The 57,671-nt window shown below is 69.1% G+C and carries 56 protein-coding genes (2 of these 56 running past the window's edge); 27 read left to right on the top strand and 29 right to left on the bottom strand.

Annotated elements, in window-relative coordinates; genetic code table 11:
* The 4 genes from OG579_RS07730 to OG579_RS07745 all read right to left on the bottom strand — a co-directional run.
* On the bottom strand, window positions 1-653 hold the 5' portion of the coding sequence (locus OG579_RS07730; protein WP_328858658.1) for an acyl-CoA dehydrogenase family protein. Its footprint begins 508 nt before the window's first position; only the first 653 of its 1,161 coding nucleotides appear in the window; its start codon is at window positions 651-653; its stop codon lies off the left edge, out of view.
* Complete coding sequence (locus OG579_RS07735; protein ID WP_328858659.1) at window positions 654-2,372, bottom strand: acyclic terpene utilization AtuA family protein; 1,719 nt, start codon at window positions 2,370-2,372, stop codon at window positions 654-656. It abuts the gene before it with no gap.
* On the bottom strand, window positions 2,369-3,178 hold the full coding sequence (locus tag OG579_RS07740) for a TIGR03084 family metal-binding protein (protein WP_328858660.1): 810 nt from the start codon (window positions 3,176-3,178) through the stop codon (window positions 2,369-2,371). Before OG579_RS07740 ends, OG579_RS07735 begins: the two co-directional genes overlap by 4 nt.
* A 70-nt stretch (window positions 3,179-3,248) precedes the next feature.
* Window positions 3,249-4,172 (bottom strand): PaaI family thioesterase, encoded by a 924-nt coding sequence (locus tag OG579_RS07745; RefSeq protein WP_328858661.1) that lies wholly within the window; start codon window positions 4,170-4,172, stop codon window positions 3,249-3,251.
* Between the two features lie 52 nt (window positions 4,173-4,224).
* Between OG579_RS07745 and OG579_RS07750 the strand changes: the two genes are divergently transcribed.
* From OG579_RS07750 to OG579_RS07765, 4 genes are all read left to right on the top strand, one after another.
* Complete coding sequence (locus tag OG579_RS07750) at window positions 4,225-4,614, top strand: hypothetical protein (protein ID WP_328858662.1); 390 nt, start codon at window positions 4,225-4,227, stop codon at window positions 4,612-4,614.
* A gap of 63 nt (window positions 4,615-4,677) precedes the next feature.
* Window positions 4,678-5,289, top strand: a complete 612-nt coding sequence (locus tag OG579_RS07755; protein ID WP_328858663.1) for an ABC transporter ATP-binding protein — start codon at window positions 4,678-4,680, stop codon at window positions 5,287-5,289.
* Window positions 5,286-6,455 (top strand): DUF6297 family protein, encoded by a 1,170-nt coding sequence (locus OG579_RS07760; RefSeq protein WP_328858664.1) that lies wholly within the window; start codon window positions 5,286-5,288, stop codon window positions 6,453-6,455. The genes OG579_RS07755 and OG579_RS07760 overlap by 4 nt, the downstream gene beginning before the upstream one ends.
* Before the next feature lie 98 nt (window positions 6,456-6,553).
* The gene (locus OG579_RS07765; RefSeq protein ID WP_328858665.1) at window positions 6,554-7,426 is read left to right on the top strand and encodes a DUF559 domain-containing protein; all 873 of its coding nucleotides are present in this window, start codon (window positions 6,554-6,556) and stop codon (window positions 7,424-7,426) included.
* Window positions 7,427-7,443: 17 nt separating this feature from the next.
* Here OG579_RS07765 and OG579_RS07770 read toward each other — a convergent pair whose 3' ends face one another.
* Genes OG579_RS07770 through OG579_RS07810 form a run of 9 tightly spaced genes read right to left on the bottom strand, consistent with a single transcriptional unit; the run spans window position 7,444 to window position 15,987 of the window.
* On the bottom strand, window positions 7,444-8,316 hold the full coding sequence (locus OG579_RS07770) for an SDR family NAD(P)-dependent oxidoreductase (protein WP_328858666.1): 873 nt from the start codon (window positions 8,314-8,316) through the stop codon (window positions 7,444-7,446).
* Window positions 8,306-9,919 (bottom strand): acyl-CoA synthetase, encoded by a 1,614-nt coding sequence (locus OG579_RS07775; RefSeq protein ID WP_328858667.1) that lies wholly within the window; start codon window positions 9,917-9,919, stop codon window positions 8,306-8,308. The genes OG579_RS07770 and OG579_RS07775 overlap by 11 nt, the downstream gene beginning before the upstream one ends.
* Before the next feature lie 12 nt (window positions 9,920-9,931).
* On the bottom strand, window positions 9,932-11,191 hold the full coding sequence (locus OG579_RS07780; protein ID WP_328858668.1) for a hypothetical protein: 1,260 nt from the start codon (window positions 11,189-11,191) through the stop codon (window positions 9,932-9,934).
* Window positions 11,192-11,203: 12 nt separating this feature from the next.
* The gene (locus OG579_RS07785; protein ID WP_328858669.1) at window positions 11,204-11,755 is read right to left on the bottom strand and encodes a Cif family virulence factor; all 552 of its coding nucleotides are present in this window, start codon (window positions 11,753-11,755) and stop codon (window positions 11,204-11,206) included.
* Window positions 11,756-11,760: 5 nt separating this feature from the next.
* A complete protein-coding gene (locus OG579_RS07790) occupies window positions 11,761-11,961 on the bottom strand; it encodes a ferredoxin (RefSeq protein ID WP_045823830.1) in 201 nt (66 codons plus the stop codon).
* Window positions 11,962-11,975: 14 nt separating this feature from the next.
* Entirely contained in the window at window positions 11,976-13,322 is a 1,347-nt protein-coding gene (locus tag OG579_RS07795) for a cytochrome P450 (protein ID WP_328858670.1), read from the bottom strand.
* Entirely contained in the window at window positions 13,322-14,134 is an 813-nt protein-coding gene (locus OG579_RS07800) for an SDR family oxidoreductase (protein ID WP_328858671.1), read from the bottom strand. The genes OG579_RS07795 and OG579_RS07800 overlap by 1 nt, the downstream gene beginning before the upstream one ends.
* The gene (locus OG579_RS07805; RefSeq protein ID WP_328859189.1) at window positions 14,135-15,346 is read right to left on the bottom strand and encodes a cytochrome P450; all 1,212 of its coding nucleotides are present in this window, start codon (window positions 15,344-15,346) and stop codon (window positions 14,135-14,137) included.
* A 32-nt stretch (window positions 15,347-15,378) separates the two neighbouring features.
* Entirely contained in the window at window positions 15,379-15,987 is a 609-nt protein-coding gene (locus tag OG579_RS07810; RefSeq protein ID WP_328858672.1) for a TetR/AcrR family transcriptional regulator, read from the bottom strand.
* 64 nt (window positions 15,988-16,051) lie between these two features.
* Between OG579_RS07810 and OG579_RS07815 the strand changes: the two genes are divergently transcribed.
* Genes OG579_RS07815 through OG579_RS07840 form a run of 6 tightly spaced genes read left to right on the top strand, consistent with a single transcriptional unit; the run spans window position 16,052 to window position 21,477 of the window.
* Window positions 16,052-17,542, top strand: a complete 1,491-nt coding sequence (locus OG579_RS07815) for an aldehyde dehydrogenase (RefSeq protein ID WP_328858673.1) — start codon at window positions 16,052-16,054, stop codon at window positions 17,540-17,542.
* Window positions 17,543-17,584: 42 nt separating this feature from the next.
* Window positions 17,585-18,313 carry an SDR family oxidoreductase gene (locus tag OG579_RS07820; protein ID WP_328858674.1) on the top strand — a complete coding sequence of 243 codons (729 nt, stop codon included), beginning with the start codon at window positions 17,585-17,587 and terminating at the stop codon, window positions 18,311-18,313.
* On the top strand, window positions 18,310-19,212 hold the full coding sequence (locus tag OG579_RS07825; RefSeq protein ID WP_328858675.1) for an NAD(P)-dependent oxidoreductase: 903 nt from the start codon (window positions 18,310-18,312) through the stop codon (window positions 19,210-19,212). Before OG579_RS07820 ends, OG579_RS07825 begins: the two co-directional genes overlap by 4 nt.
* The gene (locus tag OG579_RS07830; RefSeq protein WP_045823775.1) at window positions 19,209-19,577 is read left to right on the top strand and encodes a carboxymuconolactone decarboxylase family protein; all 369 of its coding nucleotides are present in this window, start codon (window positions 19,209-19,211) and stop codon (window positions 19,575-19,577) included. The genes OG579_RS07825 and OG579_RS07830 overlap by 4 nt, the downstream gene beginning before the upstream one ends.
* A complete protein-coding gene (locus OG579_RS07835; RefSeq protein WP_328858676.1) occupies window positions 19,574-20,197 on the top strand; it encodes a PaaI family thioesterase in 624 nt (207 codons plus the stop codon). Before OG579_RS07830 ends, OG579_RS07835 begins: the two co-directional genes overlap by 4 nt.
* Window positions 20,194-21,477, top strand: a complete 1,284-nt coding sequence (locus tag OG579_RS07840) for a cytochrome P450 (protein WP_328858677.1) — start codon at window positions 20,194-20,196, stop codon at window positions 21,475-21,477. The genes OG579_RS07835 and OG579_RS07840 overlap by 4 nt, the downstream gene beginning before the upstream one ends.
* Here the strand turns inward: OG579_RS07840 and OG579_RS07845 are convergent.
* Window positions 21,465-21,749, bottom strand: coding sequence for a DUF2277 domain-containing protein (locus OG579_RS07845; protein ID WP_055792737.1), 285 nt, complete (start codon window positions 21,747-21,749; stop codon window positions 21,465-21,467). The two genes, OG579_RS07840 and OG579_RS07845, sit on opposite strands and share 13 nt — an antisense overlap.
* A gap of 29 nt (window positions 21,750-21,778) precedes the next feature.
* Window positions 21,779-22,750 carry an NADPH:quinone oxidoreductase family protein gene (locus OG579_RS07850; protein WP_328858678.1) on the bottom strand — a complete coding sequence of 324 codons (972 nt, stop codon included), beginning with the start codon at window positions 22,748-22,750 and terminating at the stop codon, window positions 21,779-21,781.
* A 40-nt stretch (window positions 22,751-22,790) separates the two neighbouring features.
* Between OG579_RS07850 and OG579_RS07855 the strand changes: the two genes are divergently transcribed.
* Entirely contained in the window at window positions 22,791-23,456 is a 666-nt protein-coding gene (locus OG579_RS07855; protein WP_328858679.1) for a class I SAM-dependent methyltransferase, read from the top strand.
* A 73-nt stretch (window positions 23,457-23,529) separates the two neighbouring features.
* Here OG579_RS07855 and OG579_RS07860 read toward each other — a convergent pair whose 3' ends face one another.
* From OG579_RS07860 to OG579_RS07880, 5 genes are read right to left on the bottom strand one after another with little or no spacing between them, the layout of a single operon-like run.
* A complete protein-coding gene (locus OG579_RS07860; RefSeq protein WP_328858680.1) occupies window positions 23,530-24,378 on the bottom strand; it encodes an LLM class F420-dependent oxidoreductase in 849 nt (282 codons plus the stop codon).
* A 51-nt stretch (window positions 24,379-24,429) separates the two neighbouring features.
* Window positions 24,430-25,542 (bottom strand): prenyltransferase, encoded by a 1,113-nt coding sequence (locus OG579_RS07865; RefSeq protein ID WP_045823780.1) that lies wholly within the window; start codon window positions 25,540-25,542, stop codon window positions 24,430-24,432.
* Between the two features lie 3 nt (window positions 25,543-25,545).
* Complete coding sequence (locus OG579_RS07870) at window positions 25,546-26,259, bottom strand: class I SAM-dependent methyltransferase (RefSeq protein ID WP_055793823.1); 714 nt, start codon at window positions 26,257-26,259, stop codon at window positions 25,546-25,548.
* A complete protein-coding gene (locus OG579_RS07875; RefSeq protein WP_045823781.1) occupies window positions 26,246-27,511 on the bottom strand; it encodes a glycosyltransferase family 4 protein in 1,266 nt (421 codons plus the stop codon). The genes OG579_RS07870 and OG579_RS07875 overlap by 14 nt, the downstream gene beginning before the upstream one ends.
* 52 nt (window positions 27,512-27,563) lie before the next feature.
* Window positions 27,564-29,273 (bottom strand): FAD-dependent oxidoreductase, encoded by a 1,710-nt coding sequence (locus tag OG579_RS07880; protein WP_328858681.1) that lies wholly within the window; start codon window positions 29,271-29,273, stop codon window positions 27,564-27,566.
* 284 nt (window positions 29,274-29,557) lie between these two features.
* Between OG579_RS07880 and OG579_RS07885 the strand changes: the two genes are divergently transcribed.
* Window positions 29,558-30,322, top strand: a complete 765-nt coding sequence (locus OG579_RS07885) for an acyl-[acyl-carrier-protein] thioesterase (protein ID WP_328859190.1) — start codon at window positions 29,558-29,560, stop codon at window positions 30,320-30,322.
* Window positions 30,323-30,336: 14 nt separating this feature from the next.
* Here the strand turns inward: OG579_RS07885 and OG579_RS07890 are convergent, their stop codons facing one another.
* Genes OG579_RS07890 through OG579_RS07900 form a run of 3 tightly spaced genes read right to left on the bottom strand, consistent with a single transcriptional unit; the run spans window position 30,337 to window position 31,870 of the window.
* The gene (locus OG579_RS07890) at window positions 30,337-30,870 is read right to left on the bottom strand and encodes a DUF3558 domain-containing protein (RefSeq protein WP_055793826.1); all 534 of its coding nucleotides are present in this window, start codon (window positions 30,868-30,870) and stop codon (window positions 30,337-30,339) included.
* Window positions 30,871-30,890: 20 nt separating this feature from the next.
* On the bottom strand, window positions 30,891-31,454 hold the full coding sequence (locus OG579_RS07895; protein WP_328858682.1) for a DUF3558 domain-containing protein: 564 nt from the start codon (window positions 31,452-31,454) through the stop codon (window positions 30,891-30,893).
* A 29-nt stretch (window positions 31,455-31,483) separates the two neighbouring features.
* On the bottom strand, window positions 31,484-31,870 hold the full coding sequence (locus OG579_RS07900) for an RNA-binding S4 domain-containing protein (protein WP_328858683.1): 387 nt from the start codon (window positions 31,868-31,870) through the stop codon (window positions 31,484-31,486).
* Between OG579_RS07900 and OG579_RS07905 the strand changes: the two genes are divergently transcribed.
* The 7 genes from OG579_RS07905 to OG579_RS07935 are packed head-to-tail and all read left to right on the top strand — an operon-like array spanning window position 31,869 to window position 40,193.
* A complete protein-coding gene (locus OG579_RS07905; RefSeq protein WP_328858684.1) occupies window positions 31,869-32,597 on the top strand; it encodes a TetR/AcrR family transcriptional regulator in 729 nt (242 codons plus the stop codon). The genes OG579_RS07900 and OG579_RS07905 overlap by 2 nt on opposite strands.
* The gene (locus tag OG579_RS07910) at window positions 32,594-33,856 is read left to right on the top strand and encodes an MFS transporter (protein ID WP_328858685.1); all 1,263 of its coding nucleotides are present in this window, start codon (window positions 32,594-32,596) and stop codon (window positions 33,854-33,856) included. The genes OG579_RS07905 and OG579_RS07910 overlap by 4 nt, the downstream gene beginning before the upstream one ends.
* Entirely contained in the window at window positions 33,853-35,076 is a 1,224-nt protein-coding gene (locus tag OG579_RS07915) for an alanine racemase (protein WP_328858686.1), read from the top strand. The genes OG579_RS07910 and OG579_RS07915 overlap by 4 nt, the downstream gene beginning before the upstream one ends.
* Window positions 35,073-36,383 (top strand): D-arabinono-1,4-lactone oxidase, encoded by a 1,311-nt coding sequence (locus OG579_RS07920; protein WP_408068763.1) that lies wholly within the window; start codon window positions 35,073-35,075, stop codon window positions 36,381-36,383. The genes OG579_RS07915 and OG579_RS07920 overlap by 4 nt, the downstream gene beginning before the upstream one ends.
* Window positions 36,380-38,404, top strand: coding sequence for a neutral/alkaline ceramidase (locus tag OG579_RS07925; protein WP_328858688.1), 2,025 nt, complete (start codon window positions 36,380-36,382; stop codon window positions 38,402-38,404). The genes OG579_RS07920 and OG579_RS07925 overlap by 4 nt, the downstream gene beginning before the upstream one ends.
* A gap of 35 nt (window positions 38,405-38,439) precedes the next feature.
* Window positions 38,440-39,630, top strand: coding sequence for an endonuclease/exonuclease/phosphatase family protein (locus OG579_RS07930; protein ID WP_328858689.1), 1,191 nt, complete (start codon window positions 38,440-38,442; stop codon window positions 39,628-39,630).
* Between the two features lie 47 nt (window positions 39,631-39,677).
* Window positions 39,678-40,193, top strand: coding sequence for a hypothetical protein (locus OG579_RS07935; protein WP_328858690.1), 516 nt, complete (start codon window positions 39,678-39,680; stop codon window positions 40,191-40,193).
* A gap of 131 nt (window positions 40,194-40,324) precedes the next feature.
* Here OG579_RS07935 and OG579_RS07940 read toward each other — a convergent pair whose 3' ends face one another.
* Window positions 40,325-41,713 carry an amino acid permease gene (locus OG579_RS07940; RefSeq protein ID WP_328858691.1) on the bottom strand — a complete coding sequence of 463 codons (1,389 nt, stop codon included), beginning with the start codon at window positions 41,711-41,713 and terminating at the stop codon, window positions 40,325-40,327.
* 30 nt (window positions 41,714-41,743) lie between these two features.
* Window positions 41,744-42,976: a citrate/2-methylcitrate synthase gene (locus OG579_RS07945; protein WP_408068764.1), complete on the bottom strand. Its 1,233-nt coding sequence runs from the start codon at window positions 42,974-42,976 to the stop codon at window positions 41,744-41,746.
* A gap of 104 nt (window positions 42,977-43,080) precedes the next feature.
* Between OG579_RS07945 and OG579_RS07950 the strand changes: the two genes are divergently transcribed.
* The 6 genes from OG579_RS07950 to OG579_RS07975 all read left to right on the top strand — a co-directional run bounded on the left by OG579_RS07950 (window position 43,081) and on the right by OG579_RS07975 (window position 50,050).
* Window positions 43,081-44,229 carry a citrate/2-methylcitrate synthase gene (locus tag OG579_RS07950; RefSeq protein WP_328858692.1) on the top strand — a complete coding sequence of 383 codons (1,149 nt, stop codon included), beginning with the start codon at window positions 43,081-43,083 and terminating at the stop codon, window positions 44,227-44,229.
* Window positions 44,230-44,269: 40 nt separating this feature from the next.
* Window positions 44,270-44,917: an HAD family hydrolase gene (locus OG579_RS07955; RefSeq protein ID WP_328858693.1), complete on the top strand. Its 648-nt coding sequence runs from the start codon at window positions 44,270-44,272 to the stop codon at window positions 44,915-44,917.
* A 134-nt stretch (window positions 44,918-45,051) separates the two neighbouring features.
* Window positions 45,052-47,244, top strand: a complete 2,193-nt coding sequence (gene helR / locus OG579_RS07960) for an RNA polymerase recycling motor ATPase HelR (protein ID WP_328858694.1) — start codon at window positions 45,052-45,054, stop codon at window positions 47,242-47,244.
* Between the two features lie 30 nt (window positions 47,245-47,274).
* Window positions 47,275-47,982 (top strand): uracil-DNA glycosylase, encoded by a 708-nt coding sequence (locus OG579_RS07965; RefSeq protein WP_328858695.1) that lies wholly within the window; start codon window positions 47,275-47,277, stop codon window positions 47,980-47,982.
* 32 nt (window positions 47,983-48,014) lie between these two features.
* Complete coding sequence (locus tag OG579_RS07970) at window positions 48,015-48,518, top strand: MarR family winged helix-turn-helix transcriptional regulator (RefSeq protein WP_328858696.1); 504 nt, start codon at window positions 48,015-48,017, stop codon at window positions 48,516-48,518.
* Between the two features lie 266 nt (window positions 48,519-48,784).
* Complete coding sequence (locus OG579_RS07975; protein WP_328858697.1) at window positions 48,785-50,050, top strand: HNH endonuclease; 1,266 nt, start codon at window positions 48,785-48,787, stop codon at window positions 50,048-50,050.
* A gap of 96 nt (window positions 50,051-50,146) precedes the next feature.
* On the opposite strand, the gene mmsB is transcribed toward OG579_RS07975, so the two are convergent.
* From mmsB to OG579_RS07990, 3 genes are read right to left on the bottom strand one after another with little or no spacing between them, the layout of a single operon-like run.
* On the bottom strand, window positions 50,147-51,016 hold the full coding sequence (gene mmsB, locus OG579_RS07980; protein WP_045823791.1) for a 3-hydroxyisobutyrate dehydrogenase: 870 nt from the start codon (window positions 51,014-51,016) through the stop codon (window positions 50,147-50,149).
* On the bottom strand, window positions 51,013-52,176 hold the full coding sequence (locus OG579_RS07985) for an acyl-CoA dehydrogenase family protein (protein WP_328858698.1): 1,164 nt from the start codon (window positions 52,174-52,176) through the stop codon (window positions 51,013-51,015). The genes mmsB and OG579_RS07985 overlap by 4 nt, the downstream gene beginning before the upstream one ends.
* On the bottom strand, window positions 52,173-53,693 hold the full coding sequence (locus OG579_RS07990) for a CoA-acylating methylmalonate-semialdehyde dehydrogenase (protein ID WP_328858699.1): 1,521 nt from the start codon (window positions 53,691-53,693) through the stop codon (window positions 52,173-52,175). The genes OG579_RS07985 and OG579_RS07990 overlap by 4 nt, the downstream gene beginning before the upstream one ends.
* A gap of 127 nt (window positions 53,694-53,820) precedes the next feature.
* Between OG579_RS07990 and OG579_RS07995 the strand changes: the two genes are divergently transcribed.
* Together OG579_RS07995 and OG579_RS08000 are read left to right on the top strand one after the other, a co-directional pair.
* The gene (locus OG579_RS07995; RefSeq protein ID WP_328858700.1) at window positions 53,821-55,548 is read left to right on the top strand and encodes an AMP-binding protein; all 1,728 of its coding nucleotides are present in this window, start codon (window positions 53,821-53,823) and stop codon (window positions 55,546-55,548) included.
* Window positions 55,545-56,915 carry an FAD-binding oxidoreductase gene (locus OG579_RS08000; protein ID WP_328858701.1) on the top strand — a complete coding sequence of 457 codons (1,371 nt, stop codon included), beginning with the start codon at window positions 55,545-55,547 and terminating at the stop codon, window positions 56,913-56,915. Before OG579_RS07995 ends, OG579_RS08000 begins: the two co-directional genes overlap by 4 nt.
* Window positions 56,916-56,938: 23 nt before the next feature.
* Here OG579_RS08000 and OG579_RS08005 read toward each other — a convergent pair whose 3' ends face one another.
* Window positions 56,939-57,671: the 3' portion of a dihydrolipoyl dehydrogenase family protein gene (locus OG579_RS08005; protein ID WP_328858702.1), read on the bottom strand. 680 nt of this gene lie beyond the right edge of the window; only the last 733 of its 1,413 coding nucleotides appear in the window; the start codon falls outside the window, past its right edge — the gene reads right to left on this strand; its stop codon occupies window positions 56,939-56,941.

Raw genomic sequence — 57,671 nt, forward strand, 5'->3', positions numbered from 1 at the left:
AAGCTGAGCTCGGCGGTGTCCGAGCAGCGCCAGCCCATCTTGTCGAGCTTCCGGCTGACCGAGAATCCCGGTGTGTCGGTGTCGATCACGAGCAGCGACACCCCGCCCGCACCTGGGCCGCCGGTGCGGACCGCGGTGACGATGAAGTCGGCGCGGACCGCGGAGGTGATGTAGGTCTTCGCGCCGTTCACCACGAAGTGGTCACCGTCGCGGACGGCCTTCGTGGTCAGGTGGCCCACGTCGCTGCCGCCGCCGGGCTCGGTGATGGCGAGGCTGCCGATCTTCTCACCGGCCAGCGTCGGCCGGACCCAGCGATCGATCTGGTCGGGGTCGCCGGCGGCGATGAGGTGGGGCAGCGCGATGCCGTGGGTGAACAGCGACGCGTAGATGCCGCCGGCCGCACCGCGCTCGTGCAGCACCTCGCCGGCGATGGTCGCGTCGACGAGGTCACCGCCCGAACCGCCCACGGCCTCGGGGAACCCGACGCCGAGCAGTCCGAGCTTCGCCGCCTCGAGATGCAGTTCGCGCGGGATGAGTCCGTCGCGCTCCCAGTCGTTCTGGAACGGCAGGATGTGCCGCTCGACGAATCCGGCGACGGTGCTGCGTAGTTCGCGGCGTTCCGGGGTGTCCCAGGCGGGTGTCGCAAGACTCATTCAGATGACCTCGAATCGTTGGGGGATGTCGACCACGCGGGAGCGCAGCCATTCGCCGAGACCCTTGCCCTGCGGGTCGAAGCGCACGTTGTCGGCGACCCCGCGGCCGAGGATCTCCTCGATCACGAAGTTCACCGCGAGCAGGTTCCGAAGGCGGTATCGGGCGATCCGCAGGTGCTCGGTCTCGGGGAGCAGTCGGCGCAGTGCCTCGACGGTGAGGGTCTCCTCGAGCCACGCGTAGTGCTCCGGATCGCGCACCCACACACCGATGTTGGCGCTGCCGCCCTTGTCACCGCTGCGGGCACCGGCGATCAGGCCGAGCGGCGCGGGCGTGGTCGGTCCCCAGTCGCGAACCGGTGACGCCGGTTCCGGCGCATCCGGGGTCGACGGGCCGCGCAGCGGACTCGGCTCGATCACCGTCACCGAGCCGTCGGGAAGCGTCACCCGGTGGTGCACGGCGTCGGCGGGGACGTATCCCGGCTCGAACACACCGTAGGGAGCGCCCTTGCCGGGCGGGGCGGTCATGGTGAACCCGGGGTAGCTCGCCAACGCCAGTTCGACTGCAGCGGCAGAGAAGTGGCGACCGACGACGTCGGCGTCGCGGCTCTTGCCGATGACCCGCAGGAGTGCACTCGACTGCGCCTCGGTGGTGCCGTCAGCGCGATCGGTGCGCGACAGCTCCCAGGTGAGGGTCTCGGGTTTCGTCGCCAGCGACGACTCGAACTGTTCGGTGACCAGGCGCGCCTTGGCGTCGATGTCGAGGCCGGTGAGCACCATGGTGACCTCGTTGCGGAATCCCGCGAGCATGTTCAGCGACACCTTGAGGTCCTCGGGCGGTGCCTCGCCCCGCACGCCGCTGATGCGGACGCGGTCGGTGCCGACCTGTTCGAGCGCGATCGAATCCATCCGCGTGGTGACGTCGGGCCCGAGGTATCGGGGGCCGGTGATCTCGTAGAGCAGCTGGGCGGTGACGGTTCCCACGGTGACCGCGCCCCCGGTGCCGGGGTGCTTGGTGATGACCGAGCTGCCGTCAGCGGCGACCTCGGCGATCGGGAACCCCGGTCGTGAGAGGTCGTCGATCTCGGTGAAGAAGGCGTAGTTGCCGCCGGTGGCCTGGGTTCCGCACTCGATGACGTGCCCGGCGGCAACAGCGCCGGCCAGTGCGTCGAGATCGTCGTGACGCCAACCGAAGTGGCTCGCCGCAGGGCCGACCGCGAGCGACGCGTCGGTGATGCGACCGGTGACCACGATGTCGGCGCCGGCGTCGAGCGCCGCGGCGATCCCGAAGGCCCCGAGGTAGGCGTTGGCGGTCAGCGGCGTCCCGAGGCCGAGTTCGTCGGCCCTGTCGACGAGGTCGTCACCGTCGACGTGGGCGATGGCCACCGTCACGCCGAGGTCGGCGGCGAGTTCGCCGAGATCGGTGGCCAGGCCCTTCGGGTTGAGCCCGCCGGCGTTCGCGACGATGCGGACGCCGCGTTCCTGCGCGAGCGCGAGGCACTCCCGCATCTGCCGCAGGAAGGTCGAGGCGTATCCGCGGGACGGGTCGCGCAGCCGGTCACGGCCGAGGATGAGCATGGTCAGCTCGGCGAGATAGTCGCCGGTGACGAAGTCGAGCTCACCGCCGTCGAGCATCTCGCGCATCGCCGAGAAGCGGTCGCCGTAGAAGCCCGACGCGTTGCCGATCCGTACCGGTGCGATGGTCGTGTCGTGGGTGGTCATCGCTGTCCTGCCGTCGAATCTGCGCCCAGCGGTGCGCGGCCGGTACCGGGCGCGCCGGCGAAACACTGTGCGATCTGCGACCATTCGACGGCGTCGGCGCCGCTGATGGCGAGATCGAGGTCGGCCGCGGCTCGGCGTTGGGTGACCAGGCGACAGAAGTCCTCGGCGCTACCGATCACGCGGTTGTCGGCGTCGGCCGGACCCCACTCCCACGTGGCGCCGTCGGGTGCGGTCAGTTCGACGCGAAGCGGCGTGGTCGGCGGCGTGCGCCCGTTCAGGATGTAGGCGAAGTCCCGTGTGCGGACGCCGATGTGGGCGACGTTGCGCAGTCGCGCCGTCGGCAGGCGTCGCACGCCGAGCGTGTCGGCGACATCGAGTCCGTGGGCCCAGGTCTCCATGATGCGGGCCGTCGCCATCGACGCCGCCGACATCGGTGGCCCGAACCACGCCAGTTTCGTGCCGTCGGGAACCGACACCAACGCCTCGGCGACGGCCGCACGGCCTTCTCGCCAGCGCGCCAGGAGGTCCGCCGGTGCGATCTGCGCGGCCTCGGCGGCGCCGGCGTCGACGAAGGTCGCCGGGTCGTTCGCGGCGACGACGAGCATGTCGTCGAATCCGCTGGGATCGGTCGCCGAGAGTGTCGCCATCCGGTCGGTCCACCAGAGGTGGCCGATCTGGTGGGCGATGGTCCAGCCCTCAGCGGGGGTCGGGGTCGCCCACCCGGTGGCATCGAGTCCGGCGACCAGGTCGTCCAGCGACGCGGCCTCCGCGGACATGTCGGCCACGAGGTCGTGCACAACGCTCATGGGTCGAGGGTCACAGGTGTCCCCATAAAAAGCAAGCACGCTTGCTTGTTTTGGCGCCGGGCCGGCTCGATCAGCCGAAACGCACGTTCGCGGTGGCGCTCGCGAGCAGCGTGCCGTCCGCCTGGGTGAACGTGGCCGCGACGGCGCCGAGACGTCGACCGATCCGCTCGGGGCGGGTGGTGACCAGCAGGTCGCCCGCGTCGAGAGGCGGCGATCGGAAGAAGTCGACCGCGAAGTCGGTGATGGTGTGGGTCTGGCCGGGCGCGGTGTGGGCCTGCCCGGCGAGCGAGCAGCCGTGGGCGACGACAGCGGCGATGACCCCGCCGTGCATGGTGCCCAGTGGGTTGGCCATCCATGGTGCGGGCGTGCACACGACGCCGGGCCCGGCGCCTCGGGCCGCATCGCCCGGCGTGATCGACAGCGACAGGAGTTCGGCGAGAGGACCGGCCGCGAGCCGACCGGCCGCGACGGCCTCGACGACCTGCGCGCCGGTGAGAGCGGGGTCGATCCGCGGCGGCACATCCGACGGGCTGCCGAGGGTGTCGGGGATCGCCCGTCCGGCGTCTGCGCCGTGCGAGCTGCGACCGCGGGCGAGCAGATCCGGATCGAACACGCGCCCTGTGCGGGCGTTGCGGACGAGGACCGATCCGCGCAGGCGACCCGCCGGATCGGTCACCTCGACCGTGGTGAGGCCGAACTGTCCGCCGTCGTCGCGAAGCGTCGCCTCGGCGGTGAGCAAACCCTCGGCCTCGATCGGGTCACCGGCGGTCGCGAACGCCAGGCGGGCCTGCACCACGCCGCGGTCGGGGCCGGTGGCCACCACGAACGGACCGCCGCCGACGGTGTCGACCAGGACCGCGTAGGCGGCGAGCTCGATCCGTCCGCGGTGGTCGACCAGCGCCGGGCCGAGACGTTGGTGCATCGTCGCGACGTTCCCGGAGGGAGCATCCCCACCGACTCCGAAAGCGGCCAGGGCGTCCACGGGGGATGTCATGGCTACACTCGTATCCCACAGCGGTTCGGACCGACGATCGGGGAGGTGGCGAATGAGGGGGAGAACACATCCACCCGCGCTCCGCACACCCGCCGCACTCCTGCCCGCCACGTCCGCGATCGCGACCGCGGTCCTCGCGAGCGCGTGGTGGCTGACCATGATCGGCCTCACCACGCCGGCACTCCCCCACATCGGTGTCGCGGTGACGTCGGCCGCGTTCGGAGCCGCCGTCGTCGCGGTCGCATCGCACCCGCACGTGCGATCGTTGTTGTCGCGCTGGGTGTTCCGACAGATCACGCGAGGGAGAGAAGTCCTCCCGCCGGGCGTGAGCCAGAGGTGGGTCCGCGCACACACCGCGGTCCGCGCGCCGGCCTCCCATGAGCTCGCACTCGTGCGGGTCGCACGTCCCCGCGCCCCCGGTCAGGGGTTCGTCACCGCCTGACCGCGACTCTCGCTGCGTCAGGCGGTCTCTTGCCCCCTGACCCCACGCACCGAAAGTCCTGCCGTGCTGCACATCGATCGTCTCTGCCTGTCCGCCGTTGACAGTCACCTGTTCACCGACCTCACCCTTCATCTCGAGGCAGGTCGCTGCCTCGCCGTCACCGGAGCCAACGGTTCCGGGAAATCGACGCTCCTGCGCGCCATCGCCGGTCTCCGGCATCCCGATTCGGGCACCGTCATCGTCGACGACGTGGTCGCCGACGAGACCGACAGCCGGTTCCGCGCCCTCGTGGCCGTCGAACTCGGGGACGACGCCACGTTCGCCGAACTCACGGTGGCCGAGCATCTCCGGTTGCTCACCTCGGCCCATGGGGCCGATGCCGGCGCCGTGGCCGACATCCTGTCCGATGCAGGCATCGACCATCTCGCAGATCGCTTCCCGCACACGCTCTCGACCGGTCAACGACAGCGGTTCACCCTGTGCGCGGTGTGGATCCGTCCCGCACGGCTGATCGTGCTCGACGAACCCGAGGCCGGCCTCGACGTGGCCGGACGTGACTGGGTGGCGCACCGGATCGAACGGGCTGTCGCCGAGGAACGTTCGGTCGTCGTCGCCACCCACAGCGCCGAGCTCGTCGAGCGGTGCGCCGATTCGACGGTGACGGTGGGCCGATGAGCGTCACCCGCGACGACGCCCCCGGGATCGTGCTGACGGGCGCGGTCGTAGCCGGTCTCGGGTGGTACCTCCTGCAACCCGAGCGTGTCGCGACGGTGATCGGCGTCGCTCACGGCATTGGCCATCCGACGGCGGTGCTCGTCGGGTGGGCGATCGCGCTCTGCGCGTCGGTGGTCGGGACCGCGGCCTGGTGGTGGGGCCCGATCCGGCTCTCCCGCGCCGAGGCGACGTGGCATCTGTCCGGGCCGGGCGAGCGCGGACCCGTCCTCGCGGGGCGCCGTCGTCGAGCCGCGATCGTCACCCTCGTGGGGTGCCTGGCCACCGCGACCGTTGTCGCCGTGCTGGACTGGTCGGCGACACCGGCTGTTCTCGGCGCGGGCGTCGGTGCTGCCGTGGTGATCGTCACGATCGCCAGCGCACACCAACATCGTTCGAGCGATCGTCTGTCGCGTCGACGGCGACGGGGTCGTCAGCGGTGGTCGCCGGCCCTGCTGCACCGCGACGCGTTCGCACCCGACGACGGCTTCATCGCCGCGGCGCGCATGGCCGCGGTGACGCTCGATCTCGGGTGGATCGACACGGCGCGTGTCGCGCGGTGGCAGCTGGCGCATGCGTGGATGCGCAGTCGACGCCTCGGTGGCGGCCGCATCCGCGTGATGATCCTCGCCGACGTGCTCCGATTGTCCCGCCGACGAGGCGATCTCGCGGTCGGTGTCGTCGTGCTCGCGGTGGCCGTGGCCCTGCCGTCGACGCTGTATCTGACCTCGATCGCACCGGTGGTCGCGACGGTCCTCGCCTATCGCGCCGGCTGCGCGTGGGCCTGCGGATTGCGGCGACTCACCGAGGTCCCGGCGTTGCGGCGGGCGCTCGGCGGGTCGGACCCGGAGGTCACCGCGATCCACGCCGTGGTCCCGGTGTCGGGCGTCGTACTGTGTTGTGCTGTCATCGCTCTCACCTGGCACCTGTCGCTACCGGCGGTGCTCGTCGTCGCCGTCGGATCGTCCTTCGCGACGGTGCGTCGCGCCACCCGCCCCGACCTCCCGTTCGACGCCCCGGTGTACGTGACCGGGCAGGGAGGCGCGACGCAGCCACTCCTGCTGCTGGCAATGGTCCGCGGACTGGTCGCCGTGGTGGTGACCGGCCTGCTCGCCACGCTGATCGGTTGACCGCCGACCGCTGTCAGCAGTCCTTCCCGGTGAGCGGGAAACATTGCTGACGGGCACGTCGTCGGAACCGATGGTCAGCGGGCGCCGTCAGAGGTGCGATGAACGCTCACGTTCGGCTCCTGCTCACCGACCACGACGGTGTGATCACTCGCCGCCAGGCGCTCGACGCGGGTCTGAGCAGTTCGGCGATCGGACGACTCATCGACAGCGGAACCTGGGAGCGCGTGGGCAACGGCGTCTATTTTGCGGCCGACCGTACGATGTCGCATCGCGCACGGATGCGGATCGCCTGTGCGAGAACAGGGATCCGCGCGGTGCTGTCCGGTCCCTCCGCGGCGTGGTGGCACCGACTGGAACCACGACCGCCCGAGACGATCATGGTGACCGCGCCACGCTCGCGACACTCCGCGCGCATTCCCGGGGTGACCGTGCTCCTCCGGGACCTCTGCGACATCGACATCGTCGATCGGGCAGGTCTGACGGTGACGTCGGTCCCACTGACCGTTCTCGACGCCGCCTGGGTCACCGGCAGCAGGGTGCTGGACGCCGCTCTGCTACGGGGCCAGGTGACACTCGAGCAGCTCGTCGCCGCGCATCGTCGCTACCCGGGACGGCGCGGCGTGGGGGTGTCGGAGCGGATGCTCTCGGCCGCCGCGTCGGGCGCTCGATCAGAGGCCGAACGACTCCTGCTCGACCTGCTGCGTCGATTCGGGATCGGCGGCTGGGTCGGCAACGAGACGGTGTGCGGGTACCCGGTCGACGTGATGTTCGCCGAACAGAAGGTGATCGTGGAGGTCGACGGGTTCGCGTTTCATTCCGATGCGCACGCGTTTCAGCACGATCGAACCAGGCAGAACGTACTGGTCGCCAACGGGTGGACACTCCTGCGCTTCACCTGGGCCGACCTGACGGAGCGTCCGAACCACGTCGTCGCCCAGATCCGGTCGATGGTCAGCAGAAGTTCCCGCTGAGCGGGAAACAATGCTGACTATGGCGCCTGGTCGGCGAAGGCGGCGTGGATCTCGTCCGGGGTGTACGGCGGGGTGTCGGTGTGGTCGCGGTAGGCGATCAGCGACATCGGCGAGGGCCCGTGGCGGCCGATGACGTTGCCTGCGGCGGTGAAGATCTCCCCCGTCACGTCGGCGGCCGCATCGGAGACGAGATAGGCGTAGAGCGCTGCGACGTAGTCGGGCGGCGCGGGGTCGGCCGCCATGGCGTGGACGCCGGGATCGAGCACGCCGCGGTCCCGGAGATCGTCGATGTGCGCGTGGTAGTCGGGGCCCGTCGACAACCGGGTGCGGGCCCCGGGCATCACGACGTTGACCCGCACACCGGTCGAGCGGAGATCGGCGGCCACCGCCGAGCCGAGCGCGGCCACACCACCTTTCGCGGCCGGGTAGCCGGTGCCGCCGAACATGCCCGACGCCGCGGCCGATCCCGACAGCACGATCGAGCCGTGGCGCTGGGCCACGAAGACCTCCGCGGCGGCGCGGGTCAGTTCGAAGGCGCTGACGAGGTGGGCATCGATCTGTGCCGCGAACTCCTCGGAGTCGATCGTCAGGATGCTCGAGCCGAGCGGCTCGGCGACACCCGCGCAGTTGACAGCGCCGTCGACCCGCCCGAAATGCTCACGCGCCGCGTCGAGCATCGCGAAGGCCACACCGGGCCGGGCGAGTGACCCCACGACACCGACCGCACGACCCCCGCCGGCCGTCACCTCGGCGACCGCGGAATCGAGCACATCCTGTTCGCGTCCGTTCATCACCACCGAGGCGCCCTCGGCGATCAGCCGATGCGCCACCGCGAGGCCGATACCGCGGCTCGAACCACCGATCACGACGACGCGGTCGTCACTCGCCACGATCGTCCCGCGCCGGGTTCTGTGATGTCGAGACCGACTGCGCCCAGCGATAATCGGGCTTACCGCTGGGAGTCCGGCGGATGTCGTCGACGAGCCACCACACGCGGGGAACCTTGTATCCGGCGAGTGTCGTGCGCAGGTGAGCGGCCACGACGTCGAGGTCGATGGGGCCACGCGCTGCGACCACCGCGGCCACCCGGTGTCCGTAACGGTCATCGGGCACACCGAGGACCGTGGCGTCCCCGACCGACGGGTGCGACTTCAGCACACCTTCGACCTCCTCGGCGAACACCTTCTCGCCGCCGGTGTTCACCACCTGCGAACCGCGTCCGAGCAGGGTGATGGCGCCGTCGGACTCGAGGCGCGCACGGTCACCGCTGACCACCATGCGGACGCCCTCGTGTTCGCGGAAGATCGCGGCCGTCTTCACCGCATCGCCGTGGTACCCGATCGGTAGGTGACCGGTCTTGGCGAACCACCCCTCCCCCGGCCCGGTCAGGGGTGTGCCGTCGTCGTCGATCACCGTCGCGCCCCGACCCGCGGGCACCCGCGGACCACCCGCATGATCTGCGGTGACGAACCCCGTGTCGGCCGCCGAATAGACGCGAATGCCACCGAAACCCGTCTCCGACGAACCGATCGAGTCACTGATGGCGACGCTGGGCACGAGCTCCAGCAGGCGCGCCTTGAGTGCCGGAGAGAACAGTGCGGCACCGGAACTGACCGCCAACAGACTCGACGTGTCGACCGGATCGCCGGCGTCGGCGCGGGCCACGAGTTCGTCGATCAGGGGCCGCCCCATCGCGTCACCGGTGATGACCAGGATGTTCGGCCGACACCGGTCCACCACCCGCCATACCCGCGACGCGTCGAATCGGGCCTGCAGGATCACGGTGTTCCCGGAGAACAACGCGCCCAACGTCGGCATCAGCCCCGAGACGTGGATCAGCGGCGGCAACATGAGGAACCGCATGCCGTCGGCATTCTCGGCCGCACGAGCCGACTGCGCCCACTCGTCGGGCAACGGCTCACCCGAGTAGAAGTCGATGCCGCCGCCGAGGACCCGCCACATGTCCGACTGACGCCACATCACGCCCTTCGGGGCCCCCGTGGTCCCACCGGTGTAGAGCAGGAACAGGTCATCGTCGCTGCGGTCGACGGGCTCCCGGTCGGCGGAGTACCCCAGCAGGTGCTCGTCGAGATCAGGCCCGGTGACGATCACCGTCGGTCGGATGGCGCCCGCTAGCGTCGCGGCCTCGTCGGCCACCTCGGCCCATGCGCGCTGGGTCGCCACCGCCACGAGTCCGGCGTCGGAGTAGATGTGGGCCGCCTCGTCGGGTCGGTACCGGTAGTTGACGTTCACCGGGACAGCACGGATCTTGTAGGCGGCGAGGAACACTGCGAGAGCGTCGATGTCGTTGTGCATGTGCACGCCCACGTGATCGCCCCGACGGACGCCACGGTCGGCCAGCAGACGCCCCCAACGGTTGGCCCTGCTCTCGAGCTGCCCGTAGGTGTACCGGGTGTCGCCGTCGATGACCGCCAGCCTGTCGGCGACGGCATCGACGGCGTGCTCGAACAGATCGGCCAGGTTCTGCGCCACGGGAGACCTCTCCTAGACCGGGGTGATCGACAGGGGCGTGATCGATCCGGGCGCACCGCGATCGTCGAACCGGAAGCTCGCGCCACCGCTGAACCGGACCACGGCGACCTCCTTGCGTTCGCGTTGCTCGGCGCCCCACCCGATGTCGACGGTGAGGAAACCGTCGTCCACGCGGGCACCCTGCACGACCCAGTGCGGATCGACCGCGGTCGCGATCGCCTGCAGCGGCAACAGGTTGTCGGGGTCGAGATGGACCAGCCAGCTCCCGTCGGCGACGGCAGCGCTGCCCTGGGGGATGCGCACCGACACGATCGCTTCAGCGCCGTCACCCTCGGCGATCACTCCGAGACCCACGTACTGCTCCGGTCCCAGAGCCGGGTGCAGCGACAGCACCTGCGCCAGACCGGCCGCATCACTTGCGATCCCGAGGGCCGCCCGGATACGCTCCGCGGTCAACCCGGCGATACCGGTCACCGCCTTCACCACGAGTTCGCGGGCGTGTTCGGCCGATGTGCGCCGCGACACCGCGCCGATGAACCCCATGATCAGCAGCTGATGCTGCACCGCGACCTCCTCGGCCGTGCGCACGAGTGTGCTGTGCGCCCAGTCGCGGAACTGGAGATCGTCGAGCAGATCACCCGAGTAGTCGTTCCACCCGTTCTCCGAGTGGTCGATCTCCGACAGCTCGAGATCGGCGGCACGGGTGGCGAACATCGCGTGCGTGTAGTCCGGGAGATCGAGTTCCTCGCGGTCGGGTTCGATGGTGACGAGCCACTCGCAGTGCGGCGTCCGGTTCTCCGGACGGCGGGGCGGCCGATGCACCGGACGGATGCGGGCCCGACGGTTGGTGGCGATGGCCGTCGCGTCGAACGTCGGGTCCTCGATGTCGTGACACATCGCGGTCACGTAGTCCTCGCCCATCGGTTCGACGTCCATCAGGGCGCCACAGTGGTCGAGGACGAAACTGCCGTGGTACTCGTCGACCACCGAGTAGCGGAAGTCCATGAACTGTGGTGGGGCACCGATGTCGAGCTGCAGGCACTTGAACATGTCGACGACGCCGTCGCCGTCGACCCCCATGGCGCGACGCATCCGCGCGGTGTACACGGGGCTCGCGGCCATCCACTCCTCGATGGCCACCTGCGCCATCACGTCCCGGCCGAAGTCGCCGATGACGTGTGCCATCGCGCTGCGGTCGATCAGCTGTCCCGCCAACAACAGTTCGGGGACGAGTGTCGCGAGTTCGTTCTGCGACAGTTCGGAATACGACACGTCAGGCGTTCCTCACCACATCGGGACGGGGGTCTTGCCGAGCGGGTACCAGCCCGGCAAGCGTTCGGTGGCGTTCGCGACGCGGTTCATCCGCGCGCTCATGCCCTCGGTGAGGACACCGTCACCGATCATCTCCATGAACAGCGCGACGACGTTGCCGTAGTCGAAGAAGTCCCGTTGCCAACGGAATTGGAAGTCTCCGCCGTACTTGAACCAGCTGCCCTGGATGCCCTCGAGCGCGTAGCGGGTACCGTCGGCGCGCTGCCCGTCGAACACCTGCTTCCACAAGCCCAGCATGTCACCGGTCTTCTCGTCGATGACCCACGACTGGTAGGGGTAGGTCCAGCCGTCGAGCCCGTCCATCTCGTAGCCGATGGCGAAATCGCGGATCTCGTCGCGACCGACGGCCATGAAGTCGTCCTTCGGTCCGTAGTTCCACCCATAGGTCGCGTCCTCGGTGTAGAACTCGGCGAGATTGCGCCAGTCCCCGGCCTTCTCGCCGTCTCGGTTGGCCTGCAGCCAACGCTCCACCATCTCGTCGAGCTCTGCGCGGTCGAATGCCATGATCGTCAATCCTTCTCATCGTCGATGATGCGTAGGGCCTGGGTCGGGCAGTACTGGACCGCGCGCTCGACGGCGTCGCGGTGCGAGGCGTCCGGCGACGCGTCGAGGATGTCGACGGTGTCGACCTGTGCCCGGAAGATGTCGGGGGCTTCCATCTCGCACATGCCGTGCCCCTGACAGATGTCGCGATCGACCTCGATCCTCACCGCCGCCTCTCCCGTCACCTGGTGCGCCGCCGGTACCGGACCCGGCACGGCTGCTGGAGCTGGACCACCATCTTCGAGTGGTCGTTGCGGTAGGAGTCCGCGGGTTGCGCCATCTCGAACTCGTAGTTCTGCAGCAGCACCGAGAAGATCGCCTTGAGCTGCATGATGGCGAACTGCGCTCCGACACAACGGTGTCGGCCGGCGCCGAACGGGATCCAGGTCCAGCGGTTGGCGATGTCCTCCTGGCGAGGCTTCTGATAGCGGTCCGGGTCGAAGGCGTCGGGGTCCGGGAAGTCCTCGGGCAGGCGGTTGGAGATCGCGGGCGAGACCGCGATCGACTGCCCGGCCGCGATCTCCACGTCCTCGATGTGGATGTCGTTCTGCACCACCCGCATGAGGATGATCAGCGGCGGGTGCAGGCGCAGAGCCTCTTTCAACGCGGCCTCCACCTTCGGCATCTGCCGGGTGTGGGCGAACGTGTACTCCGGACGCTCGCCGGCGGGTGTGTCTCCGTAGATGTCGTCGAGCTCGGAGACCACCTGCGCCATGTAGTCGGGATGGCGGAGAAGCTCGATGAGCGTCCACGCAGCGGTGCCCGAGGTGGTGTGGTGCCCCGCGAACATCATCGAGATGAACATCCCGGTGATGGTGTTGGAGTCGAAACCCACCGATACCAACACGTCCATCAGGTCGCGATCCTCCTTGCTCTCCGGAGGGTTGGCGATCCGGTCGTTCATCACCCCCTGGATGAACTCCTGCAGCTCGGTGCGGGACTCGTCGCGCTTGCGGAAGCTCTCGATGTCGGCGTGGTAGTCGACGTAGGCGATGGGGTCGGTGCCCTTCTCCAGGTCGTGGAAGAGATGGGCGATGTGGCCGTTGAGCTGCTCGCGGAACTTCCGTCCGATGAGGCATGCCGACGACGTGTAGAGGGTCAGCTCCGCGAAGAACTCCAGCAGGTCGATCTCGCCCTCGTCGCCCCACTCGGCGATGATGCGCTCCACCTCGTTGGGGATGGTGATCGCGTGCTGCTTCATGTGTTGCGCCTTGAGCGCCGAGTTGTGGATCGCCTGCGACCGTTCCTCGGGACTCGCGTCGAACACGACTCCCTCACCGAAGATCGGCGTCATGAACGGGTAGGCCGCCGCCTGATCGAGATCCTCCTCCGGGGCGCGGAAGAACTCCTCGTTGGCCGTCGCCCCGGTGACCAGGACGACCTCACGGTCGGCGAGCTGGAACTGCCCGACGTCGCCGCACTCCTCGCGGATCCGCCAGAACAGGCCGATGGGATCCGAGGCGAGCTCGTCGAGGTGGCCGTGCTCACCCTCTCCGCCGGACACGCGGGCGGGTTTGGTCAACGTCATCAGTTGTCTCCTTGCTGAGGGTCGTCCTGCTGGGCAGGAGCGACGATGGGCGCCTCGGCCTCGACCTCGACCAGGCGCATGTGCGAACCGCGGGGCATCGTCACGACGGTCGTGATCGCGGTCGCGAGGTGGACCGGCTTGAGGAAGAATCCGTGTCGCGCGAAACCGAACGCGACCCAGTCGTTGAGCATGGCCGCGGCGGTCTCGGCGTCGAAGTTGGTGCCCATCCCCGTCATCGTCTGACCGGGCCGGACCAGGCTGGCGCGAACCCCGGTGCCCTCGAGCTCCTGACGGGCCACCAGGGCGAACGCCTCCACCCCGGCCTTGGCAGCGGCATAGGCACCCATGTGCGGTCGCGGATCGGCGGCCACGTCGGAGCTGATGAACACGAAATCCCCACGGCGACGGTCGATCATCTCCGGCACGATGCGGCGGTAGAGTTGCTGCGCCCCGAGCAGATGGATGGCGACCTGGTCGGCGAACGCGTCGTCGGACATCTCGTAGGTGCGGCCCGGCCACAGATCGCCGGCACCGGACACCACGATCTCCAGCGACCCCAACTCGGCCTCGGCCTTGGTCACGCACTCCTCGATCGAGGCGGCGTCGGTGATGTCGAGCGGGACCGCGATCGCCTCACCACCGGCGGCGATGATCTTCTCGACGAATTCCTGCGACTTCTCGACGCGGCGGGCGCCGAGGGCGACGGGATGTCCTGCGGCGGCCAGCATCACGCCGGTGGCCGCGCCGATACCCGACGAGCCTCCCGCGATGAGCACGGGACGACGCTCGGGGTGTCCTGGATAACGGGGCATCTACCGCGCCTTCACGGTCATGGGGAGGTTGGCGAAACCGCGGACGTTCACTGAGTGCACGCGGACCGCCCGGTCGAGATCGAGATCGATCCTCGACGCGGACTTGACGATCTCGGCCAACGCGACGTTGGCCTCCAATCGAGCGAGATGGGCGCCGAGGCAGAAATGCGTCCCCAGACCGAAACTCGTCAGCGCCTGCGAGCTGTCCCGTCCGATCTGGTAGGAATCCGGGTCGTCGAAGACGTCGTCGTCCCGGTTGGCCGAGCCCAGCAGCAGCAGGACACGTTGCCCGGCCGGGATCGTGTACCCGCCGTACTCGACGTCGGACAGCACACGGCGCAACACGATCTGCGTCGAGTTGTCGTAGCGCAGGGTCTCCTCGGTCCACGCCGGGGTCTCCTCCGGGTCGGCCAGCACCTTCGCGAACTCGTCGGGGTTGACGTAGCCCCAGTAGATCGCGTTCGCGAGCAGCTTCGTCGTCGTCTCGTTGCCCGCGACGATCATCAGGATGAGGAACCCGATGATCTCGTCGGCGGTCAACCGCGTCGGCTCACCGGTGGCCTCGTCGATGATCTCGGCGTCGATGAGGACCGAGACCATGTCGGCGCCCGGGTTCTTGCGCCGGTCCTCGATGAGGTCCGAGTAGTACTGGGCGAGGGCGAAATACGCCTCGACGGCGGCCGGCGGGACGTCGTAGACCCCTTCGTCACGGTGGATCAGGTCGTCGGAGAGTTGACGTAGCCGGGCCCGGTCAGCCTGCGGGACCACCAGCAGCTCCGAGACCACGTCCATCGGCAGCAGACCGGCGAAGTCCGACACGTAGTCGAATTCGCCCTTCTCCAGGCACACATCCCAATGCTGGTGCGTCAGTGCGGTGATCCGCTCGGTCAGCTGGTTCACGCGGTTCGGCGTGAACCCCTTCGACACCAACTTGCGGATACGCATGTGCTTCGGGTCGTCGAGGGCCAGGAACGACATCGACATGTGCGCGTCCGGCCCGTAGGCCGCGGGATCCATCGACACACCCCAACTGTTCGACAACGCCGGGGTGTCGCGGAACGCCGCTCGGACGTCGGCGTGCTTCGACAACGCCCAGAAGTCCTTCTCCGCGTTGTAGTACACCGGCGCCTCGCTCCGCAGCCGGGCGTAGGTCGGATACGGATCCTCGTGGAACGCATAGTCGTACGGATCGAACGGGACCCGGCTCTCCATCCCCGCGGTGTCGGTCCCGCCGGTGCCCACCGTCACGACAGGTCCTCCAGCAGCAGCTTGGCGGCGTCGCCCAACCGATCGGCCATGTCCGAGTAGGAGCCGTAGCCCATACCCGCCCGCACCAGCGCGCCGGAATAGAGCATCTCCAACAGTTCGATGCGCCGGTCGTCGGAGTCCATGGGTACTCCGAGCGCGGTCGCGAGTCGCTCACGGATGAAGCCACCGACGCGCAGCCGCAGGTGTTCGACATCGGGATCGGTGCCCAGCAACGCCACCGTCACCGCGCCGGCGAGTTGATCCTCACCGGCGACCACGAGCGCGACGTGACGCAGCACGTCGGCCGCGCGTGCCGCGGGCGGCGACGACGTGTCGGGTTCGGGCACGGAGGTGACCAACATGCGCCAGAACAGTTCGGCCACGATGTGGTTCTTCGAGCTGAAGTAGGTGTACGCGGTCGCCGGGGCGACGCCGGCGCGCTTGGCGACCGACCGGATCGTCATGCCCTCGAAACCGTCCTCGCCCAACACCTCCCGCGCGGCCTCGGTGAGCTTGGCGACGGTCTCGGCCTGCTGGTTCGTCAGCCGACGACGCGTGGACTCATGCGAACTGGGGCCGGATTCACCGAATACGGGGGTGGACATGTCGGCAACGCTACATTAGCTTTGAACGCGAGTCCAGACACGTGTCCAGATAGGAGTTCGGCCCATGGTGCAGCCCGACGTCGCCGTACGGAACCTCCGCCCGGCGGTGAGCTCGGACCTCCTCATCGACGGGGAACTCCGCCCCGGTTCGGGCGGGACGTTCGAGATCGTCAACCCGGCGACGGAAGAGGTCATCGGCCTCGCCGCCGACGGCACCACCGACGACATGGACGCCGCGATCGCCGCCGCCCGCACCGCGTTCGACACCACCTCGTGGTCCCGCGACCACGCCTTCCGCGCCCGCTGCCTGCGTCAGCTGCGGGATGCGTTGCAGGGCCACATCGAGGAGCTGCGCGAGATCACCATCGCCGAGGTCGGCGCGCCGGCGTTCCTCACCTCCGGCCCCCAACTCGAGGGGCCCATCAACGACCTCGGGTACTGCGCCGACCTCGCCGAGAACTTCGCGTGGGAGACCGATCTCGGGCGCGCCGAACCGATGGGCATCCCCAACCAGCGGGTCATCAAGCGGGAGGCCGTCGGGGTCGTCGGCGCGATCACCCCGTGGAATTTCCCGCACCAGATCAACTTCGCGAAGATCGGCCCCGCCCTGGCCGCGGGCTGCACGATCGTGCTGAAACCCGCGCCCGACACCCCCTGGTGTGCGGCGTTGGTGGGTACGGTCATCGCCACCGAGACCGACATCCCCGCGGGCGTGATCAACATCGTCACCTCCAGCGACCACGAGGTCGGGGCGCAGCTGTCCACCGATCCCCGTGTCGACATCGTCTCGTTCACCGGCTCGACGGCCACCGGCAAGGCCGTGATGACCGCCGCCGCGGCCAGTTTGAAGAAGGTCTTCCTCGAGCTCGGCGGCAAGTCCGCGTTCATCGTGCTCGACGACGCCGACCTGAAGGCGGCGTGCTCGATGGCCGGGTTCAGCGTGGTCACCCACGCCGGGCAGGGCTGCGCCATCACCACGCGGCTACTGGTGCCGCGCGAGCGCCACGACGACGCCATCCGGTACACCCGCGAGGCCATGGCCGGCCTCGAGGCCGGTGACCCCACCGAACCGGGCACCATCTGCGGCCCGGTCATCTCGGCAGTGCAGCGCGATCGGGTGGAGTCCTACATCGCACTCGCGAAGGACGAGGGCGGCACCGTCGAGATCGGTGGCGGCCGACCGGAGAAGCAGCCGAAGGGGTTCTTCGTCGAACCCACCCTCATCTCCGGTCTCGACAACTCCGCGCGCGCGGCGCAGGAGGAGATCTTCGGTCCCGTGCTGGTGATCATCCCGCACGACGGCGACGAGGACGCGATCCGTATCGCCAACGACTCCCCCTACGGGCTGTCCGGCGCGGTGTGGGGAACCGACCCCGACCGGATCGCGCACGTCGTCGACGGCGTCCGCACCGGGACCATGAGCGTCAACGGCGGCATCTGGTACAGCGCCGACGTCCCCTTCGGCGGCTACAAGCAGTCCGGTATCGGACGGGAGATGGGTGCACTGGGCTTCGAGGAGTACCTCGAGACCAAGGCCGTCGCCACCCCCGCCTGACCGTCACCGGAGCATGACCATCCCCACGAGACAGGACAATTCATGAGGTTCGAAGGAAAGACCGCCATCGTCACCGGAGCCGCCGGCGGCATCGGTGAGGGCTACGCACGAGCACTCGCCGCCGAGGGAGCCCACGTCGTGATCGCCGATCTCTCCGACGAGGCGGGCGAGAAGGTCGCCGCCGACATCGGCGGGCACTACGTCCACACCGACGTCGCCGACGAGGCGTCGGCGAAGGCGCTGGCGCAGGCCACCCTCGACGAGTACGGCCAGATCGACTACCTGATCAACAACGCTGCCATCTACGGCGGCATGCAGCTCGATTTCCTCATCACCGTGCCGTGGGACTACTACAAGAAGTTCATGAGCGTGAACCTCGACGGCGCACTCAACGTGACCCGCGCGGTCTACGGCCACATGAAGCCCGGCAGCGCCATTGTCAACCAGTCCTCCACCGCCGCATGGCTCTACAGCGGCTTCTACGGTCTGGCGAAGGTCGGGATCAACGGCCTCACCCAGCAGCTCGCGACCGAGCTGGGTGGATCCGGGATCCGCGTCAACGCCATCGCACCCGGGCCCATCGACACCGAGGCCACCCGCTCCACCACGCCGGGCAAGATGGTCGCCGACATCGTGAAGAAGCTGCCGCTGTCGCGGATGGGCACCCCGAAGGACCTCGAGGGCACGTGCCTGTTCCTGCTCTCCGACGAGGCCTCCTGGATCACCGGGCAGATCTTCAATGTCGATGGCGGACAGATCATCCGGTCATGACCGCACCCGACACCGCGTTCGGGGTCGGGTTCATCGGCCTGGGCAACATGGGCGCCCCCATCGCGCAGCGGTTCGTCGCGTGGCCCGGCGGGCTCACCGTCTGTGACGCACGCCCCGAGGCGACCGAGAAGGTCGTCGCGGCCGGGGCGAGCGCGGTCGCCACCGCCGCCGAGGTCGCCGAGCGAGCCCGCGTCATCTCCATCACCGTCCTCGACGACGCCCAGGTGCGGTCGGTCGTCACCGGCCCCGGCGGCATCCTGGAGACCGCGACACCGGGGACCGTCGTCGCGGTGCACTCGACGATCGCCCCCGACACCGCCGTCGAGCTCGGCGAGATCTGTGCCGCCCGCGGTGTCGATCTCGTCGACGCACCCGTCTCCGGTGGCGCCTCCGGAGCCGAGCAGGGGCGGCTGGCGATCATGGTCGGTGGTCCCCGCGCCGCCTACGAGAAGGTCAAGCCGGTGTTCGCACTCGCGTCCGACATGACCATCCACGCAGGTGATGTCGGTGCGGGTACGCGGATGAAGTTGGCGCGCAACCTGCTCCACTTCATCTCCTTCACCGCGGCCACGGAGGCCAGCCGGCTCGCCGAGGCCGCAGGTGTCGACATCGTCAAGCTCGGCAAGGTCGTCCGACACACCGATGCGATCACCGGTGGAGCCGGCGCGATCATGTTGCGTGACACCACCGCACCCATCGCCGACGACGACTTCTGGCATTCGGTCTTCACCCACGTCCGCGGTCTCGGCGAGAAAGACGTCGCGCTCGCCCTCGAGCTCGCCGCCGACCTCGACGTCGACCTCCCCCTGGGGCGCATCGCCCTCGAGCGACTCGGCGACGGTCTCGGCGTCGGTCCCGGCGAGATCGCCGCCTCCCACCCGAACGGAGTCACCCGATGACCGAGATGAGCGAACAACGCCGCAAGGGCCTGGCCAAGATGGCCGAGGTGTACGGCTTCGATCTGTCCGACGGGCCCGGGGACTACTTCGCCCACACCGCCGACCACCTGTTCGGCGAGGTGTGGACGCGCGAGGGACTCACCGTCCGCGACCGGCGTCTGCTGCTGCTCGGCGCACTCGCCGCGTCGGGCCTCGACGACGTCGCCGAGATCCAGGCCGGGGCCGCGTTGGGCAACGGCGAACTCGAGCCCGATCAACTGCGCGAGATCGCCCTGTTCCTCTGCTACTACATCGGATGGCCGTTGGGCACGAAGCTCAACTTCACCTTCGGCAGGGTCATCGACAACTTCGAGAAGAATCGTTGAGGCAGTTCGTCTTCGAGGACATCACCGCCGACGAGGTCGCCCGGCGCGCAGAGCTGTACACGCCGCTCACGAACTCGGTGCGTGAGCTGGTCGACGCCACCATCCGCACCGAGGTCGATCCCGACACCATCGGTGCGGCGCGGGAGCTGATCGATCGGGCCACCGCTCTGCTCCGTGCACAGCAGTGCGACGGTCCGCACGGGGTGCGCTACACCGCCGACGGGACCGGGATGCCCTGGGGCAACCCGGCGATCGGGATCCGCAACGCCATAGCGCCCCCGATGGTGGTGACCCGCGACGGCGATCACCGGCGCGTCGCCGACGTCGTCCTGGGCGCGGCGTACGAGGGACCGCCCGGGCTCGTGCACGGCGGGATCTGCGCCCTGTTACTCGACCACATCCTGGGCGAGGCCGCGAGCGCCATGACCGGCACCCTGACACTGCGGTTCGAGCGGGCGACCCCGCTGGGGCCGGTTCATCTCGAAGCGGCGGTCACCGGGACGGACGGCCGCAAGAAGACCGTTCGCGGTTCGCTGTCGGACGCCGACGGCATCACCGTCACCGCCGAGGGCATCTTCATCATGCCCCGGACATTCGACGACCCGGAAGGATCCCCATGACCACCGATCTGCCCACCCGCTGTCCGTTCGGGGCCGGCTGGGATCTCACCGATCCCGCCCTGCTCGAGAACGGCATGCCCCACGCCGAATTCGCACAGATGCGCCAGACGCGACGCATCTTCTGGATCGACCAGGATCCCGAGGTCGGGCCGTTCCGCGACAGCGGGTACTGGGTCGTCACCCGACACGCCGACATCCGTGCCATCTCGAAGAACTCGGTCGACTTCTCCAGCAACACCCAGGGTGCGGTCATGCGACTGCCGGACATGATGACGCCCGAACTGCTCGAGTACACCAAGGCGATGTTGATCAATCACGATCCGCCCGAGCACACCCGGTTGCGGAAGGTGGTGTCGCGCCTGTTCACCCCGCGCGCGGTCAACGCCCTGCACGAGGTGCTCGACGCCCGCGCCCGCGAGATCGTCTCCGCCGCGATCGCCGGTGGCACCGGCAATTTCGTGGACGATGTCGCCGTGGACCTCCCGCTCTCGGCCATCGCCGATCTCATCGGGGTACCCGCCGAGGACCGGGAGAAGTTGTTCACCTGGACCAACGCCGTGATGAACACCGACGACCCCGACTACGGCGACATGGACGCCGCCGAGGCCAACGCGCAGCTACTGGGCTACGCCTACGCGATGGCCGAGGACCGCCGGAAGAACCCGGCCGAGGACATCATCACCACGCTGGTCAACGCCGACGTCGACGGGGAGGCACTCGACGAGGCCGAGTTCGGCTTCTTCGTCATCCTCATCGCGGTGGCGGGCAACGAGACCACCCGTAACGCGATCACCCACGGCATGAACGCGTTCCTCGACCACCCCGAGCAGTGGGAACTGTTCAAGCGCGAGCGCCCGGCGACCGCCGCCGACGAGGTCATCCGCTGGGCGACACCGGTGCACTGCTTCCAACGCACCGCCATCAACGATGTGACGCTCGGCGACGTCACCGTCCGCGCCGGCGAACGCGTCGGGATGTTCTACAGCTCGGCGAATTTCGACCCCGAGGTCTTCGACGACCCGCGAACGTTCGACATCACCCGGAATCCCAACCCGCACCTGGCCTTCGGGGGCAGCGGCGCGCACTACTGCGTGGGCGCGAACCTGGCGCGGATGGAGGTCGACATCATGTTCAACGCCATCGCCGACCTCGCGCCCGACATCATGTTCAACGCCATCGCCGACCTCGCGCCCGACATCACCAAACTGGCCGATCCCACACGACTGCGTTCCGGGTGGATCAACGGTGTGAAGGCACTTCAGGTCGACTACCGCGGTTGACCGGCCGCGCGGGCCGCGATGCGCGCCTGCACCTCGGGGCGGCGCAGGGGCGGCACCGTGCGGGGCGGCTGGCGTCGGGCCGGCAGCGCGTCGAGCAGTGCGGTGGTCGCCGCGGTCACGGTCGCCACCGCCGTCTCGAAGGCCTCGGCGTTGGCCGGGGAGGTCTTGGCGATCCCGCTGACCTTGCGCACGTACTGCCGTGCCGCGGCCTCGATCTCGACCGCCGTCGCCGGTGGCTCGAGCCCGCGGAGCTCGGTGATGTTGCGACACATGATGTCTCCTGCCCCACTGAGAGATGTGACTAGTCGGCGATGTGGATGACCGCCTTGCCGAGGATCTGCCCGTTCTCGAGATCCGAGAGCGCCTGCGGCAGTTCGGCGAGCGGGTAGGTCCGGTTGACCGGCGGGCGCATACCGTCGGCGATCATGGTGGTCAGCTGCTCGTGCAGCTCGGTCGGCAGGTTCGGGTGGGTGCGCAGGTACTCGCCCCAGGCCGCGCCGACGACCGCGATGTTGCGGAAGAGCACGCGGTTCAGCTTCACCTGCGGGATACCGCCGGCGGCGAACCCGATGACGACGAACCGGCCGTCGGTGGCCACCTGCCGCAACGCCTCGTCGAACACCTCGCCACCCACGGGGTCGATCAGCACGTCGACCCCGGCACCACCGGTGAGCTCCTTGACGCGGTCACCCCACCCGTCGGTGAGGGACACGACCTCGTCGGCCCCGGTGGCCCGCAACATCTCCTCGGCGCCGTTGCGGTGCACGATCGCGATGACCCGCGCACCGAGTGCCTTGGCGACGGCGATGGTCGCCACGCCCACGCCGCCGGCACTGCCCAGTACACCGACGGTCTCACCGGGCTGCAGGTGCGCACGTGTCTGCAACGCGAACAGGGCGGTCTGGAAGTTGATGCCGAGCGCCGCGCCCTCGTCGAACGTCAGCCCCTCGGGGATCGGCAGGAGTTGCGCGGGCGCCGCGGCGACCTTCTCGGCGAAGCCACCGACCACCGACATCACCAGCACCCGGTCACCCACCGCGTACCCCGATCCCTCGGGCGCCTCGGCGACGACGCCGGCCACCTCGGTACCGGGTGTGAACGGTGTGGGCAGGCGGAGCTGGTATTTGCCCTGCGACATCAGCAGGTCGGGGAAACACACCCCGCAGGATTTGATGTCGACGAGGACCTGCCCGTCGGCGGGTGTCGGATCGTCGACGTCGGTCAGCGCCAGCCCGCCCGGGCCGGTCTCGGAGTTGAGCACCTGTGCCTTCATGCGGGTAACCCTACGCGGGCTCCGCCGATAGGATCAGCGCATGACCACACCCCGTGTCGACGCCGGCGTCGCACCCACCGACGCCCAGATCGCCGCCGCCGACGCCGCCCCCGGCTTCATGCCCGCCGACGAGGCGATGGCCCTGTACGACGTTGCGCGACAGTATCTGTCGAAGGACGACGCGGTGGGCATCGGCGTCGAGATCGGCACCTACTGCGGCAAGTCGACGGTGTACCTCGGCGCCGCGGCGCAACCCCTCGGCGCCACCGTGGTCACCATCGATCACCATCGCGGATCCGAGGAGCACCAGCCCGGGTGGGAGTACCACGACACCGCGCTGGTCGACCCGCACACGGGCACCCTCGACACCTCGGCGCGGTTCCGCCGCACCATGTTCGACGCCGGTCTCGAGGAGACGGTGATCGGCATGCTGACGCGGTCGACCACCGCCGCACGGGTGTGGGGTCGACCGGCGGACTTCGTGTTCATCGACGGCGGCCACAGCAGCGAGGCCGCCCAGGACGATCTCGCCGCGTGGTCACCCTGGGTACGCCTCGGTGGCGCCCTGCTCATCCACGACGTGTTCCCCGATCCCGCCGACGGCGGTCGACCGCCGTTCGAGATCTATGAGAAGGCGCTCGCCTCGGGCGATTTCACCGAGGTCGGTGTCCACGGCTCACTGCGCGTGCTCGAACGGATCCGCTGACATCGTCCGACCAGGGGCCCGCCGTGGTCGATATGTCCACGGCGGCCTGCTCCTCGGACGATGTCCGTCGAGATCAGCCGAGGCCGAGCTGACCCGCGCGCTTCGCCAGATATGCACGGGCGGTGTCGACGTCCTGGTCGGGGACGCCGTACAGCGCGAGGGTGACCCCGAGATCGTCCCAGCGGGCGAGCTTCTCGGGGTCGGGCCTGCCGTCGAGCGCGACGATCTGCGGCGTCCCGGTCCGCCCGTGATCGGCCCAGATCTTGTGGAGTAGGCGCACCGAGTCGTCGATGTCGGTGTCGGTGGGGGTGGTGAGCCAGCCGTCGGCGTTCTTGGCGATCCAGGTGAAGTTCTTCTCGGTGGCACCGGCGCCGACGATGACCGGGACACCGGGCTGTTGAGCGGTCTTGGGCCACGCCCAACTCGGCCCGAACTGCACGAACTCCCCGGAGTACTCGGCCTCCTCCTGCGACCACAGCGCACGCATCGCCTCGAGGTACTCGCGCAGCATCGTGCGGCGCCGATCGGCGGGCACATGGTGGTCGCCGAGCTCGTCGAGGTTCCACCCGAATCCGACGCCGAGGGTGACCCGGCCGTCGGAGAGGTGGTCGAGGGTGGCGATCTGCTTGGCGAGGGTGAGCGGATCGGACTGCACGGGCAGCGCGACCGCGGTGCCGAGACGGATCCGCGTGGTCACCGCGGCGGCCGCGCCGAGCGACACCCACGGGTCGAGGGTGCGCATGTAGCGGTCGTCGGGCAGCGAGGCGTCACCGGTCTGCGGGTGGGCCGCGTCGCGGCGGGTCGGGATGTGGCTGTGCTCGGGCACGAAGTACGCGGCGAATCCCGCGTCCTCCACGAGCGGGGCCAGAACCGCGGGGCGCAGACCGCGATCGCTCGTGAACTGCACGATTCCGTATTCCATCGGTCCTCCGGAGTCCGCACCCGTCAGCTTGACGCGCGTCTGGACACCAGTCTAGGCAATTGTGCAGTCGCAGGAAAGCCCGGGCACGTCGCCGGCCGAAACGGTGACGTCGCGCAGTGGATCGGCGTCGCGGAAGATGCCGTTCGCCGCCGATGTACGGCTCAGCGCGTCGGCGGCGAGCACCACCGCCGCCGAGGTCCAGCAGCTCTTCTCCACCGGCCAGCGCTTGCCGTCGGAGAACACCAGACCCGTCCAATAGGAACCGTCGGGGTCGCGCAGGTGCTGCATGTCGGCGAACAACCGGCAGGCGTCGGCGTCGTCGCCCAGACAGTTCATCGCCAACACCAGCTCGCACGTCTCCGCGCCGGTCACCCACGGACGGTGGTCGACGCACCGGATACCGAGACCGTCGACGACGAACTCGTCCCACCTCTGTGCGATGAGCTCCTGGCCCGCCCGCCCGCGCACCGCGCCCCCGAGCACCGGGTAGTACCAGTCCATGGAGTGATCCGACGGCGGCAGGAAATGACCGGTGTGCCGGCGCAGCGCATGCCCGAGTCGCATCTGCGCATCGCGCCAGGCCGGGGCCGGCTGACCGACCGCCTCGGCGATGAGTGCGGCGCATCCGAGCGCCTGGTGGATGCTGGCGCTGCCGGTGAGCATCGCCGACTCGAACACGCCGTCGGCGAGACCGAACTGCCCGCCGGTGTGCGGCAGGGGGTGCCCGCCGCCCCAGTACATCTGGCCACTCGGCGCCTGGAATCGCAGCACCAGTTCGATCGCCGCCCACACCGTCGGCCACATGTGGTCGAGGAACGCCCGATCACCGGTGATGAGGTGGTGATGCCACACCCCGACCGCGATGTAGGCGCAGAAGTTCGCGTCGGTGTTGGGATCGGCGACGCGACCGTTCACGAACTTGATGGGCCACGACCCGTCAGGGCGCTGGGTGCGCCGCGACCACTCGTAGGCCTTCTCGGCCTCGGCGAGCATTCCCGTCACCGACAGCGCCATCGCCGACTCGATGTGATCCCAGGGGTCGGTCTGGCCGCCGGGGAACCACGGCAGCGCGCCCGACGGCTCCTGCATCGCCGCGATCGCGGCGCCGGTCTCGAGGCACTGTTCGGAGGTCAGGACGCCCGGTACCGAAGGTGTCCGGGCCATACCTCAGGCGGGTTTCGTGAGGTACAGGACGACGGACTTGCCGACCAGGGGGTTGAGCGCACGCTCGGCGACCCGCGTGAGCGCCGGGGCACTCATCATGTCCCACACCAGCATCCGGTGATAACCCTTGACCAGCGGGTTGTCGTTGTTCTCCACCCCGACGGCACATTTGAGCCACCAGTACGGCGCGTGCAACGCGTGACGGTGGTCGGTGCCGGTCACCTGCAGGCCGGCGGCGCTGAGCTTGTCGGCGAGTTCGGAGGCGCGGTAGATGCGCACGTGTCCACCCTCCACCTCGTGGTAGGCGTCGGAGAACGCCCAGCAGATCTTCTCCGGCCAGTACCGGGGCACGGTCACCGCGGCACGCCCGCCGGGCTTGAGGATGCGCACCATCTCGGCCATGGCCTCGGTGTCGGCGGGTACGTGCTCGAGGATCTCCGACATGAGCACGACATCGAAGCTGTTGTCGGCGTACGGGAGATGCAGCGCGTCACCGACCTCGGTGCGCGCCTTGGCCGATGCCGGGACCTGCTTCTCGGCGATCATGGCGTCGAACATCTCCGACACCTCACCCATGTCCGACTCGGACTGGTCGAAGGCGATGACGTCGGCTCCGCGCCGGAACATCTCGTAGGAGTGCCGTCCCTGGCCGGCACCGATGTCGATCGCCGTGGTTCCCGACGTCACGCCGAGGCGATCGAAATCAACTGTCAGCACGAGCATCTCCTGTTGTCTTCGCGGCTATCGCACGCGTGTAGTGGGCGGCGGTCCGCGCGGCGACGGCGGACCAGCTGTAGCGCGACTGCACCCGGGCGCGCCCTCCGGCGCCGAGCCTGGTCCGCAGGGCGGGATCGTCGAGCAGTCGTCCGATCGCCGACGCGAGGGCGCCGGAGTCCATGGGCGGCACGTGCAGTGAGGCCTCGCCGTCGGCGCCGGCGACCTCGGGGATCGCGCCCGCGGTGGTGACCACCAACGGCGTGCCGCAGCTCATCGCCTCGATGACCGGCAGGGAGAAACCCTCGTAGAGCGACGGCACGCAGGCGACCTCGGCCGACGAGATCAGTTCGCCCAGTTCGGCGTCGGTCAGTCCCGACACCACCGACACGCGATCGGCGATCGCCAGATCGTTGATCATCCGCGCGCTCGGGCCCTCGGGATCGAGCTTGGAGACCAGCACCAGTTCGACGGGGCGCTCGGCCCCGAGCTTGGCGACCGCCTCGAGCAGATACGACACCCCCTTGAGCGGGGCGTCGGCGCTCGCGACACACACCACGCGACCGGCGACGCGCTCTCCGCGCGGCCGGAAGATCTCGGTGTCGACGCCGAGCGGGATCGTCTCGATGACACCGGGTTCGATGTCGAAGGCCTTGCGGATGTCGACCTCGCTGCTCTTCGACACCGTGAGCAACGCGGGGATCCTCCGCGAGACGCTGCCCTGCATGCGGGCGAAGGCATGCCAGCGGATCGCGGTCAGCTTCCGCCATCCGCGCGCGGCCTTCACCGCGAGCGTGCGGTCACGCGTGATCGGGTGGTGGATGGTGGCGACGACGGGCAGCCCGCGGCGCTGAATGTCGAGCAGACCCCAACCGAGACACTGATTGTCGTGCACGACGTCGAAATCGTCGCGGCGCGCCTTGAGGATTCGCGCCATCCGCAGGCTGAACGTGAGCGGCTCGGGGAAACCGGCGGTCCACATCGTCGCCACCTCGAGCACGTCGATCCAGTCGCGGATCTCGCGCGGGCGCGGGGTACGGAACGGGTTCGGCTCGCCGTAGAGGTCGAGGCTGGGCACCTTCGTCAGGCGCACGCCGTGGTCGAGCGCGACCTCGTCGAGGTCGGGGTAGGGCTGACCGGAGAACACCTCCACGCTGTGGCCGAGGACGGCGAGTTCACGCGCGAGATGGCGGACGTAGACGCCCTGGCCACCGCAGTGGGGTTTGCTCCGGTAGGACAGCAGAGCGATGCGCACGCACGACCCTCTTTCTGGTGGAAGTCTTTCTCGGATGGGGGGGGCAGTGAGATCAGCCTGCCGCGGCGCCCTCGAGTTCGTGGACCCGGACCAGTTTCACCCGACGGCGACCCGCCTCACGGCCCGCGGACTTCTCCGCGGCGTCGATGCTCTTCCATCCACTGCCGTCGATGCGGTTCGCACCACGACCGGAGACCAGCTCGGCGATCTTCTCACGCGGTGACGACGGCTCGGCCAACACACCCTCGGTGAAATCGGCGAGCACCGCGAGCGCGGTCTGCTGACCGTCGAGGCGATTCATGCCGATACCGCCGGTCGCGCCGCGCTTGATCCACCCGGTGACATACACCCCGGGCAACACGTCCCCGTCGACCTCGGCGAGCACGCGTCCCTCGGCATTGGGGACCACACCGTGCGCATCGTCGAACGGCAGATCGGTGACCGGGACCCCCCGATATCCGATGGCGCGCATCACGATCGAGGTCTCGATGTCGAAGGTCTCCTCGGTCGGGGTGACCCCGACACGCTCGCCGTCCACCAGTGCGTTGCGCACGCAGACCAGCTTCGAGACCGCACCCGCCTCGCCCTCGGCGCCGTCGGCGCTGAGCTCGACCGGCGACACCAGGTAGCGGAACACCACACGCTTGGCCGCACCCGTCTCACCACGCTGTGACACCGCATTCTCGCTTCGCTCGGAGAACTCCCGGGCGATGCGGATCTTGGCCGCGATGGTGGAGTCGAGCGACCCGTCGGACAGGCCCGCCTCCGACGCGGCGTCGAGGGTGAGCTCGGCGGGATCGATGACGACGTCGACGCCGGGCAGGTCACCCATCGCGAGGAACTCGGCGTTGGTGTAGGCCGCCTGCGCGATGCCGCGGCGACCCAGCAGCACGACCTCGGTGACGTTGCTCGACCGCATGCGCTCGATCGCGTGGTCGGCGATGTCGGTCGTCGCCAGGGTGTCGGGGTCGGTCAGCAGGATGCGTGCGACGTCGAGGGCGACGTTGCCGTTGCCGACGACCACCGCACGTTCACTCGACAGGTCGAAGTCGAGATCGGCGTAGTCGGGGTGGCCGTTGTACCAAGCCACGAACTCCGTCGCCGGGATGGACCCGGGCAGGTCCTCGCCGGGGACACCCAGCTTCTTGTCGGTGGAGGCGCCGACGGCGTAGATGACCGCCGAGTAGTGCGCGAGAAGCTCGTCATGGGTGACGTGGGTACCGACCTCGACGTTGAGGAAGTACTCGAAGGTCTTCTTGTTGGCCGTCGCCGCGAACTGCTTCTCGACACCCTTGGTCGACGGGTGATCGGGCGCGACACCGGCGCGCACCAGTCCGTACGGGGTGGGAAGACGGTCGAACATGTCGACACGGACCGCGGAGTGACGCACCAGTTCCTCGGCGGCGTAGAACGCCGCGGGACCGGCGCCGATGATCGCGACGTGGAGCTCCTTGCCCTGCGGCAGCGGTGGCTGCTTGCGCGGGGGCACCAGGCCGCCGGACACGTCGTGGTCGGTGTAGTAGTCGGCGTTGATCTGCAGGTAGCGCTCACCCTTGGTGTCGAGCTGGTCGTCGGGGAAGATCGCCTCCACCGGGCACTCGTCGATGCACGCACCACAGTCGATGCAGGTGTCGGGATCGATGTAGAGCATCTCGGCGGTGACGAACTCCGGTTCGTCGGGTGTCGGGTGGATGCAATTCACCGGACACACGGAGATGCAACTGGCATCGTTGCAGCACGGCTGTGTGATCACATGCGCCATGAGAGTCTCGACCTCGGCTCGCTCGGACGCGCCCACCCGAGGTGGAACGTGTTCTAGTTGTATGCGTTTTGTCCACTGTAACCGTGGCCTGCAAGCAGGCCTGAACACCGGTCCGTGTCCTCGCTGAGCCTATGCTCCGAAGGTCCAGTCGGGCGTGCCGAGGGTCACAAGACACTCGGGGCCACGCCCATCCCCCAGCGGTGAAGAAGGTGTTCTGCGTGACCGAGGCCCCCCACGTCCCCGCGAATGCCGCCACCGGATCGGGATATCCGTTCGATCCCGAACTGGCCGATCGACTGGCCAAGGCGCAGTACTTCGAGGCTTCCTACCGCGTCCGGACCGGCGACGTCGACCAGCAGATGCGTGTGCGTCTCGACGGCACCGCGCGCTACCTGCAGGACATCGCCAACGACAACATCGAGGCCACCGACTTCCACGACTCCGATCCGTTCTGGATCGTGCGTCGCACGGTGATCGACGTGATCGAGCCCGTCACCTGGCCCGCCACGGTGACGCTGCAGCGCTGGTGCGGCGCGTTGTCGACCCGGTGGACCAACATGCGGGTGCGGATCACCGCCGAGCACGAGACGAACCGGTTCAACCCCGAGATGCGTCCGCCGGGGCTGATCGAGACGCAGGCGTTCTGGATCAACGTCAACGATCAGGGGATGCCGTCCCGCATCACCGATGAGGCGTTCGAGAAGCTCGCCGAGATGACCGACGAGCACCGGCTGCGGTGGAAGACGATGCACCCGGCCCCGCTGCCCGACGACGACGGCACCGACCGCGTCCACGTGCTCCGCAGCACCGATTTCGATCCGTTCAAGCACCTGAACAACGCGGCCTACTGGGAGGCGGTGGAGGACGAGTTGATCGATCACCCCGACCTCGTCGGGCGACGCCACCGCGCGATCATCGAGTACCTGCGTCCGGTGACGCCGGGCGCGCAGATGACGCTGCGACGTCGTCGTGTCGGCGACGAGTTGCTGATGTGGCTCATCGTCGACGACCAGGTCGCGGCGACGGTGAGCGTCACCGCGGCGGTGTGAACCGTGTCAGGTGATCACTGACCGCCGGTGAGCACCAGCTCCATCAGCTTGGTCGGCGCAGCACAGGGGTCGGCGGCCGCGGCGGTCGTGCGCGGTTCCACCCACCACGTGTAGACCCCGCGCGCCGGCGAGTTCGCGGTCACGCCGCACGCGGCGGGGCGCCGGGGATCGCGCTGGGTGAACGCGGCGGTGCTCGCGATCCGCACGTTCTCGGTCTCGTACCCGAGCTTCTTCGCGGTCTCCTTCTCGACCGAGACGGTGCCGGTCTCGAACCAGTTGAACGTGACGCCGGTGACGACCGCGCCGGTGACGACCCATCGGCAGATCGCGCCGTTGAAGGTCGACTCCGCGGTGGTGCCGCCGACGGTGGTCGCGATCTGGTCGAGGCTCAACAACCGGGTGCACTCCAGGGTCAGCCCGTCGTACTTGTCGGTGTCGACCGACCCGGGATCGGTCCCCGACCCGCCGCCCAGCGGAACCGCCGTGCCGTCGACCGACCGGCTGCATCCGGTGAACACCAGCAGGCACACACCGAGCACCGCGATCATCACCGCGACGGTCCGCCGTGTCACTTCGCACGCTCGATCGACATCGTGGACAGCTGCTTGGCCGCGCCGCACACCTGATCGGTCGAGCGCGAGGTCTCACCGGGTGCGGGCAGACCGTAACTGACCGACCACTCGAAGAAGTCGCCGCCGAACTCCATGCCGATCTCGCAGATGCCGACGTCGGAGGCGATGAAACCCTTGGCGCCGTTGATGGTCAGGTCGGAGACGGATTCACGGGAGAGCTGTTCGGTGGCGCGTTCGCGACCGATCGGACTGCCGCGATACCAGTTGAACGAGAACTGAGGCCCGAGCTGATCGGCGCTGGTGACCCATTCACATCCCGAGGAGTTGTTCGTGGTGTTGGTGAGTCCCGCGATGCCCACGATCTGCGACACCTCCGCGGTGGTGACCCCACCGCACTCGCCGAAGAAGGGCCCCGTCCCGGCCGCGGTGGCCGCGCTCGCCGACGCCGGCGAGGAGCCTCCGTCGCCGGAGTCCGAACACCCGGCCAGCAGCGCCACCGCGGCGATCACCACGGCCACGATCGCGACGAGCGACCGCGGGTCTGCTGGGGGTCGGTGCACACCGCCGAGTGTAGGGCCGCCGCCTGCGATCACGGAGAGTTCTCGCGTCCGCGCAGACGGTCGGTGTCGCGGCGTTCGCGTTTGGTGGGACGACCCGCACCCCGATCGCGCAACGGGATCGACGCCAGGACCTCCCGCGGCGGCGGAGGCGGGCTGCGGTCGATCATCGCCGCCGCGGCCACCGGGGGTCCCACGCGCTTGGACAGCACGGTCACGACCTCGACGATGCGGTCGCGGCCACCGACCCGCAGCCGCACCTCGTCGCCGGGGGCGACGTGCTGGGCGGGTTTCGCGGGCGTGCCGTTGACCTTCACGTGCCCGCCACGACAGGCCGATGCGGCTTGCGATCGCGTCTTGGTCAGCCGCACCGCCCAGATCCAGCTGTCGACGCGCGTACTCGGGGGCGGGCCGGACATGACTCCCACGATAATGCTCGCGCGATCGGTCACCGTCGGTTACGGTTCACGGCAACTGGGTCATTTGACCCACTTGCTTGCGCGTCAGGAGCCGATCATCGCCCGCGTACCCGTCGACGAACGTCGCGACCGCCTCGTGGCGGCCGCGTTCCGGGTGGTCGCCGAGCACGGTGTCGACGCCGCGACGACCCGACGCATCTGCGCCGAGGCCGGGATGTCGCTGGCGAGCTTCCACTACGCGTTCGATTCGCGGGCGGCGTTGCTCGAGGCGTTGGTGGTCGCCGGGTTGTCGAGCGAGGACACCGCGGTCCACGCCGTGCTCACCACGCCCGACGGCGAGCCGAGCGCCGATCCGACCGACCGACCCGACATCGACGACCTCCTGCGCGGCGGCCTGACCGGATACCTCGACAGCCTCGTCGCCGACCCGGCACGCGAACAGGCCATGATGGCGCTGGCCCGGTACGCGCGGCGCACACCGGGTCTCGAGGCGTTGGCCGCGCGGACCTACGAGCGCTACTACCAGCTCGCCGCCCGCGCGCTGACCGCCGCGACCGAGGCGTCCTGGCGACGGTGGCGCACCCCGCCCGAGGAACTCGCCCCCATCGTGGTCGCGGCCACCGACGGCCTCACCGTCGCCTACCTCACCACCGGCGATCTCGTGAACGCCCGTCGCATCGTCGACGCCTGTGTGACGGTGCTGCTCACCCACCTGGAACCGGCGTGACCCGGCCCGACACCGCGACACCGACCCGCGTAGACGCGCGGTGGATCGGGCTGTTCGCCGTCGCCTGGCTGGGGATCTGGATGGCGCAACTGACCCCGTTCCAGCTCACCCTGCCCGAGCAGATCAACGACCGACTCGGTATCGGCGACACGATCACCGACGACACCTGGCAGCACAGCGTCACCACCTTCGGTGTCGTGTCGGGGATCTCTGCGGTCTTCGCACTGATCGCGTTCCCGCTGACCGGCGCGCTGTCGGATCGCACCACGAGCCGCTTGGGCCGCCGCCGTCCGTGGATCGTGGGCGGGGTGCTCCTGTTCGCCGGCGCCCTGGCGATCCTCGGCACACGACACGGCCTGGTGGGCATCACCGTCTGCTGGTGTGTGGCCATCGTGGGCTTCAGCACCGCGTCGGCGGCATTGACCGCCCTGATCGGCGATCGGGTGCCGGTGGCGCAGCGCGGGGTGGTCTCGAGCTGGGTGTCGGCACCGCAGGCGATCGGCGTCATCGTCGGCATCGGACTGATCTCCGCGCTCGGGCTATCCACCGGCGCAGGCTCTCTCGTGGTCGCCGCCCTGCTGGTCGTGTGCGTGCTCCCCTTCGTGATCACCGTCGACGATCCCCCGCACCCGGCCCGGGATCGCGAGCGCCTCACCGTCGCCGGTGTCGTCGCCGAACTGTGGGTGTCGCCGCGCGAGCACCCCGACTTCGGGTGGACACTGCTCGGTCGGATCCTCGTCAACGTCGGCAACGCGCTGGGCACCTCGCTGCTCCTCTACTACCTGCAGTTCGGGCTCCGGGTCGACGACGCGCAGGGTGATCTGTTGCTGCTCACCGCGATCTACATGGTGTTCGTGATCTCGGCCGCCATCGGGTCGGGCATCCTCAGCGACCGGATCGGGCGCCGGAAGCCGTTCGTGCTGGCCGCGGGTGCGCTGCAGGGCCTCGCCGCCGCGGCCATCGCGATCTCGGCCGGCGTCCCCACCACGATGGTGGCCGCAGCCCTGCTCGGAGCGGGGTTCGGCAGCTTCCTCGGCGTCGACCAGGCGCTGGCCACCCAGGTACTCCCCTCCGCCGATCACACCGGAAAGGACCTCGGCATCATGAACATCGCCATGGCCGTGCCCCAGGCGCTCGGCCCCCTCCTCGGCGCCGGGATCGTCGCCGCGACAGGCGGATTCGTCGCCCTGTTCACCGTGTCGGCGATCCTCGGCATCGCGGGCGGACTGTCGGTCCTGCGCGTCCGGTCGGTCCGATGACCACCGCCGCCACCCACATCGATCAGTGGGACCGGATCGACCGCGCCACGGCACACCTCGACGGTCCGGTCGTCGCACTCGACCGCAACGCCTTCGAGGCGAACGTCGCCGACCTGCGTCGCCGTGCCGGCGGTATGCCGATCCGGGTCGCGTCGAAGTCCCTGCGGGTGCGGTCGGTGATCGATGACATCCTCGCGCGCGACGGCTTCGCCGGGGTGTTGGCCTACGACATCGACGAGGCCATCTGGTTGGCGACACGATCCGGCGTGACCGATGTGCTCATGGGGTATCCGACCGCGCGGCGCGCCTCGATCGCGGCCCTGGCCGCCGACGAGGTCGCCGCGTCGCGGGTGACGTTGCTCGTCGACTCGACCGACCACCTCGACCTCATCGATGCCGCCGCACCCGTTCGCGCACATCCGATCCGGGTCGCCATCGACCTCGACGCCTCGCTGGATGCGCCCCTCGTCGGTCACATCGGTGTCCACCGCTCCCCCGTCCACAGCGTCGACGACGCGGTCGCGTTGGCCAGGGCGATCGTGGCCCGTCCCGGGGTGACCCTGGTCGGCGTGATGTCGTACGAGGCCCAGATCGCCGGGGTCGGCGACGCCGCGCCCGGTGGCCTGGGAAGCGGCGCACCTCTGCGCAATCGGTTGATCCGCACGATGCAGACGGCGTCGATGGCCGAACTGCGCCGCCGCCGCGGTGCCGCCGTCGCCGCGATCGGCGAACTCTGCGACCTCGAGTTCGTCAATGCCGGTGGCACGGGTTCGCTCGAGGTGACCGCAGCCGACCCCTCGGTGACCGACATCGCCGCGGGCAGTGGGTTCTTCGGCGGGCACCTGTTCGACACCTACTCGCATTTCCGGCCCGCACCGGCACTCGGGTTCGGGCTGCAGGTGGTGCGCCGGCCGCGCCAGGGCATGGTCACCTGTCACGGGGGCGGGTGGATCGCCTCGGGTCCACCGGCGCCCGACCGACTCCCCCTGCCCGTGTGGCCGCCGGGTCTGGCCTACATCGACCGCGAGGCGGCCGGCGAGGTGCAGACCCCTCTGCGCGGCGACGCCGCCGACGCGCTCGCGATCGGTGACCGGGTCTGGTTCCGCCACACCAAGTCCGGCGAACCCGCCGAACACTGCGCAGCGATCGTGATCGTCGACGGCGACGAAGTCGTCGACACCGTGCCGACCTACCGAGGTGAAGGGATGTGTTTCCTGTGACGACGACGACTGTGCCGTGGACGAACTGGGGTCGCACGCAGGCGGTGACACCCCGCGAGGTGGTCCCCGTGACCGACGCCGACGACGTCGCGGCGGTGGTGCGTCGCGCACGCTCGGAGGGGGCCACCGTGAAGGCGGTCGGATCCGGACACAGCTTCAGCGGTCTCGCCGTCGCGCGCGACATCCAGATCGACACGACCGCGATGAGCGGGATCGTCCACGCCGACCCCGCCACCCGCCGAGTCACGGTGCGCGCGGGCACCCGGTTGCACGACCTGCCGGCCCTGCTCGAACCGCTGGGCCTGGCCATGCCCAATCTCGGTGACATCGACGCACAGAGCATCTCCGGTGCGACCTCGACCGGAACACACGGCACCGGGAGGAACTTCGGTGGCCTCGCCACCCAGATCGTCGGACTGACGTTGGTCACCGGCACCGGCGAGACGGTCACCGTGACCGACGACGACCGGGCGACCCTGCAGGCCGCCGCCCTCGGCCTCGGCGCCCTCGGCATCCTCACCGACATCACCCTCGCGTGCGTCCCCGCGTTCGCCCTCGAGGCGGTGGAACGACCCGTGCACGTCGACGACGCCATCGGCGGCTTCCTCGACTCCGTCGCGACCAACGACCACCACGAGTTCTACTGGTTCCCGCACACCGACGTCGCGCTCACCAAGACCAATCGACGGCTTCCGGCCGACACCCCGGCGCAGGGCCCCGGCAAGGTCCGCCGCTACCTCGACGATCAACTGCTCAGCAACGGGGTGTTCGGGGCGATGTGTTCGGCCGGGGCCCGCAGACCCTCGCTCACACCACGATTGGCGCGGATAGCCGGTGCGGCCCTGTCGGCGCGGCGGTTCGTCGACGCCTCGCACGAGGTGTTCGTCTCCGACAGGCGGGTGCGGTTCCGTGAGATGGAATACGCGATCCCCCTCGCGGAGATCCCCGAGGCCGTCGCCGAGATCCGGCACCTCATCGGCGCACGGGGATGGAAGGTGTCGTTCCCGATCGAGGTGCGGGCCGCCGCGGCCGACGAGTTGATGCTGTCGACGGCGTCGGGCCGCACCACCGGGTACATCGCGATGCACCGGTTCCACGGCGACCGCCCCGACGACTACTTCACCGAGGTCGAGAAGATCCTCTTCGCCCGCGACGGGCGACCGCACTGGGGCAAGATGCACACACGCACCGCCGACGACCTGCGCACGGTGTACCCCCGCTTCGACGAATTCCTCGCCGTGCGTGACATGTTCGATCCCGACCGCGTCTTCGCCAACGATCACCTGACAGGAGTTCTGGGCCGATGACCCCCGAGATGAGCGCCGGCGAGACCTCGTCGCCCGGGATCCGACGCAGGACCGTTCTGGGTGGCCTCGCCGCGGGCGCCGCGATCGGCGCCGCCGGCTCTGTAGCCGGCCGCGCTGCCGCGACGCCGGTGACCGGGCTGCTCGTCGGGGCCGGGAAGGCCGACGTCACCGGCGCCGTCGCCGGTCAGGGGATGATGGGGTACTCCGAGCAGGAGCAGGTGTCGACCGGGCTCCTGTCGCGGTGCTGGGCGCGGGCGTACATCGTGGTCGACCGCGCCACCGGTGAGCGGATCGTGTTCGTCAACGTCGACATCGCGTGCCTGTTCCAGTCGGTGCACATCGGCGTGATCGCCGCGCTGCGAACGCGTCTCGGCGGCGTCTACACCGAGCGCAACGTGAACCTCAACGCGACGCACAACCACAATTCGTGCGGCGGGACGGCCTGGGACTACGCCTACACGCTTGCCGCATACGGCTTCAAGAAGCGGTCCTACCGCGCGGAGGTCGACGGCATCGTCACCGCGATCGAGCGGGCCCACGCCACCCTCGCGCCCGGCTCGATCACGCTGGGCCGCACCGAACTCGGCGACGCGAGCGCCAACCGGTCGCGGATCGCGTTCGACCGCAACCCCGCCTCCGACCGACGCGTCTTCCCCCGCGCCATCGACCCGGCCGTCACCTCGCTACGTCTGCGCCGCGACGACGGCACCGACATCGGGCACATCACCTGGTTCGCCACACACGGCACCTCGCTGACCGACCGCAACACCCTCATCTCCGGCGACAACAAGGGATACGCCAGCTACCGCGCCGAGACCGAGAACCCCGGTGTGATCGCATCGTTCCCGCAGACCAATGCCGGTGACATGACACCCAACCTGTGGGTGCGTCCGTTGCGACCGGGTGGGCCGACGGCCGACAACCGCACGAACTGCCTCATCATCGGCGATCGGCAACACCGCGCCGGCGCGACGGCCCTCGGTGGCGCCCGCAGGATGTCGCGCAGCGGTGTCGCCTCGGCCGTCACCTACGTCGATTTCGCCGCGGTCGCGATCGACGGTCGCTACACACCCGACGGCCGACCGGCGCGGACCGGCGCGGCGTGTATGGGTGCCGCCGCGTTCGGGACCAGTCGAGAGGACAACTGGAATCTGCCCGTGCCCCTGTTCGACGAGGGCCAGAGGACACCGATCCCGCCGTCGCTGCGCGACATCCAGGCCCCGAAGCTGATCGTGGCGCCGTTGGGGCTGCTGCCGCCGTGGCCGTGGATCCCGCAGATCCTGCCCATCCAGCTCATGCGCATCGGTGATCTCGTGCTGGCTGGCGCTGCAGCGGAGTTCACGATCGTCGCCGGGCTACGGGTGCGGCGCACCGTCGCGGCCGCCCTGGGCGTCGACATCGACGACGTGCTCCTGCAGGGCTACGCCAACGGCTACAGCCAATACGTCACGACGCCCGAGGAGTACGACGCCCAGCAGTACGAGGGCGGCGAGACCCAGTTCGGCCGGTGGACGTTGTCGGCCTACCTGCAGGAGTTCGACCGCCTGGCGCGATCGATGGCCTCGGGGTCGGCGATCGGCCGGGGTCCGGCACCGCTGGACAAGTCCTCGATCCAACCCGATCTGCTGCCCGCAGTCCCATCGGACACCGCCGTCACGGGCCGTCGGTTCGGCGACGTGCTGACCGCGCCGCGGGCGTCGTACTCCCCCGGGTCGACGGTGGTGACCGACTTCGTCGGCGCGCACCCGACCAACGACTTCCGCACCGACGACACCTACCTCGCGATCGAGCGATCCGTCGACGGTCGGTGGACGCGGGTGTTCGACGACGACGACTGGTGCACCGAGTTCCACTGGCAGCGACCCGCCGGATCGGCGACCGCATCGGTGGTGAGTGTGCGATGGACGGTTCCCCAGGGCACGCGGGGACGGTTTCGCGTCCGCTACTTCGGGAACCGCAGGGCCGCAAGCGGCGCGGTCACACCGATCACCGGGACGAGCAGGGAGTTCACCGTTGCGTGACCTCCCGTTCGCTGACCGCCGCTAATGTTCGCCGGATGCGTATGCGTACCGCCCTCCTGGCCGCGCTCGTCGTCGCTCTCGGCACCGTGACGGCAACCCCGGCCGTGGCCGCACCCGGGTTCGGATCGTCCGGGGAGGCGTCCACGGTGCGCGTCGCGACGTACAACGCGAGCCTCAACCGCGGCTCGGCAGGCGCCCTGCTGACCGACCTCCGATCGGGGACCAACGCCCAGGCGAAGGTCATCGCGCAGATCGTCCAGATCAACCATCCGGACATCCTGCTGCTCAACGAGTTCGACTACTACCCGGGCCTCGAGGCCGCCAAGGCGTTCACCACGAACTACCTCCAGCGGTCGCAGAACGGGCACACTCCCGTCGACTATCCCTTCATGTACACCGCGCCGGTCAACACCGGCGTGCCGACCGGCCGTGATCTCAACGGCGACGGTCGCACCGACGGCCCCGACGACGCCTACGGGTTCGGGGCCTTCCCCGGCCAGTACGGGATGCTCGTGCTCTCGAAGTTCCCCATCGACACCGCGAAGGTGCGCACGTTCCGGAACTTCCTCTGGAAAGACCAGCCGGGCAACCTCATCCCACGCGACTACTACGGCGCAAATGCCGACATCCTGCGGTTGTCGAGCAAGTCGCACTGGGATCTGCCCATCGACGTCCACGGTCGCCGGATACACCTGCTGGCGTCGCATCCCACTCCCCCGAGCTTCGACGGTCCCGAGGACCGCAACGGACGTCGCAACCACGACGAGGTGCGGTTCTCCGCCGACTACATCGCCGGAGGTGCACGCGCGCAGTACATCCGCGACGACGCCGGCCGCCGTGGCGGTCTCGAATCCGGCGCCTCGTTCGTGATGGTCGGCGACCAGAACAGTGACCCCGCCGACGGTGGGCCGCCCGGACCCGGTGTCGGGGCGATCGGCCAGGTGTTGTCGTTGCCACGGGTGCACGACCCGTTGCCCACCTCGGCCGGTGCCGTGGTCGCCTCGGTCGGCGAGACCGGTCACCGTACGCCGCCCCAGCTGCGGACCGCGGACTTCTCCGACCCGGCTCCCGGCAACCTGCGGGTCGACTACGTCCTGCCGTCGAGGGATCTCCCGGTGGCCGGTGCCGCGGTCTTCTGGCCCGCTCCCGGGCAGCCCGGCGCAGAACTGATGCCGCCGACCGTCAGCAGCGATCACCGGTTGGTGTGGGTCGACCTGCGGATCTAGATCGCAGGGTTTGCGTCGATGTCCGATGGGGCTGCCACGATGGCGCGATGACCACACCGGGACCCTCCACCGACCCGATCATGGATCGGATCACCGCCGCGGTCGGAGCGCATCGCGTCGACGGCGACCCCCGCCACCGCGACACCCTCGTCGATCTGTGGGCGGAGATCACCGCCGGCGGTGACCCATTCCACCGGTGCGTGCTCGCCCACTACCTCGCGGACATGGTCGACGATCCGGCGCAGGCGCTGATGTGGGATGTACGTGCGCTCGACGCCGCCGACGTCCTCGACGACTCGCGCGCGCAGGAGCACCACGTGAGCCTGCAGGTGGCCGCGTTCTATCCGTCGCTGCACCTCAACATCGCCGACAATCTCCGGCGGCTCGGATCGTTCGACGCCGCGGCCGATCACCTCGACACCGCGCGGGCGCGCGCCGGTGCGCTCGCCGATCTCGGGCCGGAGCAGTCCGGCTACGTCGAGATGATGACGACGCTCATCGACGACATCGGCGTGATGATCCGGGACCGGTCCTCGGAGGCACGCTCGACGCACCCGGCCTGATCGGCACACCGCGCACCGAGAAGTGACTGAGAATTCCCTCTGAGCGGGCCGGCATCGCCGTGGGGACGACGCCGAGCCGCTGGGCGCGAAATCCCAGCAGCAGAGTCAGCTCTCGAGGGCGAAGAGAACGGTCACGCCGCGGTGCGTGCGCCTCGGCGGGTGGAGATCACGTAGCCCACGGTGACACCGGCGAACCAGATCGCGCCGACGACGACCGCGATACGGCCCGAGTCGCTGAAGAACAGCAGCACGACCACCATGGCGAAGAACGCCAGCGCGATGACGGTGCTGACGGGCGCCCAGGGCAGCCGGTAGTCCGACGCCTCGACCGTTCCCGCCGCCACCCGTGAGCGATAGACCATGTGGCTGATCAGGATCGAGCTCCACACGAAGATGATGCCCACGGTGGAGACCGACGTGATGTAGGCGAACGCGCGATCGGGGCTGATGATGTTCACGATCACGCCGATCACCATCACACCGGCCGACAGGACGATGCCGCCGATCGGTACCTGGCGGCTCGACATCACCGACAGCTTCTCCGGCGCCTCACCCCGTTGCGACAGACTGCGCAGCATGCGTCCGGTCGAGTAGATGCCGGAGTTGCACGACGACAGGGCAGCGGTCAGCAGGATGAAGTTGACGATGCCCGCGGCGCCGGGGATGCCGATGTAGCCGAACACCTCGACGAACGGGCTGTTGCCGTCGGAGAACTCGCGCCATCCGCGCACCGACAGGATGACCACGAGCGCACCGACGTAGAACAGGCCGATGCGGAACGGCAGCGTGTTGATCGCCTTGCGCAGGGTGACCTTCGGGTTGGCGGCCTCGCCCGCGGTGACGCCGACGAGTTCGACTCCCACGTAGGCGAACACGACGATCTGCAGGCTCAGCAGCGCCGAGCCGAACCCGGTCGCGAAGAAGCCGCCGTCGTTATACAGATTGGTCAGTGAGGGTCCCGTCTCGGGGCCGATGCCCGCGATGGGGAGCAGCACCAGCGTGCCGATGCCGATCATCGCAATGATGGCGGCGACCTTGATCATGGAGAACCAGAACTCGGCCTCGCCGAACACCTTGACCGAGATCAGGTTCGCCGCGAACAGCGCGATGAGCACGACGAGAGCGGTCACCCACACCGGGATCGACGGGAACCAGTAGTTGACGTACTTGCCCGCGACGGTGATCTCGGCCATGCAGGTGGTGGTCCACACCGCCCAGTAGGTCCACCCGTTGGTGAAACCCAGATACCGGCCGAGGAATTCGTGGGCGTACTCCGAGATGGACCCGGCGACCGGTCGGTAGATGAGGAGCTCACCGAGGGCGCGCATGACGACGAAGATCGCGAGTCCGGCCACGAGGTAGGCCAGGATGAGCGCCGGGCCGGCGTCCTCGATCGCGCCGCCGGCGCCGTAGAACAGGCCTGTCCCGATGGCGCCACCGAGGGCGATCATCTGCACGGTGCGGGCCGAGAGGCCGCGCTGGTAGCCGTCGTCGATCTCGTCGACCGTGTTCGAGGTCATTTTGCAAGGGTAACGGCGCGGTGACACCCGTCACGTCGCGGGTCGGACGCCCGTGTAGACACCTTCGGGCCGGAATCGCAGGCGCGGTGCGCGGTACTCCTCGATGGCGTGGGCGACCCAGCCGGCGATACGGGCGATGGCGAAGATCGTCTCGGCGGCGTCGGGCACCATGCGGTATCGCAGCGTGAACGCGGCCAGCGCGAGATCGGAGTTGACGAAGCCCCGGGGGCGCCCGGTGACGCCCGCGCGCACCGCCTCGACGGCCGCCAGCACGTCGCGGCGACCACCCTCGGCCTCCAGCCCTCGAAGCAGCGCGTCGGCGCGCGGATCGTGCGTGCGATAGACGATGTGTCCGCATCCGGGCGGCAAGTCGTGACCCCGCAGGTACTCCGCGACCCGATGCTGGGGCCCGTCGGCATCGGCGAGCACCGAGGCGAGGAAGTCGTACGCCAGGGTGGTCGCTCCGCCGTGCAGGGGCCCGTCGAACGCACCCAGTCCGGCCGAGATGACCGCGTAGATGCTGCCGCGTGCACTGGCCGCGACACGGGCCGCGACCGTGCCCGCGGCGAGGTCGTGATCGGCGAGCAGGATCAGCGCGGCGTTGAGCAGCCGGATCCGTGGGGCCGTCGGCGCCATGGGAGACAGTCGACACCACAAGCGTTGTGCCACCGTCGAACCCGCACCGGTCTCGGCCACCATCGGCAGGGTGTCCACGACGGCGTCGATGACGCCCCTCGCCTTGTGGGCCACGTCGTCGGCACCGATGCTGCCACGGGATCCGTCGGCGGCTCCCAGGAGGTCGACGGTGACCCGGATCCGGTCCAGTCGCCGACCGGCCCCGGGCAGGGTCGGAAGGGTGACGGCGGCCTGCGCCGCCGGGCAGTCGGACCCGGTGGTCGTCGTGCCCCAGAGGAGGTCGACGACCTCGAGGAAGTCGGCGGTGAAGGCGAGTTCGGTGGCGTCGTGCCCGCGGTAGTGGAGGCGGTCGTCGGCGAGCAGAGTGATCTCGGTGCGGATCCGTTCCACGACCCCGGCCGGGGGCCGTTGCTGGGTGCGGCGGCGCAGGGCCTCGACCTCGCCGACGGCGAACAGGCTGCCGCGGATGCCCGCGATGCGGACGCTCTCGAGCTGCCCACGACTGACGTACGCGTACACCGACGCCGGTTTGATCCCCAACGCACGGGCCACCTGAGCGGTGGTCAGGTAGTCGCGGCCGTCGTGTCGCATGGCCGTGGGCCACCGGTGTGGATGGCGTCGTGCCACGGTCGGACCTCCTTCGCCGATGTTGATCCGATCAACATTGACCGGCATGCCTCGTGCGTCGAATGTAGGGCCAGAACGCCTGAGCAGTCGAGGAGAAACGAGAGATGATGAGCGTCATCGTGGCCGAACCGGGTCTGTCCAATGTGTCGGTGGCACACACCGAGATCGGGGATGTGCGCGGCGAGGAGGGCTTCTACCAGTACCGGCAGTACAACGCCGTCTCCCTCGCGCGGTACCGCACGTTCGAGGAGGTGTGGTTCCTGTTCGTCCACGGTCGCCTCCCCGAGGCCTACGAGCTCGACCGCTTCGTGAACGAGGTGCGGTCCCTGCGCACGATCGGCGACGACCTGATGTCGGTGATCCGAGTGGTCGCCGCCACCGGTGGCGGTCGTCGGCCGCTGATCGGCCTGCGTACCGTAATGTCGTCGCTCGCCGAGCTCGAGGGGATGGCACCGCTGTGGGACGCCGATCCGGACACGCGCGTCCGGCATGCCCTGCGGGTCTGCGCGGTGACACCGACCATTTTGGCTGCCCTGCATCGCATCTCGAACGGCGACGAACCGGTGCCGGCCCGCGACGATCTCGACACCGCCGCCCACTGGCTGCACACGATCACCGGCGAGTTGCCCACACCCGAACACGCCCGGGCCGTCGAGCAGTACCTGATCGCGACGATCGACCACGGCTTCAACGCGTCGACCTTCACCGCGCGCGTGATCGCCTCGACCGGTGCCGATCTGGTGTCCGCGGTCTGCGGCGCCATCGGTGCGTTCTCCGGGCCGCTGCACGGCGGCGCACCCGACCGCGCACTCGACTCCCTCGACGAGATCGCGCTGACCGGTGGCGCCGAGGCGGCCACCGAATGGGCCCGTGGGCAGATGGCGGCAGGTGCACGGATCATGGGTTTCGGTCATGCGGTGTACCGCACCGTCGATCCCCGTTCGGAGTTGCTGCGGGACATCGCGAACGGCCTCGGCGGCGACACGGTCGACCTGGCCGTCGAGGTGGAGCGCGCGGTGGTGTCGGAGTTGGCCCGATCGCATCCCGACCGTCCGCTGTACGCCAACGTCGAGTTCTACGCGGGCGTGGTGATGGACCGCTGCGGGATCCCGCGGACCATGTTCACCCCGACCTTCACCGTGAGCCGGGTGGTCGGTTGGTGCGCCAACATCCTCGAGCAGGCCCAGAGCCGCAAGATCATCCGACCCCGCGCGACGTACGTGGGACCGGAGGTGGTGGAGCTCGTGAGCTGATCGACATCGATACGATGCGGCCATAAGGTTGCCACCGCGGGTGAGCGCGATCGTGTTCGACTGCGATGGTCTGCTTCTCGACACCGAGAGCTGCTGGTCACGTGCCGAGGCAGCCTTGTTCGCCGAGCACGGCCACGAATTCGGGCCGGCCGAGAAGGACATGCTCATCGGACGATCGGTCCCCGCCGCATGTGCAGAACTCGCGCGGTTCTTCGGCCGTCCCGATGACGGTCCGCTCATCGAGGCAGATCTCCTCGCGCGAGTGGGCGCGGAGTTGTCCGACGGTGCGGCGCCGATGCCCGGTGCACGAGCGCTGCTCGATGCTGTTGCGAGCCGTGTGCCGATCGCGGTCGCGACCAACAGCCCGCGGCACCTGTTGTCGGCGGCTCTGGGCACGTCAGGGTTCGATGGCTACTTCGAGGTCTCGGTGACCGCCGACGACGTCGCCCACGCCAAACCTCATCCCGAGCCCTACCTTGTGGCGTTCGAGCGGCTCGGCGCTCGACCGTCGGACGGTGTGGCCCTGGAGGATTCGTCGACGGGTGTGGTTGCGGCTCAGGCGGCGGGGGCCTTCGTGATCGCGGTGCCCTCACAGGTGGGGAAGGCCCTGTCCGCGGACTTCGTCACCGACGCGCTGACCGACCCGGAGATCGTGGCGTGGGGAAGGACTGTGCGGGAACTCGAATGAGGTGGAAGTGGATCGGCGGCGTGACGTCTCCCTCCACTCTCAAGATATAGCGCAGTGGGGGTCTTGCCGCAAGACCCTGTGCTGGTTGCATACTCGCTGGCCACACCGCCGATCGAATGAATCGAGACCCTCACGTGCCTTCGCCGACCCTGTCCGCGTTCGCCCTTCCCGACAGCCACGCCGCGAAGGCCGATCCGTGTCTCGTCCGCGGCGACGAGCAGCACTTCGCGGACATCGCGGCCACGCTGGACGCGTCGATCACCGAGCTCACAGGTCGGCTCGCGGTCCTGCGGTCGAGTCCGGGTGGCACCGGTCGCGCCGCGATGGATCGCGACATGGAGATCCATCGCCTGACCGCGCGCGTGCGGACTCTGCGTCGTTACGGCATCGACCTGTGTCTCGGCCATATGGTTGCCGAGGACGATCCGCAGCCGGTCTACATCGGCCGACTCGGACTGACCGACGAGGCGGGGCGGACCCTGCTGCTCGATTGGCGCGCACCCGCCGCCGAACCGTTCTTCGGTGCCACCCATGCCCGGCCGATGGGGCTGGCGCGACGGCGTCGATTCCGATGGGAGTTGGGGCGGGTCACCGACTACTGGGACGAGGTGTTCCTCGCCGACGGTGCGGGGCGTGGTCACCCGGAGCCGGCACTCGACGATCAGTCCGCGTTCATCGCGAGTCTCGGCGCGGACCGATCACCGCGGATGCGCGACGTGCTGGGCACGATCGCTGCCGATCAGGACGCGATCATCCGCGCGGGGTCGCGGGGTGCACTCGTCGTCGACGGTGGGCCGGGCACCGGCAAGACCGTGGTGGCGCTGCATCGCACGGCGTATCTCCTCTACTCCGATCCACGGCTCGGCCACCATCGTGGCGGCGTGCTCTTCGTCGGTCCGCACGATCCGTATCTCGCCTACATCGGTGACGTGCTGCCCAGCCTCGGCGAGGAAGGGGTGCAGACCGCGACGCTGCGCGATCTGGTCGCCGAGGGCGCCGACGCCGAGGTCGAGGCCGATCCCGTTGCGGTCGGGGTGAAGTCGTCGCTAACGATGCTCGACGCCGTCGAATCCGCGGTGGCGTTCTACGAGGAGCCACCCACCGTGGCCATGACGGTCGAGACCGAGTGGGCCGATGTCCGACTTCGGCCGTCGGACTGGGCGGCTGCGTTCGACGCCGTGGAGCGGGGCACACCGCACAACGAGGCGCACGAGAGCATCTGGGATGCACTGGTCGACATCGTCGGGGCCACCGTCGACGACGTGCCGCCGGCTGAGCTACGGAAGTCGTTGCAGCGCAACCGTGACCTGACCTCGACGCTCGTGCGGGCGTGGCCGATGATCGAAGCGGCCGATCTCGTCGGCGATCTGTGGTCGGTGCCGGCATACATCCGTGCGTGCGCTCCGTGGCTCGGCGCGCAGGAGCTCGCCGCGGTGCGCCGAACGGCCGGCGGGCCGTGGACCGACGCCGATCTCCCCCTGCTGGACGCCGCGCGGCGTCGACTCGGCGATCCCGAGGCGTCACGGCGTCGGTCGTCACAACGCGGCGCGATCGAGGCCGAACGCGCGCGCAGGGCCGCCGTGGTCGACGACCTCATCGCCGCCGACAGCGCGGACACCAACGGCGGGGACTCCGACGGCGACGGTGACAGCACGAGTCTGGTGACGATGCTGCGCGGTGGTCATCTCCACGAGGTCCTCATCGACGAGGCCGCCCGCCCGACGGCCGACCCCGACCGGTTGGCGGGCCCGTTCGCGCACATCGTGGTCGACGAGGCGCAAGAACTGACCGACGCCCAGTGGCGGATGCTCGTCTCCCGCTGTCCGTCGAGGAGTTTCACGATCGTCGGGGATCGGGCACAGGCTCGCGGCGGGTTCGCCGAGAGCTGGCGGCAGCGCCTCGGACGGATAGGTCTCGATCGCGTCGAGTCGGCGTCGCTGCGCATCAACTACCGCACCCCGGGCGAGGTGATGGACCTCGCCGCGCCCGCGATCCGCGCAGCGCTGCCCGACGCGAACGTCCCGACCTCCATCCGCCGCAACGGCATCGCGGTGGATCACCGGCCGCGTCGAGAGCTGCACCTGATCGTCGAGGCATGGCTGGCCGAGCACGAGACGGGTGTCGCCTGCGTCATCGGCGACCCGACGTTCCCGGGGACCGCGAGGGTCCGGTCGTTGCCGCCTGAGCTGGTCAAGGGTCTGGAGTTCGACCTGGTGGTGCTCGTCGAACCCGAGTCGTTCGGCGACGGCATCCGCGGCGCGGTCGACCGCTACGTGTCGATGACCCGGGCGACGCAGCGGTTGGTCGTCCTGAGCGACGAACCCTGAGGGTGCTGCCGCGCGGCGTAGCGTCGGGGTGTGACTCGTTTCCGCGACCTCGCCGCCCTCGATGCGGCCGTCACGCAGTGTCGGGCGTGCCCGCGGTTGGTCGAATGGCGTGAGCGCGTCGCCCGCGAGAAGCGACGCGCCTTCGCCGACGAGACCTATTGGGGCCGGCCGGTACCCGGCATCGGACCGGCCGACGCCGCGTTCCTCATCATCGGGCTCGCACCGGCGGCGCACGGCGCCAATCGCACGGGTCGGATGTTCACCGGCGACCGCAGCGGGGATGTCCTGTTCGCGGCGCTGCACGCGGTGGGCCTCGCCAACCAACCGACGTCGGTCTCCGCCGACGACGGACTGAACCTGCGCGGCACCCGGATCACCGCACCGGTGCACTGCGCTCCCCCGGCGAACAAGCCGACACCCGCCGAACGCGACGAGTGTTCGCACTGGCTGCACTCGGAACTGACGTTGCTCGCCCCGACGGTGCGGTCGGTGATGTCGCTCGGCGCGTTCGGATGGCGGGCCGCTCTCACCGCGCTGGGCGAGCACGGTTACGCGATACCCGTACCGCGGCCGGTGTTCGGTCACGGCGTGTCGGTCGACCTCGCCGGCGACGGCCTGCCCCCGCTCCGTCTGTTCGGCAGCTATCACGTGAGCCAGCAGAACACCTTCACCGGTCGGCTCACGCCGGCGATGCTCGAGGCCGTGTTGCGTGAGGCAGCCGATTACGCCGGGTTGTGACGCCGGAGGGCGCCGTCGGGGAGAATGACGACATGTCCCCCGACGGCCCCACCTTCGACCCGATCGCGAAGGCGCGCGACAACTGGTCGAACGCCGGATGGGGCGACGTCGCCGACGGGATGGTCGCCGTCACGTCGGTGATGCGCGCCCACCAGATACTGCTCGCGCGCGTCGAGGCCGCATTGCGCCCGTTCGATCTGAGCTTCTCCCGCTTCGAACTGCTGCGACTGCTCGCCTTCAGCCGCACCGGCGCGCTGCCCATCACCAAAGCCAGTGTGCGGCTGCAGGTGCACGTCACCAGCGTCACCCACGCCATCCGGCGTCTCGAATCGGTAGGCCTCGTCGAGCGCATCCCCCACCCCACCGACGGCCGAACCACCCTCGTGCGCATCACCGACATCGGGCGCTCCACCGTCGAAGAGGCCACGAACACCCTCAACGACGACGTCTTCGCCGACATCGGGCTCCCCGCCGACCAGTCGCGCGCCCTCGTCGACGCCATCGAGACGCTCCGCCGCTCGGCCGGCGATTTCTGATCCCGTTGACCGACTGACTCGTTCGGCACCACCAGCACGGTCCGTCGATCGTGCACTCATCTGCATCGACCGGGCAAGTATTCGCTTCGACCAGGCAGATGTCCTGCGCAGCCTGTGGATGACGCGGTACTGACTCCCGATTCGTGTCGGTGCCGTGCGGTAGCGTGATGATCGGGGGCGTCGCCCACACTCAATCCGATTGTCTGTCAACCTGATTCGCTGTCTTCACCCTTGCATTCTTGTTCGAACGTATGTACGTTTGACGCATGACCGGGGGATCATTCATCGAACTCGCCGACCGATTGGTCGACGAGTTCGGTTCACAAGGAACAGTTGTCGCCGACGTCGACTGCGAGATCGTCGCCGCCATCCGTGGCGCCGTCGCTCTCCGGGCGGTGGTCGATGGGGTGTTGGCGCGGTTGACGTCGCAGGCCGAGCGCGTCGGGGTCGCGACACACTGCGGGATGTCGTTGCGAGAACTGTTGGTCGCCAACGGTGTCGCGCCGGCCGTGGCGTCACGATTGATCCGCCTCGGACGGGCCGCGGAGGTCCTACCGGTGCTCGATCGACACTCCCGCGACGGTGGCCTGTCGGCCGAACATCTCGATGCGGTCGCCCGCGGGATCGATCATGTCGCGCGTCGCACCGGGGAACGGGTCGAGTCCGACCTGATCATCGGCCTCGAACATCGGCTGATCTCACAGGCCCTGTCAGGTGCGTCACCGGCGGCGATCATCGACGACGCCCGTGCGGCCGCGATCGCCCACACCCCGGCCGACGAACCGGAGATACCGGTCGCCGAGAACCCAGAGTCGAACGAGTTGAGCTACAGCCAGGGCGACGACGGCAGGCTCCGCGGTGAGTTCGACCTCGACGTCGCCACCGGCGAACGGCTCATCACCGCCCTCGACAGAGCCTCACGACCCCGACCGAGCCCCGACGGAAGCCCCGACGTACGAACCGCCGCGCGGCGGCGAGCCGACAGCTTCGCTCAACTCGTGGAACTCGCGACCCGCAACCTCGCACCCGATGCGCTGTCCGGGGCGCCCGCGACCGAACTCGTCGTCACCGTCCCTCTCGACCGGCCCGACCCGGCACGACTGAACTGGCTCGGACCCATCAGCGACCTGACGACCAAACTCCTCGCCTGCGACGCGACACTCCTGGGGATCGGGGTCGACCTCAACGGTGCCCCGGTGTCCGTCGCCGCCGACAAACGACTGTTCACCGGCCACGCCCGAAAAGTCGTTCTCGCCCGCGACCGAGGCTGCGTGAAGTGTGGGGCACCCGCGGCGTGGTGCGACATCCACCACATCGCTCACCACGCCGACGGCGGGAAGACGGTCGTGGACAACGGATGCCTGCTCTGCCGGTCGTGCCACACCGCCGTCCACACCGCCGGCTGGGACATCGTCATGGGCCACGACCGACACCCTTGGCTCATCCCACCGACCAGCGTCGACCCACACCGGAAGCCGCTACCCGCCTACAACAGAAGAACTTTGACCGTCATGGAACCGAGGGCGGCCTAGCGGCGTCATAGGACCGACGCCCCGCCCACCCGCGGGAGCGCTACGAACATTGACAACTCCACAGTGTGAACCGCAGGCCCGCTCGTTGCGCAGCGGTCAGCGCAGGGTCTCGATGATGGCGCTGAAGTCTTTGCTGCCGTTGCTCTCCGCAAATGCGGCATAGATCTCGGCGGCATGGGTGCCCAGCGGTGCGGTGGCACCGGTGGAGCTGACTGCGTCCATGGCCAGACCGAGGTCCTTGTGCATGAGGGCGGTCGCGAAACCCGGGCGGAAGTCGTTGTTCGCGGGCGACGTCGGGACCGGGCCGGGTACCGGACAGTTGGTGTGCACCGACCAGCAGTTGCCGGTGGCGCCGGTGATCACGTCGAACAGCGATTCCGCCGACAGGCCGAGTTTCTCGGCCAGCACGAACGCCTCGCCGACGACGATCTGCTGCACGGCGAGCACCATGTTGTTGCACACCTTCGCCGCCTGGCCGCTTCCGGGTCCGCCGCAGTGGATCACCTTGCCCGCCATGGGTTCGAGGACGGGTGAAGCGGCCGCGAACGCGTCGTCGATGCCGCCGACCATGAACGCGAGGGTTCCGGCCACCGCGCCTTTCACGCCGCCGGAGACCGGGGCGTCGACCTGGGCGAAGCCGAATTCGGCGGCGAGGGTGTTCATGTCACGGGCGTCGTCGACGGAGATGGTGGAGCTGTCGATGAAGACCGCCCCGTCCTGGGCGACGGGGAGGATCTCCGCGTACGCCGATCGCACCAGTGCGCCGCTGGGCAGCATCGTGATCACCACCGCCGCGCGTTCGACGGCCTGGACGGCGGTCTCGGCGAGCAGGACACCGTTCTCGGCGGCGGCGGCCGCTGCGGCGGGCACCGGGTCGTATCCGGCGACGGTGTGCCCTGCGGCGACGAGATTGGCGGCCATGGGTCCACCCATGTTGCCCAGTCCGAGGAACGCGATCGTGGTCATGGGTTCTCCTTGGCGATGGCACGGCCTATGACCATGCGCATGATCTCGTTGGTTCCCTCGAGGATTCGGTTGACCCGCAAATCGCGGACGATCTTCTCCAGCCCGTAGTCGTGCAGGTAGCCGTAGCCGCCGTGGAGCTGCAACGCCTGATCGGCGACGGAGAAGCACCGCTCGGTGACGAAGCGTTTCGCCATCGCGCAGCTCGTCACCTTGTCGGGGTGGTCGGCGTCGAGGGCTGCCGCGGCGTTCCACAGCATCAGCCGTGATGCCTCGAGGTCGATCGCCATGTCGGCCAGGGCGAAACGGATGGTGGGTTCGTCGATGAGACTGCCCCCGAACGCCTCCCGCTCGCGCAGATACCGGCGCGTACGGGCCATCGCATCCTGCGCTCCGCCGAGCGAACACGCCGCGATGTTGATGCGGCCGCCGTTGAGACCGTTCATCGCGATACCGAAGCCCGTTCCCTCACCGGCATCGCCGCCGACCATGTTGGCCGCGGGGACGCGGACGTCGTCGAACACGACCGCAGCGGTCGGCTGGGCATGCCAGCCCATCTTCTTCTCCTGCGCGCCGAAGGACAGCCCGGGTGTGCCGTTCTCGACGATGAAGGTGGAGATGCCCTTCGGACCGTCGCCGCCCGTGCGGGCCATCACGATGTAGACATCGGATGTGCCTGCGCCGGAGATGAACTGCTTGACACCGTTGAGCACGAAATCGTCGCCGTCACGGTCGGCGCGGGTCCGCAGGGCTGCCGCATCCGATCCCGCGGACGGCTCGGTGAGGCAGTAGCTGGCGATGCACTCCATGCTCGCCATCCGCGGAACCCACGTCGCCCGCTGCTCAGCCGTCCCGTAGCAGTCGACCATCCAGGTCGCCATGTTGTGGATCGACAGGAACGCCGCGGTGGTCGGGTCGGCGGCGGCGAGCTCGGTGAAGATCCGCACGCCGTCGAGGCGCGTCAACCCGCTGCCACCGAACTCCTCGGAGCAGTAGATCGCCGCCATCCCCAGTTCCGCCGCCTCGCGGAGTTCCTCGGCGGGGAAGTGTTTCTCGGCATCCCAGGCGAGCGCGTGCGGGGCGATCCGTTTCGCGGCGAACGCCGCGGCGGTGTCGGTGATCACGCGGTCGTCGGCCGACAGCGTCGCGTCGAGGACGCTCACTGCATCGTGGGGATGGAGAACTCGGCCCCGTCCTTGATGCCCGACGGCCACCGGGTCGTGATGGTCTTGACCTTGGTGTAGAACTGGATCGCCGCCGGCCCGTGCTGGTTCAGGTCACCGAATCCGGAACGCTTCCAGCCGCCGAAGGTGTGGTACGCCACCGGAACCGGGATCGGGACGTTCACGCCCACCATGCCGACCTGGACCCGCGCGCAGAAGTCGCGGGCGGCGTCGCCGTCCTGGGTGAAGATCGCGACACCGTTGCCGTACTGGTGATCCGACGCCAGCGCGAGCGCCTCCTCGTAGTCACCGGCCCGCACGATGCACAGCACCGGGCCGAAGATCTCGTCGGTGTAGATCGACATCTCCTTGGTGACGTGGTCGAACAGGGTGGGTCCGATGAAGTAACCGGCCTCGAGCTGCTCGTCTCCGAAGGTGAGGTCGTCGCTGGCGCGGTCGCGTCCGTCGACGACGAGGTCGGCGCCGGCGTCGACGCCCTGACCGATGTAATCGCGCACGCGCTCGAGCGCGGCGCCGCTGACCAGCGGGCCGTAGTCGGCCTTCGGGTCGTGGCTGTGACCGACGCGCAGCGCGGTCACCCGGTCGATCAGCCTGTCGCGCAGGCGGTTCGCGGTCTCCTCGCCGACGGGGACCGCGACGCTGATCGCCATGCACCGTTCACCGGCGCTGCCGTAGCCGGCGCCGATCAACGCGTCGACGGCCTGATCGAGATCGGCGTCGGGAAGGATGATCATGTGGTTCTTGGCGCCGCCGAAGCACTGCGACCGCTTGCCGTTCGCCGCGGCGGTCTCGTAGATGTACTGCGCGATGTCCGACGACCCGACGAATCCCAGCGCCTGGACGTCGGGGTGGGTGAGCAACGCGTCCACGGCGACCTTGTCGCCGTGCACCACCTGGAAGACGCCGGCGGGCAGACCGGCCTCTCCGAACAGCTCGGCCAGCCGCAGCGGCACCGAGGGGTCGCGCTCGCTGGGCTTGAGGATGAAGGCGTTGCCGCACGCCAGCGCGGGGCCGGCCTTCCACAGCGGGATCATCGCGGGGAAGTTGAACGGCGTGATGCCGGCGACCACACCGAGGGGCTGGCGGACCGAGTGCACGTCGATGCCGGTGCCGGCCCCCTCGGTGAACTCACCCTTGAGAAGGTGCGGGATCCCGATGGCGAACTCGATGACCTCGACACCGCGCTGGATGTCGCCATGGGCGTCGGCGATGGTCTTGCCGTGCTCGATCGACAGCAGCTCGGCGAGCTCGTCGGCGTTCTGGTTGACCAGGTCGACGAAACGCATCATCACCCGCGCCCGCTTCTGCGGATTCCACGCGGCCCACACCCGCTGGGCGGCGACCGACGACGCGACCACCTCGTTGACCTCCTCGACCGATGCGAGTGGAACCGTGGCCTGCACCGCGCCGGTCGACGGGTTCATCACGTCGGCGCTGCGGCCGGACGTACCCGGACGGCGCTCGCCGTCGACGAAGTGCGGGATCTCTGAGGTCATGGCGTGTCTCCGACTCGATGTGGTGAGAGTGGACGGGGTGTGTCCCCGGTCACGGTATACTTGCATATCCTAGTGTTTGCCCGCCAGGTGTCCAACCCGGCCGGGAATCCGACTCGAGAGGTGATCCGTGTCCCGTTCGCAGGAATCCAGAACCGAGACCTTTCGTTCGGCACGCGACCTCCTGGTGCGCCACGCCGACGACTACGAGACCGCGGTCGCGGAGTTCCGATGGCCGCAGTTCGACGAGTGGAACTGGGCGATCGACTGGTTCGACGCGATCGCCCGTCACCCCGACGGGTCGCCGAACGAGGCACCGGCACTGTGGATCGTCGAGGAGGACGGCAGCGAGTCGATCCACAGTTTCGCCGACATGAGCACCCGATCAACACAAGTGGCGGGGTGGCTCGACGGACTCGGCGTCGCGCCCGGTGACCGCATCCTGCTGATGCTGGCCAACCAGGTCGAACTCTGGGAGGTGATGCTCGCGGCGATGAAGATCGGCGCCGTCGTCATCCCGGCGACCACGCTGCTGTCCGAATCCGACATCGCCGACCGCATCGGCCGCGGTGGCGTCTCCCATGTGATCGCGCGCAGCGAGCTCGCCCCCATGTTCGACGCGGTCGGCGCGCAGCACACCGGCATCGCGGTCGGCGCCGCCGTCGACGGCTGGACCTCCTATGCGGACTCCGCCGACGCCCCGGTCGAGTTCACGCCGGCCCACACCACCCATGCCGCCGACACGCTGCTGCTGTACTTCACCTCCGGCACCACCTCGAAGCCGAAACTGGTCGAGCACACCCACGTCTCGTACCCGGTGGGCCACCTGTCGACGATGTACTGGATCGGTCTGCGACCCGGCGACATCCACCTCAACGTCAGCTCCCCGGGCTGGGCGAAGCACGCATGGTCGAACGTGTTCGCGCCGTGGAATGCCCAGGCGTGCGTGTTCATCTACAACTACGCACGGTTCGACGCGAAGGCGCTGATGGACCAGATGCAGCGCTGCGGCGTCACGAGTTTCTGCGCCCCGCCGACGGTGTGGCGCATGCTGATCCAGTCCGACCTGTCGCATCTCACGACCCCTCCGCGCGTGGCGGTCGGCGCCGGGGAGCCGCTCAACCCGGAGGTCATCGACCGCGTGCGCCGCGCGTGGGGCGTCACGATCCGCGACGGTTTCGGACAGACCGAGACCACGGTGCAGATCGCGAACTCACCGGGCCAGCCGCTCAAGGACGGATCGATGGGTCGCCCGTGTCCCGGCTACCGGATCGAGCTGGTCGATCCCGCGACCGGGACACCGGGCGTCGACGAGGGTGAGATCTGCATCGACCTCGCGCACCGGCCCCTCGGGCTCATGGTCGGCTATCACGGCGACCCCGAGAAGACCGCAGCGGCGATGGCAGGTGGTTACTACCACTCGGGCGACGTCGGCAGTCGCGACGACGACGGCTACATCACCTACGTCGGCCGCACCGACGACGTCTTCAAGTCCAGCGACTACCGGATCAGTCCGTTCGAGCTGGAATCGGTTCTCCTCCAACACGATGCCGTCGCCGAGGCCGCCGTCGTCCCGGCCCCTGACGAGCTCCGCCTGTCGGTGCCGAAGGCGTACATCGTGCTGGCCCCGGGCCACGAGCCGACCGAGGAGACGGCCCACGCGATCTTCGCCCACAGTCGCGCCCAACTCGCCGGCTACAAGCGGGTCCGCCGCATCACCTTCGCCGAACTGCCCAAGACCATCAGCGGCAAGATCCGTCGCGTCGAACTTCGTGGGCTCGAGACCGGAGGCGGCGACAATGCACTCGTCGAATTCCGCGAACCCTCGTCGGCGACGATCGATAGCGTGGGGTCATGACGCGCACACTCGCCCTCGACGACCTCATCGCCGCGCTCCCCGAGGGGATGGTCGTCACCGATCCGGACATCTGCGGCGGGTACCGACAGGACCGCGCGCTCGACCCCGACGCGGCGATCCCATTGGCCGTGGTGCGCGCGGAGTCGACCGATCACGTCGTCGCGGCCGTGCGATGGTGCGCGGCGAACCGTGTCGCGATCGTGCCCCGCGGCGCGGGCACGGGGCTCTCGGGTGGGTCGGGTGGCGTCAACGGCGCGATCACGATCTCCACCGAACGCATGCGCACCATCGAGATCGACCCCGTGATGCGGGTGGCCGTCGTCCAGCCCGGGCTCCTGAACGCCGAGGTGAAAGCCGCTGCCGCACAGCACGGCCTGTGGTACCCGCCCGATCCGTCGTCGTTCGAGATCTGCTCGATCGGCGGCAACGCGGCCACCAACGCCGGCGGGTTGTGCTGCGTGAAGTACGGCGTGACGACCGATTACGTACTCGGCATGCAGGTCGTGCTCGCCGACGGTCGCGCCGTACGGCTCGGCGGTCCGCGCCTGAAGGACTCCGCCGGGTTGTCGTTGACGAAACTGTTCGTCGGCAGCGAGGGCACCCTCGGCATCATCACCGAGGTCACGCTGCGACTGCTGCCGCCGCAGCCGGCTGCGTCGACGGTGGTCGGCAGCTTCGCCAGCGTCCACGACGCCACCGAGGCGGTGCTGGCGATCACCGATCGGATCCGTCCGGCGATGCTCGAGTTCATGGACTCCGTCGCCATCAACGCCGTCGAGGATCACCTCAAGATGGGCCTCGACCGCTCGGCAGGCGCGATGCTCGTCGCCCAGAGCGACTCCCCGGGCGCTGCGGCCGCCGAGGAGATCGCCGTCATCACAGCGGCATTCGAGGCGAACAACGCCACCGAGGTGTTCGCCACCGACGATGTCGCCGAGGGTGAGGCGTTCACCGTGGCCCGACGCATGGCCATCCCCGCGGTGGAGAAGCTCGGTTCACTGTTGCTCGAGGACGTCGGGGTGCCGCTGCCGACACTGCCCGACCTCGTCGACGGGATCGCGGCGATCGCCGCCGGGCGCGAGGTGATGATCTCGGTCATCGCCCACGCCGGCGACGGGAACACCCACCCGCTCATCGTGTTCGACCCCGACGACACCGACCAGGCCGCCCGCGCGCAACTCGCGTTCGGCGAGGTCATGGATCTCGCGATCGGGCTCGGCGGCACCATCACCGGCGAGCACGGCGTGGGTCGACTGAAGAAGCCGTGGCTGCCCGATCAGGTCGGCGCCGACGTCATGGACATCAGTCGTCGCATCAAGGACGCCCTCGACCCCGACCACCTGATGAACCCCGGCACCATGTTCTGACCGGCCGGGTCGGTCGTTCACACCTAGTAGCCGAAGTACTTCTCCAGCAGTCGAAGCCAGATCTCACTGCCCGTCGGGTACGACGGGACGGCGTGCCAGAGATCGTCGACGGTGACCTTCCCGACGATGGCGATGGTGGCCGCGTGGATGAGCTCGCCGACCTCGGGGCCGACGAACGTGGCGCCCACCAGCGTGCGTGTCTCGTCGTCGACGACGATCTGCGCGGTGCCGGTCGCGTCGTCGCGCAGCAGTCCGATGCCCGATGCGGCCGTGATCGGTTGGCTCACCACGGTCACCGGCCGTCCACGCTCGCGCGCGTCGCGGGCGGTGAGCCCGGTGCTGCCGACCTGCGGATCGGTGAACACCGCCTGCGGCACCGGCACGTCGTCGCGGACCGGCGGCGGCGTACGGCCCTCGGCGCGGGCGGCGATACGCGCACCGACGACACGCGCCTGGTACTTGCCCCAGTGGGTCAGCATCGGCCCGAACGACACGTCGCCCACGGCGTACAGCCAGTCGTGGCCGCCCGGGTCGACCGCGGACAGATCGGACGGATCGTCGATGCCGACCGAGTCGAGACCCAGTCCGTCGGTGGCGGGCGTGCGGCCCGCGGCGACGAGGATCTCGGCGGCGGTGAGGTCCTCACCGTCGACGGCCACGGTGACCGGACCGCCGTGGGAGACACCCACCGACGAGCCGTCACCGGCGTCGGGGGTCACGTCGTCGCGCCGAGGGTCGGAGATGCTGACACCGGTG

The sequence above is a fragment of the Williamsia herbipolensis genome (assembly GCF_036153515.1).
Taxonomy (GTDB): domain Bacteria; phylum Actinomycetota; class Actinomycetes; order Mycobacteriales; family Mycobacteriaceae; genus Williamsia_A; species Williamsia_A herbipolensis.

Coding starts and splice junctions, on each gene's coding strand:
- OG579_RS07735 (WP_328858659.1), bottom strand. CDS start 2,372: ATGACCACCCACGACACGACCATCGCACCGGTACGGATCGGCAACGCG.
- OG579_RS07740 (WP_328858660.1), bottom strand. CDS start 3,178: ATGAGCGTTGTGCACGACCTCGTGGCCGACATGTCCGCGGAGGCCGCG.
- OG579_RS07745 (WP_328858661.1), bottom strand. CDS start 4,172: ATGACATCCCCCGTGGACGCCCTGGCCGCTTTCGGAGTCGGTGGGGAT.
- OG579_RS07750 (WP_328858662.1), top strand. CDS start 4,225: ATGAGGGGGAGAACACATCCACCCGCGCTCCGCACACCCGCCGCACTC.
- OG579_RS07760 (WP_328858664.1), top strand. CDS start 5,286: ATGAGCGTCACCCGCGACGACGCCCCCGGGATCGTGCTGACGGGCGCG.
- OG579_RS07765 (WP_328858665.1), top strand. CDS start 6,554: ATGAACGCTCACGTTCGGCTCCTGCTCACCGACCACGACGGTGTGATC.
- OG579_RS07785 (WP_328858669.1), bottom strand. CDS start 11,755: ATGGCATTCGACCGCGCAGAGCTCGACGAGATGGTGGAGCGTTGGCTG.
- OG579_RS07795 (WP_328858670.1), bottom strand. CDS start 13,322: ATGACGTTGACCAAACCCGCCCGCGTGTCCGGCGGAGAGGGTGAGCAC.
- OG579_RS07800 (WP_328858671.1), bottom strand. CDS start 14,134: ATGCCCCGTTATCCAGGACACCCCGAGCGTCGTCCCGTGCTCATCGCG.
- OG579_RS07805 (WP_328859189.1), bottom strand. CDS start 15,346: ATGGAGAGCCGGGTCCCGTTCGATCCGTACGACTATGCGTTCCACGAG.
- OG579_RS07810 (WP_328858672.1), bottom strand. CDS start 15,987: ATGTCCACCCCCGTATTCGGTGAATCCGGCCCCAGTTCGCATGAGTCC.
- OG579_RS07815 (WP_328858673.1), top strand. CDS start 16,052: ATGGTGCAGCCCGACGTCGCCGTACGGAACCTCCGCCCGGCGGTGAGC.
- OG579_RS07820 (WP_328858674.1), top strand. CDS start 17,585: ATGAGGTTCGAAGGAAAGACCGCCATCGTCACCGGAGCCGCCGGCGGC.
- OG579_RS07825 (WP_328858675.1), top strand. CDS start 18,310: ATGACCGCACCCGACACCGCGTTCGGGGTCGGGTTCATCGGCCTGGGC.
- OG579_RS07830 (WP_045823775.1), top strand. CDS start 19,209: ATGACCGAGATGAGCGAACAACGCCGCAAGGGCCTGGCCAAGATGGCC.
- OG579_RS07840 (WP_328858677.1), top strand. CDS start 20,194: ATGACCACCGATCTGCCCACCCGCTGTCCGTTCGGGGCCGGCTGGGAT.
- OG579_RS07845 (WP_055792737.1), bottom strand. CDS start 21,749: ATGTGTCGCAACATCACCGAGCTCCGCGGGCTCGAGCCACCGGCGACG.
- OG579_RS07850 (WP_328858678.1), bottom strand. CDS start 22,750: ATGAAGGCACAGGTGCTCAACTCCGAGACCGGCCCGGGCGGGCTGGCG.
- OG579_RS07855 (WP_328858679.1), top strand. CDS start 22,791: ATGACCACACCCCGTGTCGACGCCGGCGTCGCACCCACCGACGCCCAG.
- OG579_RS07860 (WP_328858680.1), bottom strand. CDS start 24,378: ATGGAATACGGAATCGTGCAGTTCACGAGCGATCGCGGTCTGCGCCCC.
- OG579_RS07865 (WP_045823780.1), bottom strand. CDS start 25,542: ATGGCCCGGACACCTTCGGTACCGGGCGTCCTGACCTCCGAACAGTGC.
- OG579_RS07880 (WP_328858681.1), bottom strand. CDS start 29,273: ATGGCGCATGTGATCACACAGCCGTGCTGCAACGATGCCAGTTGCATC.
- OG579_RS07890 (WP_055793826.1), bottom strand. CDS start 30,870: ATGATCGCGGTGCTCGGTGTGTGCCTGCTGGTGTTCACCGGATGCAGC.
- OG579_RS07905 (WP_328858684.1), top strand. CDS start 31,869: ATGACTCCCACGATAATGCTCGCGCGATCGGTCACCGTCGGTTACGGT.
- OG579_RS07900 (WP_328858683.1), bottom strand. CDS start 31,870: ATGTCCGGCCCGCCCCCGAGTACGCGCGTCGACAGCTGGATCTGGGCG.
- OG579_RS07915 (WP_328858686.1), top strand. CDS start 33,853: ATGACCACCGCCGCCACCCACATCGATCAGTGGGACCGGATCGACCGC.
- OG579_RS07925 (WP_328858688.1), top strand. CDS start 36,380: ATGACCCCCGAGATGAGCGCCGGCGAGACCTCGTCGCCCGGGATCCGA.
- OG579_RS07930 (WP_328858689.1), top strand. CDS start 38,440: ATGCGTATGCGTACCGCCCTCCTGGCCGCGCTCGTCGTCGCTCTCGGC.
- OG579_RS07935 (WP_328858690.1), top strand. CDS start 39,678: ATGACCACACCGGGACCCTCCACCGACCCGATCATGGATCGGATCACC.
- OG579_RS07940 (WP_328858691.1), bottom strand. CDS start 41,713: ATGACCTCGAACACGGTCGACGAGATCGACGACGGCTACCAGCGCGGC.
- OG579_RS07950 (WP_328858692.1), top strand. CDS start 43,081: ATGATGAGCGTCATCGTGGCCGAACCGGGTCTGTCCAATGTGTCGGTG.
- OG579_RS07970 (WP_328858696.1), top strand. CDS start 48,015: ATGTCCCCCGACGGCCCCACCTTCGACCCGATCGCGAAGGCGCGCGAC.
- OG579_RS07975 (WP_328858697.1), top strand. CDS start 48,785: ATGACCGGGGGATCATTCATCGAACTCGCCGACCGATTGGTCGACGAG.
- mmsB (WP_045823791.1), bottom strand. CDS start 51,016: ATGACCACGATCGCGTTCCTCGGACTGGGCAACATGGGTGGACCCATG.
- OG579_RS07990 (WP_328858699.1), bottom strand. CDS start 53,693: ATGACCTCAGAGATCCCGCACTTCGTCGACGGCGAGCGCCGTCCGGGT.
- OG579_RS08000 (WP_328858701.1), top strand. CDS start 55,545: ATGACGCGCACACTCGCCCTCGACGACCTCATCGCCGCGCTCCCCGAG.